This window comes from Nocardioides sp. NBC_00163 (assembly GCF_045206295.1).
Classification (GTDB): Bacteria; Actinomycetota; Actinomycetes; order Propionibacteriales; family Nocardioidaceae; genus Nocardioides.
Genome location: NZ_CP108155.1, coordinates 1,132,602 through 1,180,000, shown reverse-complemented (window position 1 = coordinate 1,180,000; position 47,399 = coordinate 1,132,602). Strand labels below are relative to the sequence as shown.

The 47,399-nt window shown below is 67.6% G+C and carries 41 protein-coding genes, 1 tRNA gene and 2 rRNA genes (2 of these 44 cut by a window edge); 28 read left to right on the top strand and 16 right to left on the bottom strand.

What is annotated here, in order from left to right; genetic code table 11:
• From OG801_RS05630 to OG801_RS05615, 4 genes are all read left to right on the top strand, one after another.
• Nucleotides 1-2,738 (top strand): 23S ribosomal RNA (locus OG801_RS05630); it begins 353 nt to the left of the window's first position.
• Nucleotides 2,739-2,914: 176 nt separating this feature from the next.
• Nucleotides 2,915-3,031, top strand: a 5S ribosomal RNA gene (gene rrf / locus OG801_RS05625).
• A gap of 113 nt (nt 3,032-3,144) precedes the next feature.
• Entirely contained in the window at nt 3,145-4,278 is a 1,134-nt protein-coding gene (locus tag OG801_RS05620) for a tetratricopeptide repeat protein (RefSeq protein ID WP_406034339.1), read from the top strand.
• A 242-nt stretch (nt 4,279-4,520) separates the two neighbouring features.
• Entirely contained in the window at nt 4,521-5,012 is a 492-nt protein-coding gene (locus OG801_RS05615) for a DUF3145 domain-containing protein (RefSeq protein ID WP_355019179.1), read from the top strand.
• A gap of 91 nt (nt 5,013-5,103) precedes the next feature.
• On the opposite strand, the gene OG801_RS05610 is transcribed toward OG801_RS05615, so the two are convergent.
• The 7 genes from OG801_RS05610 to aceE form a co-directional block, all read right to left on the bottom strand.
• Nucleotides 5,104-6,546, bottom strand: coding sequence for an acyl-CoA carboxylase subunit beta (locus tag OG801_RS05610; protein WP_406034337.1), 1,443 nt, complete (start codon nt 6,544-6,546; stop codon nt 5,104-5,106).
• Entirely contained in the window at nt 6,546-7,814 is a 1,269-nt protein-coding gene (locus OG801_RS05605) for a beta-ketoacyl-[acyl-carrier-protein] synthase family protein (protein ID WP_406034335.1), read from the bottom strand. Before OG801_RS05605 ends, OG801_RS05610 begins: the two co-directional genes overlap by 1 nt.
• A gap of 91 nt (nt 7,815-7,905) precedes the next feature.
• On the bottom strand, nt 7,906-8,157 hold the full coding sequence (locus tag OG801_RS05600; protein WP_091051955.1) for an acyl carrier protein: 252 nt from the start codon (nt 8,155-8,157) through the stop codon (nt 7,906-7,908).
• A 54-nt stretch (nt 8,158-8,211) separates the two neighbouring features.
• The gene (locus OG801_RS05595; protein ID WP_406034333.1) at nt 8,212-9,198 is read right to left on the bottom strand and encodes a beta-ketoacyl-ACP synthase III; all 987 of its coding nucleotides are present in this window, start codon (nt 9,196-9,198) and stop codon (nt 8,212-8,214) included.
• Entirely contained in the window at nt 9,195-10,385 is a 1,191-nt protein-coding gene (locus tag OG801_RS05590; protein ID WP_406034331.1) for an acyltransferase domain-containing protein, read from the bottom strand. Before OG801_RS05590 ends, OG801_RS05595 begins: the two co-directional genes overlap by 4 nt.
• A 103-nt stretch (nt 10,386-10,488) precedes the next feature.
• Nucleotides 10,489-11,670 carry a PucR family transcriptional regulator gene (locus OG801_RS05585; protein WP_406034329.1) on the bottom strand — a complete coding sequence of 394 codons (1,182 nt, stop codon included), beginning with the start codon at nt 11,668-11,670 and terminating at the stop codon, nt 10,489-10,491.
• Nucleotides 11,671-11,749: 79 nt separating this feature from the next.
• Nucleotides 11,750-14,551: a pyruvate dehydrogenase (acetyl-transferring), homodimeric type gene (gene aceE, locus OG801_RS05580; protein ID WP_355019170.1), complete on the bottom strand. Its 2,802-nt coding sequence runs from the start codon at nt 14,549-14,551 to the stop codon at nt 11,750-11,752.
• A 124-nt stretch (nt 14,552-14,675) separates the two neighbouring features.
• Between aceE and OG801_RS05575 the strand changes: the two genes are divergently transcribed.
• The gene (locus tag OG801_RS05575) at nt 14,676-15,569 is read left to right on the top strand and encodes a carbohydrate kinase (RefSeq protein ID WP_406034328.1); all 894 of its coding nucleotides are present in this window, start codon (nt 14,676-14,678) and stop codon (nt 15,567-15,569) included.
• Here OG801_RS05575 and OG801_RS05570 read toward each other — a convergent pair.
• Nucleotides 15,566-16,525, bottom strand: coding sequence for an NAD(P)/FAD-dependent oxidoreductase (locus OG801_RS05570; RefSeq protein ID WP_406034326.1), 960 nt, complete (start codon nt 16,523-16,525; stop codon nt 15,566-15,568). The genes OG801_RS05575 and OG801_RS05570 overlap by 4 nt on opposite strands.
• Nucleotides 16,522-17,634: a glutamate-cysteine ligase family protein gene (locus OG801_RS05565; protein WP_406034324.1), complete on the bottom strand. Its 1,113-nt coding sequence runs from the start codon at nt 17,632-17,634 to the stop codon at nt 16,522-16,524. The genes OG801_RS05570 and OG801_RS05565 overlap by 4 nt, the downstream gene beginning before the upstream one ends.
• A gap of 79 nt (nt 17,635-17,713) precedes the next feature.
• Between OG801_RS05565 and OG801_RS05560 the strand changes: the two genes are divergently transcribed.
• Nucleotides 17,714-18,487, top strand: a complete 774-nt coding sequence (locus OG801_RS05560; RefSeq protein WP_406034323.1) for a siderophore-interacting protein — start codon at nt 17,714-17,716, stop codon at nt 18,485-18,487.
• A gap of 191 nt (nt 18,488-18,678) precedes the next feature.
• Nucleotides 18,679-19,872 (top strand): Cmx/CmrA family chloramphenicol efflux MFS transporter, encoded by a 1,194-nt coding sequence (locus tag OG801_RS05555; protein ID WP_406034321.1) that lies wholly within the window; start codon nt 18,679-18,681, stop codon nt 19,870-19,872.
• Nucleotides 19,873-19,911: 39 nt separating this feature from the next.
• Here the strand turns inward: OG801_RS05555 and OG801_RS05550 are convergent, their stop codons facing one another.
• Nucleotides 19,912-21,105 (bottom strand): glycosyl hydrolase, encoded by a 1,194-nt coding sequence (locus OG801_RS05550; RefSeq protein WP_406034319.1) that lies wholly within the window; start codon nt 21,103-21,105, stop codon nt 19,912-19,914.
• 86 nt (nt 21,106-21,191) lie between these two features.
• On the opposite strand from OG801_RS05550, the gene OG801_RS05545 reads away from it, so the two are divergent.
• The 9 genes from OG801_RS05545 to OG801_RS05505 all read left to right on the top strand — a co-directional run bounded on the left by OG801_RS05545 (nt 21,192) and on the right by OG801_RS05505 (nt 30,812).
• Nucleotides 21,192-24,158, top strand: a complete 2,967-nt coding sequence (locus OG801_RS05545; protein ID WP_406034317.1) for an alpha-mannosidase — start codon at nt 21,192-21,194, stop codon at nt 24,156-24,158.
• 153 nt (nt 24,159-24,311) lie between these two features.
• The gene (locus OG801_RS05540) at nt 24,312-25,871 is read left to right on the top strand and encodes a TIGR03767 family metallophosphoesterase (protein ID WP_406034315.1); all 1,560 of its coding nucleotides are present in this window, start codon (nt 24,312-24,314) and stop codon (nt 25,869-25,871) included.
• A gap of 186 nt (nt 25,872-26,057) precedes the next feature.
• On the top strand, nt 26,058-26,417 hold the full coding sequence (locus OG801_RS05535; RefSeq protein WP_406029291.1) for a DUF3052 domain-containing protein: 360 nt from the start codon (nt 26,058-26,060) through the stop codon (nt 26,415-26,417).
• A 69-nt stretch (nt 26,418-26,486) separates the two neighbouring features.
• Nucleotides 26,487-28,151 (top strand): AMP-binding protein, encoded by a 1,665-nt coding sequence (locus OG801_RS05530; protein ID WP_406034313.1) that lies wholly within the window; start codon nt 26,487-26,489, stop codon nt 28,149-28,151.
• The gene (locus tag OG801_RS05525) at nt 28,148-28,612 is read left to right on the top strand and encodes a peroxiredoxin (RefSeq protein WP_378683744.1); all 465 of its coding nucleotides are present in this window, start codon (nt 28,148-28,150) and stop codon (nt 28,610-28,612) included. The genes OG801_RS05530 and OG801_RS05525 overlap by 4 nt, the downstream gene beginning before the upstream one ends.
• A 184-nt stretch (nt 28,613-28,796) precedes the next feature.
• Nucleotides 28,797-28,869 (top strand) — tRNA-Val (locus tag OG801_RS05520).
• A gap of 159 nt (nt 28,870-29,028) precedes the next feature.
• Complete coding sequence (locus OG801_RS05515; RefSeq protein WP_406034310.1) at nt 29,029-29,283, top strand: helix-turn-helix transcriptional regulator; 255 nt, start codon at nt 29,029-29,031, stop codon at nt 29,281-29,283.
• Nucleotides 29,280-30,005, top strand: a complete 726-nt coding sequence (gene xerC / locus OG801_RS05510; RefSeq protein ID WP_406034309.1) for a tyrosine recombinase XerC — start codon at nt 29,280-29,282, stop codon at nt 30,003-30,005. The genes OG801_RS05515 and xerC overlap by 4 nt, the downstream gene beginning before the upstream one ends.
• Nucleotides 30,006-30,167: 162 nt before the next feature.
• Entirely contained in the window at nt 30,168-30,812 is a 645-nt protein-coding gene (locus tag OG801_RS05505; RefSeq protein ID WP_406034307.1) for a TetR family transcriptional regulator, read from the top strand.
• Nucleotides 30,813-30,842: 30 nt separating this feature from the next.
• Here OG801_RS05505 and OG801_RS05500 read toward each other — a convergent pair whose 3' ends face one another.
• Nucleotides 30,843-31,778: an acyl-ACP desaturase gene (locus tag OG801_RS05500; protein ID WP_406034305.1), complete on the bottom strand. Its 936-nt coding sequence runs from the start codon at nt 31,776-31,778 to the stop codon at nt 30,843-30,845.
• Between the two features lie 213 nt (nt 31,779-31,991).
• Here OG801_RS05500 and OG801_RS05495 point away from each other — a divergent pair, with 213 nt between their 5' ends.
• The gene (locus tag OG801_RS05495) at nt 31,992-32,333 is read left to right on the top strand and encodes a hypothetical protein (protein WP_406034303.1); all 342 of its coding nucleotides are present in this window, start codon (nt 31,992-31,994) and stop codon (nt 32,331-32,333) included.
• 86 nt (nt 32,334-32,419) lie between these two features.
• A complete protein-coding gene (locus OG801_RS05490; protein ID WP_406034301.1) occupies nt 32,420-32,626 on the top strand; it encodes a hypothetical protein in 207 nt (68 codons plus the stop codon).
• Here OG801_RS05490 and OG801_RS05485 read toward each other — a convergent pair.
• Nucleotides 32,616-33,872 carry a lipase family protein gene (locus tag OG801_RS05485; RefSeq protein ID WP_406034299.1) on the bottom strand — a complete coding sequence of 419 codons (1,257 nt, stop codon included), beginning with the start codon at nt 33,870-33,872 and terminating at the stop codon, nt 32,616-32,618. The two genes, OG801_RS05490 and OG801_RS05485, sit on opposite strands and share 11 nt — an antisense overlap.
• Before the next feature lie 88 nt (nt 33,873-33,960).
• On the bottom strand, nt 33,961-35,100 hold the full coding sequence (locus tag OG801_RS05480; protein ID WP_406034297.1) for a thiolase family protein: 1,140 nt from the start codon (nt 35,098-35,100) through the stop codon (nt 33,961-33,963).
• A gap of 84 nt (nt 35,101-35,184) precedes the next feature.
• Here OG801_RS05480 and OG801_RS05475 point away from each other — a divergent pair, with 84 nt between their 5' ends.
• From OG801_RS05475 to OG801_RS05460, 4 genes are read left to right on the top strand one after another with little or no spacing between them, the layout of a single operon-like run.
• Nucleotides 35,185-35,997: a crotonase/enoyl-CoA hydratase family protein gene (locus tag OG801_RS05475; protein ID WP_406034295.1), complete on the top strand. Its 813-nt coding sequence runs from the start codon at nt 35,185-35,187 to the stop codon at nt 35,995-35,997.
• Nucleotides 35,997-36,761 carry an SDR family NAD(P)-dependent oxidoreductase gene (locus tag OG801_RS05470; RefSeq protein ID WP_406034293.1) on the top strand — a complete coding sequence of 255 codons (765 nt, stop codon included), beginning with the start codon at nt 35,997-35,999 and terminating at the stop codon, nt 36,759-36,761. Before OG801_RS05475 ends, OG801_RS05470 begins: the two co-directional genes overlap by 1 nt.
• Before the next feature lie 34 nt (nt 36,762-36,795).
• Nucleotides 36,796-38,013 (top strand): acyl-CoA dehydrogenase family protein, encoded by a 1,218-nt coding sequence (locus OG801_RS05465; protein ID WP_406034291.1) that lies wholly within the window; start codon nt 36,796-36,798, stop codon nt 38,011-38,013.
• A gap of 7 nt (nt 38,014-38,020) precedes the next feature.
• On the top strand, nt 38,021-39,025 hold the full coding sequence (locus tag OG801_RS05460; RefSeq protein ID WP_406034289.1) for a phosphotransferase family protein: 1,005 nt from the start codon (nt 38,021-38,023) through the stop codon (nt 39,023-39,025).
• Between the two features lie 49 nt (nt 39,026-39,074).
• Here the strand turns inward: OG801_RS05460 and OG801_RS05455 are convergent, their stop codons facing one another.
• Entirely contained in the window at nt 39,075-40,682 is a 1,608-nt protein-coding gene (locus OG801_RS05455; protein WP_406034287.1) for a long-chain-fatty-acid--CoA ligase, read from the bottom strand.
• Nucleotides 40,683-40,777: 95 nt separating this feature from the next.
• On the opposite strand from OG801_RS05455, the gene OG801_RS05450 reads away from it, so the two are divergent.
• The 6 genes from OG801_RS05450 (at nt 40,778) to OG801_RS05425 (ending at nt 45,889) form a co-directional block, all read left to right on the top strand.
• A complete protein-coding gene (locus OG801_RS05450; protein ID WP_406034285.1) occupies nt 40,778-41,935 on the top strand; it encodes a thiolase family protein in 1,158 nt (385 codons plus the stop codon).
• Nucleotides 41,936-41,970: 35 nt separating this feature from the next.
• On the top strand, nt 41,971-42,306 hold the full coding sequence (locus OG801_RS05445; protein WP_406034284.1) for a Zn-ribbon domain-containing OB-fold protein: 336 nt from the start codon (nt 41,971-41,973) through the stop codon (nt 42,304-42,306).
• Between the two features lie 105 nt (nt 42,307-42,411).
• Nucleotides 42,412-42,810: an SCP2 sterol-binding domain-containing protein gene (locus OG801_RS05440; protein ID WP_406034282.1), complete on the top strand. Its 399-nt coding sequence runs from the start codon at nt 42,412-42,414 to the stop codon at nt 42,808-42,810.
• Nucleotides 42,810-44,324: an aldehyde dehydrogenase family protein gene (locus tag OG801_RS05435; RefSeq protein ID WP_406034280.1), complete on the top strand. Its 1,515-nt coding sequence runs from the start codon at nt 42,810-42,812 to the stop codon at nt 44,322-44,324. The genes OG801_RS05440 and OG801_RS05435 overlap by 1 nt, the downstream gene beginning before the upstream one ends.
• 3 nt (nt 44,325-44,327) lie before the next feature.
• A complete protein-coding gene (locus OG801_RS05430) occupies nt 44,328-45,431 on the top strand; it encodes an NAD(P)-dependent alcohol dehydrogenase (RefSeq protein WP_406034278.1) in 1,104 nt (367 codons plus the stop codon).
• 23 nt (nt 45,432-45,454) lie between these two features.
• Nucleotides 45,455-45,889, top strand: coding sequence for an ester cyclase (locus OG801_RS05425; protein ID WP_406034277.1), 435 nt, complete (start codon nt 45,455-45,457; stop codon nt 45,887-45,889).
• A 78-nt stretch (nt 45,890-45,967) separates the two neighbouring features.
• On the opposite strand, the gene OG801_RS05420 is transcribed toward OG801_RS05425, so the two are convergent.
• Entirely contained in the window at nt 45,968-47,014 is a 1,047-nt protein-coding gene (locus OG801_RS05420) for an LLM class F420-dependent oxidoreductase (RefSeq protein WP_406034275.1), read from the bottom strand.
• A protein-coding gene (locus OG801_RS05415; RefSeq protein WP_406034273.1) for an aldehyde dehydrogenase crosses the window boundary here: on the bottom strand, nt 47,011-47,399 show its final stretch. It continues 1,087 nt past the right edge of the window; 389 of the gene's 1,476 nt are visible here — the last part of the coding sequence; its start codon lies off the right edge, out of view; the stop codon is at nt 47,011-47,013. Before OG801_RS05415 ends, OG801_RS05420 begins: the two co-directional genes overlap by 4 nt.

The window sequence follows — 47,399 nt, the reverse complement described above, 5'->3', positions numbered from 1 at the left end:
CTCAGTAAGAAACCAAGCATGAAGGTGAACCAGTTGGGAAGCTGGGCCGTAGCGGGTGATAGCCCCGTAATCGTATGTGTTTGGCTGGGTTGATGTACTTCCCAAGTAGGACGGCACTCGTGGAATGTCGTGTGAATCTGGCGGGACCACCCGCTAAGCCTAAATACTTCTTGATGACCGATAGCGGACCAGTACCGTGAGGGAAAGGTGAAAAGTACCCCTGGCGGGGAGTGAAATAGTACCTGAAACCGTGTGCCTACAATCCGTCAGAGCCCGGCCGGCCTTTTGGCAGTGGGGGTGATGGCGTGCCTTTTGAAGAATGAGCCTGCGAGTTAGCGGTGTGTGGCAAGGTTAACCCGTGTGGGGAAGCCGTAGCGAAAGCGAGTCCTAATAGGGCGATTGAGTCGCGCGCTCTAGACCCGAAGCGAAGTGATCTAGCCATGGGCAGGTTGAAGCGCCGGTAAGACGGCGTGGAGGACCGAACCCACTTCAGTTGAAAATGGAGGGGATGACCTGTGGTTAGGGGTGAAAGGCCAATCAAACTTCGTGATAGCTGGTTCTCCCCGAAATGCATTTAGGTGCAGCGTTGCGTGTTTCTTGCCGGAGGTAGAGCACTGGATAGCCGATGGGCCCGACCAGGTTACTGACGTTAGCCAAACTCCGAATGCCGGTAAGTGAGAGCGCAGCAGTGAGACAGTGGGGGATAAGCTCCATTGTCGAGAGGGAAACAGCCCAGACCATCAGCTAAGGCCCCTAAGCGATAACTAAGTGGAAAAGGATGTGGAGTCGCAGTGACAACCAGGAGGTTGGCTTGGAAGCAGCCACCCTTGAAAGAGTGCGTAATAGCTCACTGGTCAAGTGATTCCGCGCCGACAATGTAGCGGGGCTCAAGTTATCCGCCGAAGCTATGGCACTCCGGTTTTCCGGGGTGGGTAGGGGAGCGTCGTGTAACCAGTGAAGCAGCGGAGTGATCCAGCGGTGGAGGTTACGCGAGTGAGAATGCAGGCATGAGTAGCGAATGATGTGTGAGAAACACATCCGCCGATTGATCAAGGGTTCCAGGGTCAAGCTAATCTGCCCTGGGTAAGTCGGGACCTAAGGCGAGGCCGACAGGCGTAGTCGATGGACAACGGGTTGATATTCCCGTACCGGCGAAGTGACGCCCATGATGAGGCGCATGATGCTAACCATCTGAAGCATGCGTGACCGATCCCTTCGGGGTGAGGCGTGTGTGTGGAACATGGGACCCAAGTGTGTAGTAGTCAAGTGATGGGGTGACGCAGGAAGGTAGTCGAACCGTAGCGATGGTTGTCTACGGGTAAGCGTGTAGGGCTGTGTGTAGGCAAATCCGCACACTGTATGCCTGAGACGTGATACGGACCCGTTTGGGGAAGTCGATGATCCTATGCTGTCGAGAAAAACCTCTAGCGAGTCATGAGCCGCCCGTACCCCAAACCGACTCAGGTGATCAGGTAGAGAATACCGAGGCGATCGAGCGAACCATGGTTAAGGAACTCGGCAAAATGCCCCCGTAACTTCGGGAGAAGGGGGGCCCGGATCGTGAACCCACTAGCTGGGGGAAGCGTGAAGGGCCGCAGAGACCAGGCCCAAGCGACTGTTTACTAAAAACACAGGTCCGTGCGAAGTTGTAAGACGATGTATACGGACTGACTCCTGCCCGGTGCTGGAAGGTTAAGAGGACGGGTTAGCCTCACGGCGAAGCTCAGAATTTAAGCCCCAGTAAACGGCGGTGGTAACTATAACCATCCTAAGGTAGCGAAATTCCTTGTCGGGTAAGTTCCGACCTGCACGAATGGAGTAACGACTTGGGCGCTGTCTCAACCGTGGACTCGGCGAAATTGCACTACGAGTAAAGATGCTCGTTACGCGCGGCAGGACGGAAAGACCCCGGGACCTTTACTATAGTTTGGTATTGGTGTTTGGTTCGGCTTGTGTAGGATAGGTGGGAGACTGTGAAGCGCACACGCCAGTGTGTGTGGAGTCAACGTTGAAATACCACTCTGGTCGTACTAGATGTCTAACTTCGGACCATGATCTGGTTCAGGGACAGTGCCTGATGGGTAGTTTAACTGGGGCGGTTGCCTCCTAAAGTGTAACGGAGGCGCTCAAAGGTTCCCTCAGCCTGGTTGGCAATCAGGTGGCGAGTGTAAGTGCACAAGGGAGCTTGACTGTGAGACAGACATGTCGAGCAGGGACGAAAGTCGGAACTAGTGATCTGGCCACGGCATGTGGAAGCGTGGTCACTCAACGGATAAAAGGTACCCCGGGGATAACAGGCTGATCTTCCCCAAGAGTCCATATCGACGGGATGGTTTGGCACCTCGATGTCGGCTCGTCGCATCCTGGGGCTGGAGTAGGTCCCAAGGGTTGGGCTGTTCGCCCATTAAAGCGGCACGCGAGCTGGGTTTAGAACGTCGTGAGACAGTTCGGTCCCTATCCGCCGCGCGCGTAGGAAACTTGAGAAAGGCTGTCCCTAGTACGAGAGGACCGGGATGGACGAACCTCTGGTGTGCCAGTTGTACCGCCAGGTGCATGGCTGGTTGGCTACGTTCGGAAGTGATAACCGCTGAACGCATCTAAGCGGGAAGCACGTTTCAAGATGAGGTTTCCCACCCTTTATGGGTTAAGGCCCCCTACAGACTATGGGGTTGATAGGCCGGAGGTGTACAGCAGTGATGCCCAGCCGACCGGTACTAATAGGCCGAGGGCTTATCTTTCATAAACCCTCAACAAAAACAACAACCATCGAAGACTGCATCTTTGATGAGACTGTTCGCGTCCACACCAACACTAGCAACAAATGCTAGAACTGAACAATGGCTTGGCCACCCCAAGCAGCTCTGCACGGCAGCGAAAGCGCCGGCAGATGAGTGCGGGGGTGAGTCGATAGAGTTACGGCGGCCATAGCGAAGGGGAAATACCCGGTCCCATCCCGAACCCGGAAGTCAAGCCCTTCAGCGCCGATGGTACTGCAACCGAGAGGCTGTGGGAGAGTAGGACGCCGCCGGACAAAATTTCAGGTAGAGGCCGCCCTTTTGGGCGGCCTCTACTGCTTTTACTGGCGAATTGATCTGCGGATCGTTCGAATTCGGCTGCGGTTACGCAGCAGTGAGGAAGGCAGCTATGGCTGACGAGCGCCGTAGCAACAGAGGCGGAAAGCCCGCCGGACGCCCCGGGCGTCCGAAGAGCTCAGGGTCGTCGTCCACCGGCGGCCGTGGCGGCCGATCGGGTGACGGCAAGCCGAGCGCTGGTCGACCGAGTGGCGGTCGGCCGGGTGCTGGTCGGAGCAGCGATCGCCGTGATGGCGCCGCTGGCGGCGGAGGTCGCGGAGGCGACCAGCGTCGTGACGGTGGCCGCGGAGGCGACGAGCGTCGCGACGGCAAGCCATCGACCGGACGCAGCGGCCCCCGCGCCGGCGGCCGCCCTGACGGCCCGAAGCGCTCTGACGGCCCGAAGCGTGGTGGCAGCAGCGACCGCAAGGGTGGCTACTCCAAGGACCGTGGCGGCAAGCCCGGTGGCAAGCCGCAGCGTCGCTTCGACGAGCCGCGCGAGGAGCGTACGGCGGATCAGCGGATCTACGACGGTCCGGAGCTGCCGGAAGAGGTGACCGGCAAGGAGCTGGATCGTGCGATCTCGGCTCAGCTGCGAGGCCTCCCCGAAAAGCTGGCGGCACGGATCGCCCGCCACCTGGTCGCTGCCGACATGTTCATCGACTCCGACCCCGAGCTTGCCTACCAGCACGCGAAGGCGGCGAAGTCGCGTACGCAGCGGATCGCTGTGATTCGTGAGGCGCTGGGCGAGGCTGCGTACGCTGCCGGCCACTACTCCGAGGCGCTCGCCGAGCTGCGTGCGGCGAAGCGGATGAACGGCGCGACGGCGTACCTGCCGATCATGGCGGACTGCCACCGCGCGCTCGGTCAGCCCGAGCAGGCGATCAAGCTCGCACACAGCCCGTCGGTGGCGAACTTCGAGGCGCCGGCGAAGGCCGAGATGACGATCGTCGAGGCCGGTGCTCGTCGGGACATGGGTCAGTTCGACGCTGCCCTGCGGATCCTCGAGCAGTCGCCGCTCAACAACAAGGGCCGCGAGGCCTGGGTCGTGCGGTTGCGCTACGCGTACGCAGACACGCTCCAGGACGCCGGCCGGGACAAGGACGCGCTGACCTGGTTCCACCGCACCTACGCGATCGACTCCGAGGAGATCACCGACGCCGCGGCGCGGGCCGAGGTCCTCGAGAAGACGGTCGAGAGGGACTGAGGTCCGCCTCCAACGCGCAATCAGTGGCGATCGGCAGCTATGCCGGTCGCCACTGGCCGTTTTGCTCCGATACTGGAGATCCTGGGCGCGGTAGGTAAGAATAGACGTACAACTACATCCGTGTGATCACCGAAATGTTCCTTCACGCATGATCGAGCCCGCTGGGGAAGGCGTAGCTCGCGCCGCAACGAAGGAGATATTCGGTGACCACTCAGATCAAGGACCCGAGCGCCTCGCGTGGCATCGCACGAGGCGTTGTGTTCGTGCATTCGGCTCCCTCCGCGCTCTGCCCTCACATCGAATGGGCCGTCGCGGGGGTGCTAGGTGTGCCGGTGAACTTCGACTGGACGGCGCAGCCCGCCCAGGCCGGCACCTACCGAGCCGAGCTCTTCTGGTCCGGTGCGGTCGGTTCAGCAGCGGCGATCGCGTCGGCGCTGAAGGGATGGACGCACCTGCGCTTCGAGGTCACCGAGGACGGCACGTCGACCTCTGAGGGCGCGCGCTACTCCTTCACCCCCGACCTCGGCGTCTTCCATGCCGTCACCGGGATGCACGGCGACATCATGATCCCGGAGGACCGGCTCAAGGCCGCGGTCGTCAAGGCGGCCCTCGGTGACACCACGCTCGAGCTCGAGGTCGACAAGCTCCTCGGCAAGCCGTGGGACGACGAGCTGGAGACGTTCCGTCACGCGGGGGAGGGTGCCCCCGTACGCTGGCTGCACCAGGTCGTCTGAGCGACCCCGTCGGCCGCAGAGCACGGCCGACGACGACTGAGGCCCCGGAGCGCGAGCTCCGGGGCCTCAGTCTGTGTCTGAACGGTGTCGGTCAGAGTGGGATGTTGCCATGAGCACCGCGGCGGACGCCGACGGTCTGGATCGCTTCCTCGAAGGCGGCCGCGATCGCGCCGCGGGTCGCCGACGGCTCGATGACTTCGTCCACGACACCGATCTCGACAGCCTTGTCGACACCGCCGGCGAGACGCTCGTGCTCGGCCGCGAGCTCCGCCTCGACCTGAGGACGGAGGTCGGGGGCGACCTCGGCGAGCTTGCGGCGGTGCAGGATGCGGATCGCGGCGACCGGGCCCATGACCGCGACCTCCGCGCCCGGCCAGGCGAAGACCTTGGTCGCACCGAGGGAACGCGCGTTCATGGCGATGTAGGCGCCACCGTAGGTCTTGCGGGTCACCAGGGTGACCCGGGGGACCACGCACTCCCCGAAGGCGTGCAGCAGCTTGGCGCCACGGCGGACGACGCCGTCCCACTCCTGGCCGACGCCCGGCAGGTAGCCGGGGACGTCGACGACGACGATCAGCGGGACGCCGAGGGCGTCACAGAGGCGTACGAACCGGGAGGCCTTCTCCGCGGAGAGGGAGTCGAGGCAGCCGCCGAGCCGCAGCGGATTGTTGGCGACGACGCCGACGGTGCGGCCGCCGAAGCGACCGAGGGCGGTGACGATGTTGGGGGCCCAGCGGGCGTGCAGCTCCTGCGCGGTGCCCTCGTCGAGGATGTTCTCGACCAGCGGGTGCACGTCGTAGGCGCGCTTCTTCGACTCGGGCAGCTGCTCGGCGAGGTCCTTGTCCTCGACCGCGGCGACGTCGAGGCCACCCTGGGAGCCGAGGAGAGAGGCGACCGTGCGGGCCTTGTCGAGCGCCTCGCGCTCGGACTCGGTCAGGATGTGCACGACGCCGGAGCGGCGGCCGTGCGGCTCGGGACCACCGAGGCGGAGCATGTCGACGTCCTCACCGGTCACGGAGCGTACGACGTCGGGACCGGTCACGAAGATGCGGCCTTCGGGGCCGAGGATGACGACGTCGGTGAGGGCCGGACCGTAGGCGGCGCCGCCGGCTGCCGGGCCGAGGACGACCGAGATCTGCGGGATCTTGCCGCTGGCCTGCGTCATCGCGTGGAAGATGCGGCCGACCGCATGCAGGGAGAGTACGCCTTCGGCCAGCCGGGCGCCGCCGGAGTGCCACAGGCCGATGATCGGGATGCCGTCGGTCATCGCGCGGTGGTAGGCGTCGACGACCACACGGCAGCCGAGGTCGCCCATCGCACCGCCCATGACGGTGGCGTCCGAGCAGAAGGCGACCGCCCGGGTGCCGTTCAGCTCGCCGACGGCGGCCAGCATGCCGGAGTCGTCGTCGGGGGAGATGAGCTGGACGGTGCCCTCGTCGAAGAGCGCCCTGAGGCGGGTCAGCGGGTTCCGCGGGTCCTGGTCGCGAGGAAGCTTCTGCTGCTTTCTCGCGGGAGCAGGCGCCGTGATGGTCATCAGATGCTTCCGTAGACGACCGCTACGTTCGCGCCACCGAAACCGAAGGAGTTGTTGAGGGCCGCGATGTCGCCGACCGGCAGGTCGCGGGCCTTGGTGGCGATGTCGAGCTCGACCGCGGGGTCGAGGTTGTCGAGGTTGATCGTCGGCGGCGACTGGCGGTGGTGGATCGCCAGAACGGTCGCGACGGTCTCGAGGGCTCCGGCGCCACCGAGCAGGTGGCCGGTCATCGACTTGGTCGAGGTGACCACGACGTTCTCGACCTGCTTGCCGAGGGTGGCGTGGAGCATCAAGCCCTCGGCGATGTCGCCCTGAGGGGTCGAGGTCGCGTGGGCGTTGACGTGGACGATGGTGTTCGGGTCGATGTCGCCGTCCTCGAGCGCGCGCTTGATGGCGCGGCTGCCGCCACGACCCTGGGGGTCGGGCTGGGCGATGTCGTGGGCGTCGGCGGTCACGCCGGCGCCGAGGACCTCGGCGTAGATCCGGGCGCCGCGGGCCTGGGCGTGCTCGAGCGTCTCGAGCACGACGATGCCGGCGCCCTCACCGAGTACGAAGCCGTCGCGGCCGGTGTCCCAGGGGCGGCTGACCGCGGTCGGGTCGCCACCATCGGGACCGGAGGCGGTCTTGGACAGGGCCATCATGTTGGCGAACGCGGCCATCGGCAGCGGGTGGATCGCTGCCTCGGTGCCACCGGCGAGGACGACGTCGGCGCGGCCCAGACGAATCTGGTCGGCGGCCAGGGCGATCGCCTCGGAGCCGGAGGCACAGGCAGAGATCGGGGTCTGAGCCGCGGCGCGGGCGCCGTAGATCAACGAGATGTTGGCTGCCGAGGCGTTGGCCATCAGCATCGGGACGGCAAGCGGGCTGACCCGGCGCGGCCCCTTGGCCAGAAGCGTGTCGTAGTTGTCGAGCAGGGTGGTGACGCCGCCGATGCCGGTGGCGACAGCGACACCGAGGCGCTCGCCATCGAGGCCGGCCTCGGTGGCCGTGCCCTCGAAGCCGGCGTCCTTCCAGGCCTGGGCCGCGGCGACCACGGCGAACTGCGCGGAGCGGTCCAGGCGCCGGGCCTTGACCCTCTCCAGAACCTCGGACGGCTCGACGGCGACACGGCCGGCGATGCGTACGGGAAGGTCCTGGGCCCACTCCTCGGTGAGCTCGCGGATGCCGGAGCGGCCGGCGATCAAGGCATCCCAGGTGGTGGCTACATCTCCGCCTACCGGGTTGGTGGTGCCCAGTCCGGTGACGACGACTCGGGTGCGGCTGCTCATGTGGTCTCCGTGTGAGGTGTTGGCGCGTTGGGTCAGGTGAAGCAGATCCGGCGGCTCGGCCTGGGAGGGTTGGCCGAGCCGCCGGGGCGCGTCAGGCGTTCGCGGAAGCCTTCTCGATGAAGCTCACCGCGTCGCCAACGGTCTTGAGGTTCTTGACCTGCTCGTCGGGGATGGAAACGCCGAACTTCTCCTCGGCAGCGACGACGACCTCGACCATGGACAGCGAGTCGACGTCGAGGTCATCGACGAAGGACTTGTCGAGCTGAACGTCGGCGACATCGATGCCGGCGACCTCGTTGACGATCTCGGCGAGGTCGGAGCGGATCTCTTCGGTGGTGGCCATATGTGGTGCTTCCTCTCGGATTTTTGTGTGGTGAAACTCTGGGGTGGTGCGAGACTACGGAACGACGACGACCTGGGCTGCGTAGACCAGTCCGGCGCCGAACGCGATGAGCAGGGCGGTGTCGCCCGACTCAGCCTGACCCTCCTCGATCATCCGCTCAAGGGCAAGCGGGACCGAGGCGGCCGACGTGTTGCCCATGGTCGCGATGTCGCGGGCGATCTTGACCGACTCCGGAAGCTTCATGGAGCGGGCCAGGGCGTCGACGATGCGCATGTTGGCCTGGTGCGGGACGAAGCAGTCGAGCTCGTCGGCGGTGATGCCGGCCTTCTCGAGCGCCTCTTGACCGACCTTGGCCATCGCGAAGGAGGCCCAGCGGAAGACAGCGTTGCCCTCCATCGTCAGCCAGGGAGTCTCCTTGGCTTCGTTCGCCTCGAACCAGTCGGGGGTCTGGATGTGGTTGGCCTTGTCACCCGAGGAACCCCACACGACCGGGCCGATCCCGGGCTCATCGCTCGGGCCGACGACCGCGGCGCCCGCGCCGTCGGCGAAGATGAAGGCGGTCCCACGATCGTGCGGGTTCGTGATGTCGGAGAGGCGCTCGACACCGATGACGAGTACGTTGCGGGCGCTGCCACCGCGGATGAAGTCGCTCGCCATCGCGATGCCGTGACAGAAGCCGGCACAGGCCGCCGAGATGTCGAAGGCGGCCGGGTGGTCGGCACCGAGCTCGTCGGCGACCAGCGCGGCGACTGCGGGCGTCTGGCGCATGTGGCTGACGGTGGCGACGATGACGCAGTCGATCTGATCGATGCCGATCTTGGCGTGCTCGAGCGCCTTGCGGGACGCGGCGACCGACATCATCTGTACGGTCTCCTCCTCGCCCGCCCAGCGACGCTCGGTGATGCCGGAACGGGTGCGGATCCACTCGTCGGAGGAGTCGATCAGATCGACGATCTCGCTGTTGGGGACCACCCGGGTGGGGCGATAGCCGCCTACGCCGAGGATGCGGGCGTGCGGGGAACCTGTCGGGGCTGAGATCACGAGTGCTGGACTCCTGTCGGGTGCAGACGCAGCAGCGGCTGACCGGGGGAAACGAGGTCGCCGTCCTCGACGAGCCACTCTATGACCTCGCCGCCGTGGGCGGACGTGATCGCGATCGTGTCGCGGAGGCTGGCGATGGCGCCGATCTCGGCGCCGGACGGAATCACGTCGACCCCGGACACGGTCTCGGAGAGCTTGAAGGTGCCCTTGGACGGGGAGACGACCATGCGCCAGGTCGGCGTGGTCTCGATCGGGTTGGCCTCGCCGTGCTTCTCGACGAACGCGCGGGCGTCCTCGAGCTGGTCGGGAGTCTTCAGGGCGAAGGTCTCGACACCCTTGAGGGCGCGCTTGGCGATCCCGGTCAGGGTGCCGGCCGGCGGCATCTCCAAGATGCCGGTCACGCCGATGTCGGACATGGTGTCGAGGCAGAGGTCCCAGCGCACCGGGTTGGCGATCTGGCCGACGATCCGGTCCAGCGCCTTGGCGCCGTCGTGGACGATCTGGCCGTCCTTGTTGCTGATCAGGCGCGTACGCGGGTCGTGGGTCGAGACGCTCTGGGCCAGCCGGGCGAGGTGGCCGACGGCGGGCTCCATGTGCTTGGTGTGGAAGGCGCCGGCGACACTGAGCGGCATCAGCCGGGCCTTGGCGGGCGGATCGGCGGCGAAGGCCTCGAGCTGCTCGAGGGTGCCCGCGGCGACGATCTGGCCGGGGCCGTTGTCGTTGGCGGGGGTGAGGCCGTGCTTCTCGATCGCGGCCAGCACCTCCTCGCGGACGCCGCCGAGGACCGCGGTCATGCCGGTCGGCGTCTTCGCGGCGGCCTCGGCCATGGCCTTGCCCCGCTCGCGGACGAGCACCATCGCCTGCTCGGCGCTGATCGCGCGTGCGCCCGCGGCGGCGGTGATCTCACCGACGCTGTGGCCGGCGACGGCCCCGATCTTGCCGAAGGCGTCCGCGGGCTGCGGGAAGAGCTCGAGCGCTGCGACCAGGCCGGTGGCGACCAGCAGCGGCTGGGCGATCTCGGTGGCGCGGATGGTCTCTGCGTCGGCATTGGTGCCGTAGTCGATCAGGTCGATGCCTGCGACGGTTGAGAGCCACTCCATACGAGCGGCGAAAGCGGGGTCCTCCAGCCACGGGGTGAGGAATCCTGGTGTCTGAGCACCTTGTCCTGGGGCGACAATGACGAGCACGCAACGATAGTCCCGTCTGGAGGGGGGTCGGTTCACCTTCAGCGGCAACGAATATCTATCACGCAATCTTGTAGGGGTTCTACAACTTGCGTCGCTGCCAGACTCAGTGGTCCTGTTGCCGGCCGAGAATCAGGGCAACCTGGAGGGCGAGAGCGTCACGGGAGTCGGTCGGGAGGAACCCGGTGAGCTCCGCGACCTGCTTGAGCCGGTAGCGCACGGTGTTGGGGTGCACGAAGAGCGTGCGCCCGGTGGCCTCGAGGCCGCCTCCGGCGGCGAAGTACGCCGCCAGCGTCTCGATCAGGGTGCTGCGGGCCTCCACCAGTGGCCGATAGAGATTCTCGATCAGGTAGCGGTGGGCCCACGCGTCGCCTGCCAGGGCACGCTCGGGCAGGAACGACTGGCTGCGTGCCGGGCGAGGCGCGTCGGGCCAGCCGGGTGCGGCTCGGTAGGCGGAGAGCGCGGCGCGGGCGGAGTCGGCGGCGGTGGCGAGCCCGGCCGCCATCGGTCCGACCACGACGGGACCGTCGGCGAAGAGGTCGGCGATGCGCTCGGCGGCCTCCAGCGGGTCCTCGATGCCGCCGAGCAGAGCCACGAGGCGGTCACCCTGGACCGCGCACAGGGTGTGCAGGTCGTGGGCGCGGGCGCGGCGGCGTACCTCCTCCATGGCGGCGTCGAGGCGGACGCCGTCGGGGGCGTGGCCCAGCACCGCGCACAGCGGCAGGTCGGCGTCCCAGCCGAGCGCGCTGGCTCGGGAGAGGACGACCTCGTCGGTCTCGGCGCGCAGGACCGCGTCGACCACGAGCGCCTCGAGCCGGGCGTCCCAGGCGCCGCGCTGCTCGGCGGCGCGGGCGTAGACCTCGGCGGTGGCGAAGGCGACCTCGCGGGCATAGCGGCCGATCGCCTCGTGGACGTCGGCGGCGTCCTCGGGCCCGAGGAGGTGGTCGATGTTGGCCTCGACCACCTCGATGGAGAGGCGGACGAGGTCCACGGTCTGCTGGAGCGTGATGATGCCGGTCAGCGCACGGGGCGCGACGCCGAACATCGACGCTGCCAGGTCGGGCTTGGCGGTGTCGGCGGAGGCACCACCGCCATACCAGCCCACGAACTCTTTGATGCCCGCCTGCACGATCAGGCCGACGAGCGAGCGGTTCTTCGCGGAGAGGTCCTTGAACCACGGCATCGCGTCGTCCATACGCGACGTGGCGGCCGTCGCCAGCCGGCCGGTCGCGCGCCGCAGCGCCGTTGCCGTCCGCCGACGCGTATCGAGGGTCGCCTGATTGGTCACACTGCTGATCCTTCCACCTGGAGATGCGGCTGGGGGCCCGGAACAGTCGCTCCGAGCCCCCGACCTGACGGACTGACGCTCAGGCGTCTCCGCCCTCCTGCATGATGCCCTTCGTCGACGTAGGGTCGTCGATCCGGTAGGTGTCGAAGGCCTTCTTCACCAACGCGGCGTCGATCTCGCCGGCCTCGGCCAGCGCCTGGAGGGCCTGGACGACGACGGACTGGGCGTCGATCTGGAAGAAGCGACGCGCGGCCGGGCGGGTGTCGGCGAAGCCGAACCCGTCGGCACCGAGGACGCGGTAGTCGTCGGGCACCCAGCGGGCGATCTGCAGCGGGACGGCCCGCATGTAGTCGGAGACCGCGACGACGGGGCCGTTGGACGCCGAGAGCTTCTCGGTGACGTACGGCGTGCGCGGGGTCTCACCGGGGTGGTTGAGGCTCCACTGCTCGGCCTCGATGGCGTCGCGAGCGAGCTCGTTCCACGAGGTGACCGACCAGGTGTCGGCCTTGACGCCCCAGTCCTCCTCGAGGATGCGGGCAGCCTCCTCGACCCACGGGAACCCGACGCCGGAGGCCAGCAGGCGGACCTTCGGGCCCTCGCCTTCGGCGGTCGAGACCTGGTGGATGCCCTTCAGGATGCCCTCGAGGTCGACGTTCTCGGGCTCCTTGGGCTGGCTGACCGGCTCGTTGTAGACCGTCAGGTAGAAGATGACGTTCTCGCCGTGCGGGTGCTCCTCGGAGGTGCCGTACATCCGCTCGAGGCCGCTCTGCATGATGTGCGAGACCTCGTAGGCGAACGCGGGGTCGTAGTGCACGACCGCCGGGTTCGTCGCCGCCAGCAGCGGCGAGTGACCGTCGGCGTGCTGGAGGCCCTCACCGGTCAGCGTGGTGCGACCGGCGGTGGCGCCGACCAGGAAGCCGCGGCCCATCATGTCGGCCATCGCCCAGATCGAGTCACCGGTGCGCTGGAACCCGAACATCGAGTAGAAGATGTAGAACGGGATCATCGGCTCGCCGTGGGTGGCGTACGCCGTGCCGGCAGCGGTCGCCGAGGCCATCGCCCCCGCCTCCGAGATGCCCTCGTGCAGCATCTGGCCCTGCGCGGACTCCTTGTAGGAGAGCAACAACTTCCGGTCGACACTCTCGTACTGCTGACCACCCGGGTTGTAGACCTTCGCGCTCGGGAACATCGCGTCCATGCCGAAGGTACGGTACTCGTCGGGCGCGATCGGCACGATGCGCTTGCCGATCTCCGGGTCACGCATCCAGTCCTTGAGGAGTCGGACGGTGGCCATGGTGGAGGCGATCTTGTTCTTGCCGGAGCCCTGCTTGAGCTCGGCGTAGACCTTCTCGCCCGGCAGGGTGAGCGGCTTGAACTCGACCCGGCGCTGGGGGAGCGGGCCGCCGAGCTGCTTGCGGCGCTCCATCATGTATTCGATCTCGGCCGACTCGGGACCCGGGTTGAAGAACGGCGCCGCGCCGGTCTGCTCGTAGGTCGCCTCGAGCTCCTTGTCGGAGATCGGCAGGAGCAGACGGTCGCGGAACTTCTTCAGGTCCGCCATGGTCAGCTTCTTCATCTGGTGGGTGGCGTTCTTGCCCTCCAGAGCGTCGATCGTCCAGCCCTTGATGGTGTGGGCCAGGATGACGGTCGGCTGCCCGACGGTCTTGGTGGCCGCGTCGAAGGCGGCGTAGACCTTGCGGTAGTCGTGGCCGCCGCGGGGGAGCTTGCGGATCTGCTCGTCGCTCATCTGCTCGACCATCTTGCGCAGGCGCGGGTCGGAGCCGAAGAAGTTCTCCCGGACGTAGGCACCGGTCTCGACCGAGTAGGTCTGGAACTGGCCGTCGGGGGTGGAGTTCATCTTGTTGACCAGGGTGCCGTCGACGTCCTTGGCGAGCAGCTGGTCCCACTCGCGGCCCCAGATGACCTTGATGACGTTCCAGCCGGCGCCGCGGAAGTTGGACTCCAGCTCCTGGATGACCTTGCCGTTGCCGGTCACCGGGCCGTCGAGCTGCTGCAGGTTGCAGTTGATCACCCAGACCAGGTTGTCGAGCTCCTCGCGGGCGGCGACCCGGATGGCGCCGAGCGATTCGGGCTCACCCATCTCGCCGTCGCCGAGGAAGGCCCACACGCGCTGGTCGGAGGTGTCCTTGACGCCGCGGTTCTGCAGGTAGCGGTTGAACCGCGCCTGGTAGATCGAGTTGATCCCGGTCAGGCCCATCGAGACCGTCGGGAACTCCCAGAAGTCGGGCATGAGACGCGGGTGCGGGTAGGACGAGATGCCCTGGCCGACGCCGTGCTGCACCTCCTGGCGGAAGCGGAAGAGCTGCTCCTCGTTGAGCCGGCCCTCGAGGAACGCACGCGCGTAGATGCCGGGGGAGGCGTGGCCCTGGATGAAGACCTGGTCGCCGCCACCGGGGTGGTCCTTGCCGCGGAAGAAGTGGTTGAAGCCGACCTCGTAGAGGCTCGCGGAGGACTGGTAGGTGGCGATGTGGCCGCCCACCTCCAGGCCCTTGCGGTTGGCGGAGGAGACCATGACGGCGGCGTTCCAGCGGATGAAGGCCCGGATGCGTCGCTCGATGTCCTCATCGCCCGGGAACCACGGCTCTCGGTCGGAGGGGATGGTGTTGATGTAGTCGGTGCTGCGCAGTGCGGGGACCCCGACGGACTTCTCTCGGGCTCGCTCCAGCAGACGCAGCATCATGTAGCGGGCTCGCTCGCGTCCGCTCGACTCGAGCATCGCGTCGAACGAGCCGAGCCACTCACTGGTCTCTTCGGGATCGATGTCCGGAAGCTGGGTCGGTAGACCCTCGTGGATTACGGTCGGCTGGGCGGGGGTCGGGCCCTGCGGACCACCAGTCGTCTCGGTGGATTCTTCGGTCACATCCTCAATGGTCGCACGCGGTCGAGAGCGGTCACCCACCCGCGGTGGGTTACTGGACAGTAGGCGATTTCTGCTGGTCAACCCCGGAAAATTCGTTCGTGCGCCGAGTTGCTAATCTGCCGCCGTGACTAGCCTGGATCGTGACAATGCCGCTGCTGACGTCTTGGTGGTAGGTGAGGCACTGGTCGACGTGGTCACGACGGCCGATGGCGTGACCCGGGACCACCCCGGCGGGAGCGGCGCCAACGTCGCGGTCGCGCTGGGCCGGCTCGGCCGTCCGGTGCGCTACGTGGCCTCCTACGCCGACGACGCTCGTGGGCAGGCGCTGGCCGCCCACCTGGCCGACTCCGGGGTCCGGATGGCGTGCGACCCGCACGTGCTGACCCGCACCTCGACCGCGCAGGCCACCATCACGGCGGACGGGTCAGCGACGTACGTCTTCGACCTGGAGTGGAAGCTCGGCGAGATCGCGGTGGGGACGCCGCGATTCGTCCACGTCGGCTCGCTCGCGCCGGTGCTGTCGCCGGGCGCCGAGACGGTCTTCGCGCTGCTCGACAGGCTCCCCGACTCCGTCCGGGTCCTCTACGACATCAACATGCGCCCCACGCTGACCGGAACCGGCCAGGAGGTCGTCTCGCGGATCGAGCGGGCGGCGGCGTACGCCGATGTGGTCAAGGCGAGCGACGAGGACCTGGAGACGCTCTACCCCGGGATCGGGCTCGACAAGGCGGCCGCGCGGCTGCTCGAGCTCGGTGCCGGTGCGGTCGCGGTGACCCGCGGCGGCGACGGCGCCAGCTGGATCACCGCATCCGAGCGGATCGACGTCGCGGCCGAGAAGGTGACCGTCGTGGACACCATCGGCGCCGGCGACACCTTCTCCGCGGGCCTGGTCGACGCGCTCTGGGACGACTTCGAGCGCGACCGTAGCGAGGTGCTCGCCCACGGCGTCCGGGCGGCGGCAGTCACCGTCTCGCGCGCTGGTGCCAACCCGCCGACCCGGGCCGAGCTCGACGGTTAAGCCGCGAGCCGCTCGGCGAGCGTACGTCCCAGCCAGGCCGCGGAGCGGATGGCGCTGCCGCAGTTGGCGACGAGGACGCCTGGGCTGGGCTCGTCGACCACCAGCGTCTTCTGTGCGGTGTCGACGCCCCAGAGGATGTCGTCGACGCGGGCATCGCGGAGCCAGGGGAGCGTCGTGGCGAGCCCGCTGTCGAGGATCTCCTTCCAGTGGTCGACGGGGCCGGAGGTGTCCTCGTCCTCGACGATGTCCTCCTGCCCGACGACGACGCGCAGCTGGCCGTCGATGAGCTTCACGAAGACGTAGCCGAAGCCGTCGCCGATCGGCACGATCGTGTGGGGCAGCTGCTCCCGTTCGGGGGGAACCGGGAGGTCGAGCACGAACAGCTGGCGCTTCTCGGCCTCCGCGCTGACCTGCGGGAACATAGAGGCGTTCGCCGCGCCCATCGCGCCCAGGACCCGGCGGGCGCGGATCGCGCCGCGCGAGGTCTCGACCACATGACCGCTGCCGTCAGGGCGTACGCCGGTGACGAGCGCGTCGACCAACGTCGCTCCCGCTTCCTGCGCCTGGTCGCGCAGGAGCCCGACGAGCCCGGTCGCGGAGACGTTGAGCGCGGGGATGTGCTCTCCGGTGTGCAGCAGGTGGTAGGTGTTATCGATCATGTCCAGGTCCGCGCCGGCCGCGGCCCCGCGGATGAACTGCTCGGTCTGGGTCGTCATCTCGCGCTTCACCGGATCGGGCCACGTCCACCGGATGCTGCCGCCCGCATAGCGGTAGGTCGCCACGTGGGCTGGGTCGTCGGCGGGGTCGTGGTCGATGAGGACCACGCGCAGGCCGGGCCGGGCCAGGAAGGTGGCTGTCGCAGCGCCGATCGGGCCTGCTCCACAGATCGCCACGTCGGCCTCTGCGGGCTGAGTCATGAGTTGGTCAGCGGTCAGGTCGGCGGGGAGATCAGTCAACGAAGTCCTTCCGGGAGGTACATCAGGCCTGTGCGCGAATATTCGTCCAGAAGGCTATCGGCTGGGGTGCGCCCCGCGCTCAGCAACTGGTCCAGACAGTCGAGGTGGCCGGCCTCCGGCATGCCGGAGAGCGCTCGGCGTGCGGCCGCGAGCACGTCGCGCGCACCGGCGGCGATCTCCGGGTCGGCGAACGCGTCGGTCGCGGAGCGTTGGTGCAGGTCACGGCTGGGTTTGTCGGCAAGTCCAGGCAGGTCGCCGGCGAGGCAGACGCCGAGCGTCAGCGCCGCGCCGGCAAGTAGAAGGTCGCGGGAGAGGAAGGCGTCGTAGGCCTTGAACTCGATGCGTCCCTCCTCGCGCGGGATCCGCGGCGGGTGGACCATGGTGGGCTCCGCGCCGGCGGGCGGTTTGACGAAGCAGCGCGCCGCGACGCGCCGCCAGGTGCGCTCGTAGGTGCGCTTGCTGGGGCCCCGCCACGCCCGCCCGGCGTGGAAGGGCGAGCTGAAGCTGAACGGCACCATGAAGGGGCTGTAGTAGGTCAGCCGACGGGTCACCTCGACGACCTGTTCCGCGGAGAGCCCGGGAAAGGAGAGGTTGATGTCGGGGCCGTAGCTCAGGTTGGAGACCTCGGCGTGGTCGTACTCACGATGCTCGGCCCGCATCTTCTGCTCCCACTCGTTGAGCGGCGGGTCGAGGACGTACGCCTCGCGGATCGGGTTGAAGCCGACGATGCCCAGGTGCAGGCCGATGGGAGCGAGGCGCTTGGAGATGTCGTCCTGCAGATCGATCAGCCGGCCGGCGGCCTCGGTGGTGCTCGAGCAGACCGGGGTGCGGATCTCCACCCCCTTGACCAGCATCGACGTGAAGGTGCCGTCGGCGTCGAACCGCTCGTCGCCCTCGAGGTACCAGTAGCCGCTCTTGATCCCCAGGTCACCGCGGACGAGGTCCTCGTCGGTGGTGCCGGAGCCGTCGGCAAGGGCGCGTTGGAGGGTGTCGAAGTCGAGATCCACGAAGTCATGGAAGGTGCCCATGTCGCGAAACGTGCCCGCGCCTACGTCGGGTGACTCCGTCACCAGGGCATACTCGAACTCGAACCCGGCGGAGTAGAGCACGGCGCAACTCTAGGGTAGTGCGCGGGCCGTCATCCGCATTTCCCGGAAATTAGGTTAGGCTCCCCTCATGTTTCGCGCGGTGAAGCCGGAGTCAAAGCCGGAGACGAGGGTCGTGGTCACCTCGACCCGGCGTCTCAGTGCTGGGATGACCCGCGTCCACTTCCGCGCCGAGGACCTCTCCGCGTTCGATGGCAGCGTGTGCACCGACCGGTTCGTGCGTCTGGAGATCCCGGTCATCGACGGCTCGACCGTCTGCCGCACCTACACGGCGCTGGACCCCTCGGTCGCCGAGGGCACCCTGGCCATCGACTTCGTGCACCACGGCGACGAGGGCGTCGCCGGCCGGTGGGCGGCGACTGCCGGTCCCGGTGACGTGCTCACCGTGCGCGGGCCGGGCGGGACGTACGCTCCGGACCCGGCCGCCGACTGGCACCTGCTCGTCGGCGACGAGTCCGGTCTGCCCGCGATCCGGGCGGCGCTGGCGGCGCTGCCGGCCGACGCCGTGGGCTATGCCGTGATCGAGGTGCCCTCCGCGGAGCACCTCCAGCAGGTCGAGGCGCCGGCCGGGGTCGAGGTGCGCTGGCTGGACGCCACCGTCGACCCACCCCTGGATGCCGTCGTCCGCGAGCTGCCCTGGCTGCTCGGCCGGGTGCACGCCTTCGTGCACGGCGAGGCCGAGGTCACGATGCAGCGGATCCGTCCCTACCTGCTGCGCGATCGCGGGGTGCCACGTGGCGACCTGTCGATCTCCGGCTACTGGCGCCGTGGGAACAGCGAGGACAGCTTCCGTACGTGGAAGCGCAGCCAGGCTGCCGACCGCCAGGTGGCCTACGCCGGCCGGGCGCTGCGGTAGCCTGCGGACCATGTCGAGCCCCGAAGCAGACACTCCGGGGGCTTTCGGTCACGCCGTCAGCCCCCTGAACCACTGAGGTTCTAGTTCTCCGCCCTGCCGCCTTTTCCGGCGTGGGCGATTGATCTGCATCCGTGGGGTGCTGGCCGTGGTGACGAGACGCCTTCCGTCCGTTTCTGCCTCGGAGTTCTCTCATGCCTCTCGCGCTCTACCTGCTTGCCCTGGCGGTCTTCGCCATGGGCACCTCTGAATTCATGCTCGCCGGCCTCGTGCCGGACATCGCCGCCGACCTCGACGTCTCGGTGGGGACCGCCGGCCTGCTCACGTCCGCCTTCGCCGTCGGGATGGTCCTCGGCGCGCCGGCCATGGCCGCCTTCGCCCGCCGGTGGCCCGCACGGGCCACGCTCCTCGGCTGCCTGGCGCTCTTCGCCGCCTGTCACGTCGTCGCCGCGACCACACCGTCCTTCGCCGTGCTGTTCGGAACCCGGGTGGTGGCGGCGGTCGCGAACGCCGGGTTCCTGGCGGTCGCGCTCAGCACCGCGACCCGCCTCGTGGCCCCCGACCAGAAGGGACGCGCGCTCGCGGTCCTGCTCTCCGGTACGACGCTCGCCACCGTCGCCGGCGTGCCCGCCGGCGCGCTGCTCGGCGCCGCTCTGGGGTGGCGTGCGACGTTCTGGGCGGTGGCGCTGCTGTGCGTACCTGCGGCGTTCGGGATCGCCCGCGGCGTACGGTCCCGCACTCGGGGGACACCTGATGGGCCTGGTCCCTCCTTGGTCTCCGAGCTCGCCCAGCTCAGAGCGCCACGCCTGCTCGTCGCGATGCTCCTGGGTGCTCTGGTCAACGGTGGAACCTTCGCCGCGTTCACCTTCCTGGCACCGATCGTGACCGGGACTGCCGGGCTGGACGAGGTGTGGGTGTCGCTGGCGCTGGTGCTGTTCGGCGCCGGCTCCTTCGTCGGGGTCGCCGCTGCCGGGCGGCTCTCCGACCGGTACCCACGTCTGACCATCGGCGTGGCTTCGCCCGCCCTGCTGCTGGGCTGGCTGAGCCTGGCGCTGCTCGCGGACCATGCGGTGCCACTGCTCGTCCTGGTGTTCGTCCAGGGCGCCCTGGCGTTCGCGGTCGGAAGCAGTCTGATCGCGCGGGTGCTCTACGCGGCCTCCGATGCGCCGACCATGGGCGGCTCTTACGCGACCGTGGCGCTCAACGTCGGCGCCGTTGTGGGTCCGGCGATCGGTGCGGCAGCCCTGTCTGGCCACGGCGACCTGGGGCCGGTGTGGGTGGCAGCCGCGCTCACCGGGGTCGCGCTGCTCGCCATGGTGCCGTCGCTGGGTCGCGTGACGGGTTTCGCGGATACGACGGGACGTTCCTGTCGCCCTACCTATCGGTAACGGACAGAAACGTCCCGTTGTATCGCCGCGGGACGACGGTCAGCTCGTGACCGATGGCGGGACTATCTCGACCGGACCCTCGCACCGCGCCCGTACCCAGGCGCGGTGGAAGTCGCTGCCGGGGGCGACCTCGGCGCGGCGCTCGGGTTCGCGGATCAGGTCGACGGGGCACTCGAGCTGCTGTCGTTTCGTGGGTGTCGGGCGAGGGCCGCTGTGCTCGGCGATCGCCTCGGCCAGCGCTTCGGCGACAGGCTTGCGCCGGTGGTCGACGGTGAAGAGACCGAGGTCGTACTCCCGCTCGGGGAAGTCGACCAGCGATCGGTCCAGGTCGTGGGAGCACCACCAGGTGATGCCGTACAGGGCCGGGTTCCGCACGACGTGGTCGACGGTGCCGGTGACGAACTCGCGCACGCTGTCGGGTCCGATCTCCGGCAGGGGAGCGCCGATCTCCTGGAGCCAGACCGGACGCCCGGGCTCGGCGGCGTACGCAGCGGCGAGCTCGACCAGGTAGTCGGCATGCGTGAGCGTGGCCGGCCCCAGGGGCGCGTCGATCGCGCCGACGCCGTTGAAGACCCAGGAGTGCACGGTGCTGAGGTCGCCGAGCGTGGTGACGTCGGCGGGCCCGAAGGGGTGGTCGGGTGCGTAGAAGGCGTCGTCGAAGAGCGAGTGGAGGCAGAGCAGGCCGGGGGCGGCGTTGCGCGCGGTCTCGAGGAGCTCCTGGGCCCAGGAGCGGGACTCGGCGATGGTCGTCGGGTTGGACGGCCACAGGTTGTTGACCTCGTTCCCGAGGGTCAGCGCGAAGACGTTGTCCCTGGAGGCGACCGCGCCGGCGAGGGCGTCGACGTAGGTGCGCAGACCCTCGCGCACCTCGAGGTGGCTGAAGAGCGAGCGCTGGTGGTGGGTGAGCACCCAGGAGGGCAGGAAGTCGAAGCTGGACAGATGGCCCTGGATCAGGTCGACGCAGACGTCGAGCCCGCGGGCGGCGGCCAGGTCGATGGTGGTGAGCACGTCGTCGACTGCCGAAGACCGGATCAGCGAGCGGTTGGGCTGGATCCACGGCCAGACCGGGAAGATGCGTACGTGGTCGAGGCCGAGACCGGCGAGGTCGTCGAAGTCGCGCGCGATCTGGTCGGCGTCGAAGTCGAGCCAGGAGTAGAACCAGCCGGATGAGGGCACGTGGTTGGCGCCGAAGCGCAACGGGGCAGTCGTCGAGGGTGTCGGAATCGCTGGCACCCGCGCAATATATGGACCTCGACGCTGCGGCGCGAGGTTGAAGACGACCGTGAAGTGAGAATTCTAGTGAGCGAGGACGAGCACTGATGCACGACGACGTACACCTCACCGAAGGCCGAGTGAGCCGGGTCCTCAAGGAGCGCCTGTGGCCGGCGGTCCACACCATCGCGGCGCCAGTGAGCGTTGACTGGCACGAGCTGCCGGGGGAGCCGATCCCTCCTACGGAGGGGTTGGCACTTACGTACGAGAAGGTCGAGGTCGGCACCGACTGGGGGCCGGCCTGGGGGACGACCTGGTTCCGGATCACCGGAACGGTGCCCGCGGAGTGGGCCGGTAGGCGGGTGGAGCTGGTCTGCGACCTCGGCTTCGACGTCAACAAGCCCGGCTTCCAGTGCGAGGGGCTGGTCTACACACCCGACGGCGAGCCGATCAAGAGCCTCAACCCGCGCAACCAGTGGGTGCTGGTGGCTTCGGAGGCGGTCGGTGGTGAAGAGGTCGAGCTCTTCCTGGAGGCCGCGGCCAACCCGGTGCTGCTCGACTACCACCCCTTCCTGCCCACCCAGGAAGGCGACATCCGGACCTCCTCGCCCAAGAAGCTCTACACGACCCGTCGGATCGAGCTGGCCGTCTTCGAGGAGGACGTCTTCGAGCTCTGCCTCGACCTGGAGGCGCTCCACGAGCTGCAGGTCGAGCTGCCCGAGGGGCCGCGGAAGTCCCACATCCTGCAGGCTATCGACGACGCCCTCGACCGGGTCGACCTGCAGCAGATCGCGGAGACGGCGGCTTCGGCCCGCTCGGCTCTCACGGGGGTCCTCGAGGCGACCTCGCACGACTCCGCCCACCAGATCGCCGCGATCGGCCACGCCCACATCGACTCGGCCTGGCTGTGGCCGGTGCGCGAGACCATCCGCAAGGTCGCCCGCACCACCTCCTCGATGACCGAGCTGCTCGGCGAAGACCCCGACTTCCGCTACGGGATGTCGTCGGCCCAGCAGTACGCCTGGCTCAAGGAGCATCGTCCCGAGGTCTACGCCAAGGTCAAGGCCGCGGTCGCCGAGGGTCGGTTCATCCCGCTCGGCGGCATGTGGGTCGAGTCCGACACCACGATGCCGTCGGGGGAGTCGCTGGTGCGGCAGTTCCTCTACGGCCAGCGTTTCTTCGAGTCCGAGTTCGGGATCCGCTGCCGTGGCGTCTGGCTGCCGGACTCCTTCGGCTACTCGCCGGCCCTGCCGCAGCTGATGAAGCGGGCCGGGTTCGAGTGGTTCTTCACCCAGAAGATCTCCTGGAACCAGGTCAACAAGTTCCCCCACCACACCTTCGAGTGGGAGGGCATCGACGGATCCCGCATCCTGAGCCACTTCCCGCCGATGGACACCTACAACTCCCGGCTCTCCGGCCAGGAGGTCGCCAAGGCGTCGCGCCAGTTCCGCGAGAACCGTCTCGCCACCGGGTCGATCGCCCCGGTCGGCTGGGGCGACGGCGGTGGCGGAACCACCCGCGAGATGGCCGGCAAGGCCCGCCGGCTCCGTGACCTGGAGGGCTCCGCCCAGGTGTCCTGGCGCCACCCCGACGACTTCTTCTCCGAGGCTCGTGCGGAGCTCGCCGAGCCGCCGGTGTGGGTCGGCGAGCTCTACCTCGAGCTCCACCGCGCCACCCTCACCTCCCAGCACCTCACCAAGCAGGGCAACCGGCGCTGCGAGCACCTGCTCGTCGAGGCCGAGCTGTGGTCGGCCACCGCCGCCCTGCGTGGGCTGGTGGATTACCCCTACGACGAGCTGGACGCGCTGTGGCAGCAGATCCTGCTGCAGCAGTTCCACGACATCCTGCCGGGCACGTCGATCGCCTGGGTCCACCGCGAGGCTGCTGCCCAATATGCCCGGGTCGCGGAGGCGGCCACGGCCCTGATCGAGCGTTCCCTCACCGCCCTTGCCGGGGAAGGCACGGTCGCGCTGCGTGCCGACGGGCGCTCGGGTGCGGTCACGGCGGCCGAGCCCGTTGCGGCGGTCTCCGTGATCGAGCAGGACGGGGCGTACGTCTTGGACAACGGCATCGTCCAGGTCACCGTCTCCGCCGAGGGGCTGATCACCTCGGCGCTCGATCTGGCGACCGGACGCGACGCGATCCCGGCCGGGGCCGAGGCCAACCTGCTCCAGCTCCATCAGGACTTTCCGAACATGTGGGACGCCTGGGACGTGGACCGGTTCTACCGCAACCGGGTCACCGACCTGCGCGAGGTCACCTCGATCTCGGTCACGCCCGACGGGCTGGTCATCGAGCGCCCCATCTCCGCCGACTCCTCGACCACACAGGTGCTCTCGCTCGCTCCCGGCTCGCGGGTGCTCGACATCTCCCAGAGCACCGAGTGGCACGAGACCGAGAAGTTCCTCAAGGTCGCCTTCCCGCTCGACGTCAAGGCCGAGCAGACGCTCGCCGAGACCCAGTTCGGCTACCACCGCCGCCCGACGCACACCAACACCTCCTGGGAGGCGGCGAAGTTCGAGACCTCGATGCACCGCTGGGTGCTGGCTTCGGAACCTGGGTTCGGCGTCGCGCTGGTCAACGACTCGACGTACGGCTTCGACGTCACCCGGCCTTCCGCCCTGACCACGGAGGTGCGGCTCTCGCTCCTGCGCGCGCCGCGCTTCCCCGACCCGGAGACCGACCAGGGCGTGCAGACCCATCGCTACGGCCTGGTCATCGGGGCCTCGGTCGCGGCCGCGACCGAGGCGGGCGCCGCGCTGAACACGCCTCCCCGTCCTGTGTCGGGAGCCCGTTCGGTCGAGCCGTTGGTGACCGTCTCCGGCGAGGGTCTGGTGGTCTCGAGCGTGAAGCTCGCCGCCGACCGCTCCGGCGACCTGGTCGTACGTGTCTACGAGTCGCTCGGTGCGCGCACCAGCGGCGAGCTGAGAGTTTCGGCTGCGTACGCGACGGTGAGCGAGGTCTCCTTGCTGGAGGACTCGATTACCGCTGTGACCAGCCAGGATCGTGTCGTCCCGCTCCGGCTGGACGCCTTCGAGATCCGCACGTTGAGGTTCCACCGGGTAGAGGAGTAGGTGCGCGAGCGCCTGTGTCTCCGACGTCACCTGCGACATCCACGGCAAGAGACCGTCTGCACCGGCTGACCCGTGGTCCGGCCGCCGCGTTCTGGGAGTATCGTTCGCCCACGAACCGCGGCGGCCGGTCGTGAGGGAGAAGAGGCGGCTTAGATGGGTGTCACGAGCGAGAGCGGGCGGATCGTCGCGGGTGGCCGGAAGGGCACCTACGTACGTCTGGCCGAAGGGCCGCAGGAGCGCCACGTCTCGCGCACCGATCTGGCGCGGAGGCCCGAGGATCTGGGCGACCCGGTGCTGACCGTCGCGCACCTGTCCGACATGCACATCTGCGACCACCAGTCGCCGGCGCGGGTCGAGGTCCTGGACAGGCTCATGGACCCCGACGCCACGACCCGCGAGCTGATCGACGAGATCGGGACGTACCGGGCCCAGGAGCTGCTGACCGCACAGGTCGGCGCGGCGATGGTCGAGGCGGTCAACGAGATCACCGAGGGGCCCATCGGCGGTGGCCCGCTCGATCTGGCGATCGCGACCGGCGACAACACCGACAACGGGCAGTACAACGAGCTCGACTGGTATCTGACCCTGCTCGACGGCGGCCGGCTGACCCCCGACTCCGGCGACATGCTGCACTACGAGGGCGTCGCCGCCCTGCCTGACAAGCGCTTCTGGCACCCCCAGGGCGAGACGTACGACATGCGCCGGGGAGACCACGGCTTCCCGCTCGTCCCCGGGCTGCTCAAAGCCGTGCGCAAGGCGATCGACTCACCCGGGCTGGAGGTGCCGTGGCTGGCGGTCAACGGCAACCATGACGGGCTGCTGCAGGGCACCGTGCCGGGCAGCTCCGCCATCGGCGAGATCGCGGTCGGCGACCTGAAGGCGATCGCCATGCCCGAGCACTGGACCGACGAGGCCAAGGCGAAGCTCATCGCCGGGCTGATCTCCGGCGACCCGGTGGCGCTCGGGATGCTGGCCGAGCTCGAGCCGTACGAGGTGACCCCCGACCGGCGCCGCCGGCAGACGACGCTGCAGGAGTTCGTCGACTCCCACGTGCACGACGAGGCGAAGCCGCCGGGCCACGGCTTCAAGGCGGGCGGCAAGCCCTACTACCGCTACGACGTCAACGACGAGGTCACCTTCGTCGTCCTCGACACGGTCAACCCGGCCGGCGGCTTTCAGGGATCGATCGATGCCGAGCAGCTGGAGTGGCTCGATGCCGTGCTCGCCTCCACGGATTACGACGAGCGGCTCGCGGTGATCGCCAGCCACCACGACGTGGCCTCGCTGGTCAATGACATGGGCGGCGCCGGCGGCAACCGCCGGGTGCTCAGCGACGAGGTCGAGCAGACCGTCTCACGTCATGAGAGCGCTGTGCTCTGGCTCAACGGGCACACGCATCGTACGTCGGTGAAGCCTCGCGGCTCCTGGTGGGAGGTCACCGCTCCGTCCCTGATCGACTGGCCACAGCAGGGCCGGATCGTCGAGCTCATCTCCGACGGGGACGTGCTCACCATCGCCACCACGATGCTCGACCACGCCGGTCCCGCGCGCTGGAGCGGCTCGATCGAGGAGGTCGGCCACCTCGCCTCGCTCTCCCGCGAGCTGTCCGCCAACGACTGGCAGGGACCGAAGGTCCGCCTCGCCGAGCACCCGTCGGCAGGGACGGCGCAGGATCGCAACGTACTGCTCCATCTGCTCGATCCGAGGGCCTGAAAGGCCTCCGACACGCCGTTATCTAGCGAATGACAGGCGGGTGGGGTTGCGTGGACCAGCGTTCTCCGCTGGACTACCACCAACCAAGTTCATGCAAGCGGCGTGGACATCAAGCTTTTGGAGGAACGACACGTGAGCTCGACCGCAGCCACAGGGCCTGCGGACCGGCTGGGCCTCAAGTCCGGCATGGTCATCCAGGAACTGGGCTGGGACAACGATACTGATGACGAGCTGCGGGTCGCCATCGAAGATTCCGTCGACGCGGACCTGGTCGACAGCGACTACGGCAACGTGGTGGACGCCGTGCTGCTGTGGTGGCGCGACGACGACGGCGACCTCGTCGACGGTCTCGTCGACGCGCTGACCGACCTCGTCGGAGGTGGGGTCATCTGGTTGCTGACGCCGAAGGTGGGCCGCCCTGGCGCGGTCGACCCGGCCGACATCGCCGAGGCCGCGCCGATCGCCGGACTGTCCCAGACCACCACCGCATCTGTGAGCAAGGACTGGGCCGCGACGCGTCTGCTGGCGCCGAAGACTCCGGTCTGATGCCGGCGAGTCTCGGTGCCTCTGGACACCCACAGGAGACCTAGCGTGAGCCTGGCTACACTCCCAACGGTGTTCTCGACTACGGCTGCCAAGGCGCGCACCGCCGGATCCGCGGCGAAGATCCTGGCCGGCTCCGGCATCGTCCGGCCGGTCAACCCCCTCGGGCTCGCCCGGACCGGCCTGGCGCTGGCGCGCTGGGGCACCGGGCCGGCTGGCGGTTTCATCGGACTCGCCCACCGCTACCCGCGGCGCACCGCGCTCATCGACGAGCTCGGCTCGTTGACGTACGCCGAGCTCGACCGCCGCTCCAACGCGATCGCCCGGGCCCTGGCGGCCCGGGGGGTCGGTGAGGGCGACGGGGTCGCGATCATGTGCCGCAACCACCGCGGGTTCGTCGACGCGACCTTGGCGGTCGCGAAGCTGGGCGCCGATGTGCTCTACCTCAACACCGCCTTCGCCGGTCCGCAGCTCGTCGGGGTGCTGGAGCGGGACAAGCCCGCCCTGATCATCCACGACGAGGAGTTCACCGGGCTGCTGTCCTCGGCGGCCTCGGCCGAGCGCCTGGTCGCGTGGGTCGACTCGGCCGATCCTGGGGAGACCCTCGAGTCGCTGGTCTCCGGCGACGCGCGACCGGTGGCGCCGCCGAAGCGGCACGGGAGGATCGTGATCCTCACCTCCGGCACGACGGGAACGCCCAAGTCGGCGCCGCGTCCGGAGGCTGGGTTCGACGCCGCCGTCGCGCTGATGTCGCGGATGCCGATGAAGGACGGGTGGCGGTGCTTCATCGCCGCGCCGCTCTTCCACACCTGGGGGCTCGCCCACCTGCTCTTCGCCGAACTGCTCGGCACCACGATGATCCTGCGCCGCCGGTTCGACCCCGAGGACGCGCTGGCGACCCTCGCCGAGACCCAGGCCGACTCGTTCGTGGTCATCCCGGTCATGATGCAGCGGATCCTGTCGCTGCCGGAGGAGACGCTGGCTGCGTACGACCTGGAGGGGATCGCATCCCGGCTCAAGGCCGTCGCGTCCTCCGGCTCGGCGCTGCCGGGCGATCTCGCGCTGGAGTGGATGGACCGGTTCGGCGACAGCCTCTACAACATCTACGGCTCGACCGAGGTCTCCTACGCCTCGATCGCCGACCCCGTCGACCTGCGGGAGGCGCCGACCTCGGCCGGCAAGATTCCGTGGGGCACACAGATGAAGATCCTCGATGGCGACGGCGTGCCGGTGCCCGATGGTGAGGCCGGCCGGATCTTCGTCGGCAACGGGCTCCTCTTCGAGGGCTACACCAGCGGCGGCGGCAAGGAGGTCGTCGACGGTCTGATGGCGACCGGCGACGTCGGGCGGTTCGGGCCCGACGGTCGGCTCTACGTCGAGGGCCGCGACGACGACATGATCGTCTCCGGCGGCGAGAACGTCTTCCCGCAGGAGGTCGAGGACTGCCTCATCCGCCACCCGCTCGTCGCCGACGCTGCCTGTGTCGGGGTCGACGACGCCGACTTCGGCAAGCGGCTGCGCGGGTTCGTGGTGCTGGTTCCTGGCGCCGAGGGCGACGTCGATGCGGCGTTGAAGGACTGGGTCAAGGAGAATCTGGCTCGCTTCAAGGTGCCGCGCGAGATCGTCGTGACCGACGCTCTGCCGCGCAACGCGACCGGCAAGGTGCTCCGGCGCGAGCTGGCCACCTGGGACAACGAGGCGGCAGAGTCGAACGGCGAGAGGGCGGCAGGGCAGTGAGTGGACTCGAGATCGGTGGTCCGGCTCCGGACTTCACGCTGCGCGACCAGTTCGGTGCCGACGTGACCCTCTCGGACTTCCACGGCAAGAAGGCGGTGGCGATCTTCTTCTTCCCGTTCGCGTTCTCCGGCGTGTGCACCGGTGAGATGAGCGGCCTGCGTGACCGGCTCGACGAGTTCGTCACCTTCGACACCGAGGTGCTGGCGATCTCGTGCGACCCGGTGTACGCCATGCGGCAGTTCGCCGACACCGACCGGCTCAACTTCTCGGTGCTCTCCGACTTCTGGCCGCACGGTGAGGTCACTCAGGCCTACGACGTCTTCAACGACCGCACCGGCGCCCCTCGGCGCTCCTCCTACATCATCGACAAGTCGGGCGTCGTGCGGTGGGCCGTGCACAACGACAACGCCGATGGCCGCGACCTCGACGAGCATCTCCGGCAGCTCCACGCGGCGGCGTGAGGAAGTAGTTTACGGGTCATCAAAGGTCCGTTAACAGGCTGGTTACATGGCTTTTCCTATGCCCTGGGTGGGATCTACTCTTGAGGTGTTGAGCCGCTGATGACCCGAGACGTCAGCGGCTCAACTTCCATTTACGGCCCGGTTCGTCGGGCCCGCCCCTGATCGCGTACTCTTGGGGCGCTTCGGACGCATAGCTCAGTTGGTAGAGCGCCTCCCTTACAAGGAGGATGTCGGGGGTTCGAGTCCCTCTGCGTCCACCGACACCGCTGGTCAGCGGCACATCCTGACTCCACCACCAGGAGTCAGAAGTGAAAACTCTCCAGAAACTCTCCAGTTCACCGCACCATGCGGTGAACCTCCGCCGGTGCCTCGGCGGTCCTCGCCAGGTCTCGGGGGCCCTTGCACACCTGTCAGGCATGAACACTGACAACACCATCTCGACCGATTCTGAGGGCGCTTCGCTGCCGGCGATCGTCTGTCTCTCCGAGCTGGCTGCCCACCTGCGGGTGAGCATCCAGACCCTGTACGACCTCCGCTCCCAGGGGCGCGGGCCGCGCGGGTTCCGTGTCGGCCGCGAGCTCCGGTTCCGCCGCAGTGAGGTCGAGGCCTGGCTGGCGGGTCTCGAGGACGCCGACCGCGAGCGCCACCCGGCACAGGAGCGTGCGTCGTGAGAGGCGGACGTCCACGGACCGCGATCGGCACGTATGGCACCGTGAACGTGCGCAAGCTGGGCTGTCGCTATCTCGCCGAGACGCGCTACCGCGATGTCGATGGCAGGCTCCGGCGGGTCACCGCCCGCTGCACCAGTCCGACCGGCGCTGTGGCCACTCTCAAGGAGCGACTCGCACGACGGCCGGGCCACCCCGTCGGCTCGCTACTGAGCCCGGCCAGCGCGTTCGGTGAACTGGCCGACCTGTGGCTCGTCGACCTCGAGGGTCGCGACATCTCCGAGGGCACCAAGGCTGAGTACCGCAACGTGCTGCGACTGCATGTACGGCCCGCGATGCAGCACTACACCCTCGGCGAGATCACGACCGGGCGCGTGGAGTGGTTCCTCAAGGCAGAGCGGGCGGTCTCCTACTCGCGGGCGCGGATGTCCCGCACGATCCTGAGTCAGCTCTTTCGCTATGCCCTGCGTCAGGACGCGATCGGGCGCAACCCGGTCGAAGGCACCTCCCCGCTGGCCAAGCCGAAGGGGAGACCGCAGGCGCTCTCGCTGGAGCAGATTGCAACGATCCGGAAGGCGGCCGCCGCGTGGCGTACCGGTGATGGCGTCCTTGGACCGCGCCCGGACGGCCAGGTGCGAGACCTGATCGAAGTGCTCCTCGGCACCGGATTGCGGCCCGGTGAGGCACTGGCGCTGCGGCTGTGCGACATCGAGGATTGGAGTTGAAGCGCCTCGGGTTTCTACTGCTGTGCGTTATCCGCAGCGGTGTCCAGTGCGGGCAGCGACAACCAGGACGCTGCCCGCGCCGAGCGCTTCCAGAAAATGGTCGCGTCGGCGGGGAGTAGGTGTCGGAGGCGGAGTTTCATCACCCTCTGGGATAGTGGGTGCGTGAACGCCGAGGTAAACCCAGAGCCGGGTCGCAAGCGCGGCAAGGGACGGATGAGTGCCGCCGAACGGCGGGAGCAGCTCATCGACATCGGGCGTGGATTGTTTTCCGAGAGGGGATTCGAGGGCGCCTCGATCGAGGAGGTAGCTGCTCGCGCAGAGGTGTCTAAGCCGGTCGTCTATGAGCACTTCGGCGGGAAAGAGGGCCTCTACGCTGTCGTGATCGATCGCGAGATGCGGCGCCTTCTCGACAACCTGCAGCAGGTTCCCACCTCGGGTGACCCGCGCGAACTGCTCGAACTCGCTGCGTACGCTCTGTTGGACTACATCGAGGAGTGCCCGGCCGGCTTTCGAATCCTTGTGCGCGACAGCCCGATCGGCTCGGCCTCCGGCTCGTTCCGATCGATCATGGGTGACGTCGCGACGCGGGTAGAGCACATCCTGGTCGCCGAGTTCGAGGCACGTGGCTTCGAGCCCGAGACGGCTCCTATGTACGCCCAGATGTTGGTCGGCATGGTGGGCGCGACGGGCCAGTGGTGGCTCGATGCTCGTCAGCCCGCCAAGGATGTCGTGGCTGCGCACCTGGTGAACCTCGCCTGGCGCGGGTTGGCCGGCCTGGAGAAGTCGCCGACACTGATCACCCGCTGACGCGCTCGCTCGCGTTGCCCTGCGGGCGGTTCAGCGCGACGCGAGCCGTGCCTTGAGCGAGTCGCGCTTGTCCTCGAACCGAAGAGTCTTCGTCTCGAGGTTCTCGAGAAACGCGGCCAACTCGGTTCGCGCCTGCTCGCCTTCGGCGTCAAGGCCCTCGAGATCGAAAACGCCCCAGAACCGCAGCACCGGAAGAACCACGCTGTCCTTGTGCTGTCGCAGGTCGTAGACACCAGCGACAGCCATCTCGACGGCCTTGCGCTGGAACCCGGCGATGTCGGTCCCAGGCATCGCAAAGGTGGTCACGACGTCGGCGATGGCTCGCATCGCCTGGTTCGGGGCCAGCTGCAGGGCAGCCTGGAGCAGGTTCCGATAGAAGACCATGTGGAGGTTCTCGTCGGAGGCGATGCGGGCGAGCAGCTGATCGGCGACCGGGTCCTCGGTGATGCGGCCGGTGTTGCGGTGGGAGACCCTCGTCGCGAGCTCCTGGAACGAGACGTACGCCAGTGAGCGAAGCAGGTCTTCGGAATGCGCGGAGGTGTAGCCGGCAGACATGTGTTGCATCCGGAGGCGCTCGAGGTCCCTGGGGTCCACGGCGCGGCTGGTCAGCAGGTAGTCGCGGATCGCGATGCCGTGTCTGCCCTCCTCGGCCGTCCAGCGGTGCACCCACTCTCCCCATGCGGCATCGCGACCGAACAGCAGCGCGATCTCGTGGTGATAGCTCGGAAGGTTGTCCTCGGTGAGCAGGTTGACGACGAGCGAGGACCTGGCGACGTCCGGCATCTGCTTGTCCTCTGGGCTCCAGGCCTCGCCGCCAAGCAGTCCGTCGAAGTTGCGGCCGTCGCTCCATGGAACGTATTCGTGGGGGAACCACTCTTTGGCGGCGTGAATGTGTCGATTGAGGTTCTCCTCCACGACCTGTTCGAGCTCGAGCAGCAGCTGGGTCTGGGTCATCTCGTTACTCATCGCACTCCATCAGCGGGGGACCAAGGCATTACCTACGCTACCGTAACCTACGCGAGCGTAGGTTACGGTAGTTCGACGGGATCCAGGGCGAGGGTGATACTTCTGAGGGGGCGAGCGTGAACAGCTCTGGATAGTGATCGCGGACCGTGTCCCAAAACCGCTCGGGGTCGGCGACGGGACCGTTCGGTCCTGTCCGGCGACGGTGTCGTTGGCATGACCCCAGGCACCTACCTCGGCTCGAACAGCGCCACGCTCAACACCATCGACACCGAGAGCGGCGACAAGTTCACCAGCAAATCGGTCGAGCTGATGCACCACCCACGCTGGTACGCCAACGCCGTGGTGCTGCCCGACGGCAAGGTGTTCGTCGCCAACGGCGCCAGCGTCGACGAGGACGTCAGGCCGTCCGGGCCGCCGACGGTGCGGATCTGGCGAGGATCGGTGCGGCAGACACCGCGTCGAGCGGCAACTGGCTGGACGAGCGCGTGCGTATGCCCGCCGAGCCGTCCGCTCACGACCACGTCGCTGTCGTGCGCCACTCGAACATCCCAGTGACCTACGACGGTGCATCGGAAGAGATCAGTGGAGTCGTGAAGTGGGTCCCGGTTAGTCCGCATGACGGCTGCGGTAATCCCGCTGGTGTGATCATCGTGGCCAGCCGAGCGGCGCTGTGCCTGGCCACGGCTCTGCTGCCCTTGTTCGGCTGCGGCGTCGTGCCGAGCATCGCTAACCACTACCCCTGGTACGGGATGCCGCGCCCGTCCGTGCGCTCCGCGGCCCGCGATCACGGCCTGGAAGACGTGATCGCGGGCCGGCGGGCCGCCGCGTTCAGCTGGTTCAGGGCGTAGGGGCCAACCGGCAGCCGGCTTCGGCTGGCTCTCCGTGGAGTCGATCGGTGAGCCACTCGATCCCTGCGGGAGTGGTGAGGGCTGCTCCAGTCACGTGCTCGAGGCCGACTATCTTCTCGAATGTGACGTCGGTGCCACGCGCGCACCAGCTGGAGTAGAGCTGCTGGCCCTGACTGAACGGCACCACCGTGTCGGTCGTGCCGTGGTAGACGTACGCGGGGGCGCCGGGTCGGCGCGTACCCAGGAGTGACTGGTCGTAGGCACGATGCCAGGAGTCGTCGGCCAGGACGTCAGGGTTTGTGATCTCACTGACCGACGTGGTCCCGAACGTTCCGAAGGCCTCGACGAAGCAGGACTCCTTGACTCGATCCACTGCGGCGCGCCCATCCTCGGTCAGCCGGGAGTCCAGATCGAGGTTGGGGTAGGCGGCGTCCAAGCCGACGAGCGTCGCGATCGCGAAGCCAGGGCCCGCCGTCGGATTGCCGCTGAGATGGTTGACCTCGGTCCACATGTCTGTCGGTACGCCTCCGGCAAGCACTCCGCGCAGGTCGAGCTCCGGTGCGTACCTTGGCTGGAGCTCGGCGGCCGAGGCAGCTGCCTGTCCGCCTTGCGAGTAGCCGCTGATACCCACGGGCGACCGTTCCGACAGGCCGGCATTCTCGACATGCTGAGCCGCGCGCAGGGCGTCCAGGGCGTTCTGGCCCTCTGACGATCCGACCAGATATTCCGGAGTGTCGGGTGTCCCTTGCCCGAGGTAGTCGGTGATCACGACCGACACGCCCTTGAGGAGAAACTGGCGGTGTTCCAAGGTCGAGTAGTCGGGGCTCGTCACGTTGAGCGTGGCCAGGTCGGTCTGCTTGGAGGGCGCGCACTGATCGGCGAGCCCACGCGTTCCCGGCGCGTGCACGATGAGCGGGTTCTCCTCACCAGGCTGCTGGCTAAATGGGGTGAGCAGCACTCCGGTGACCGCTACCGCGTCGCCTCGTGTCGAACGAGACAGATACATGATCCGGGTCGCGCGCGCCTCGGGATACAGCGACAGCTGGATCGGCTCCGTCTTGATGAGATCCCCGGGCAGGCCGCGCGGCAGGGGTGACGGCGGCACGTAGAAATCGTCTTGCGTGAGCGCCAGGTCGGGCAGTGCCGGAAGTGGTGTCAGGGATGTCGCCGAAGCCGGCGTCATGATCAGAAGGGTCGTGATCGCCGTCGTCGCGATGACGACAAGACGATGCCCGATCGAGTGCATGGGATCTCCTGGATGGTTGGCTGGCTGATGCGGAGGTGCGCAGGGCAAGGCCGTTGCGCACCCCAGGGGCGGCGGCTCGGCTTACTGCTCAGGTCAGCAGCTCGAGAATCGTGGCGTTCGCCTGGCCCCCGGCCTCGCACATCGACTGAAGCCCGTAACGGATTCCGTTACTGCGCATGTGGTGAATGAGGGTCGTCATCAAACGTGCGCCGCTGGCGCCGAGAGGGTGGCCCAACGCGATGGCTCCGCCGCGCGGGTTGAGTCGACGCGGGGCGGCTCCGGTTTCGGCCAGCCACGCCATGGGGACGGGAGCGAACGCCTCGTTGATCTCGAAGGCGCCGATGTCCTGGATCTGGAGGCCCGCTCGACGAAGGGCCTTCTCGGTGGCAGGGATAGGGGCAGCGAGCATCATGATGGGATCGGCACCGGCCAGCGCCACGGTGTGCACCCGTGCGATCGGTCGAAGTCCCAGTTCGCGGGCCTTGTCACTCGTCGTCATCAGGAGAGCGGCCGAACCGTCCGAGATCTGACTGGCGTTGCCGGCGGTGATGAGCCCGTCGTCCTTGAACGGTGTCTTGAGCGACGCCAGTGTCTCGAGGGTGCCGCCGCGGCGGACCCCTTCGTCCTCGATCAACGTGTCACCGTCGATCTCGACGGGGGCGGTCTCGGCGTCGAACATTCCGCCATCCTGTGCGGCAGCTGCGCAGGCGTGGGAACGAAGAGCGAACTCATCGACCTGACTACGGGAGAAGCCCCACTTCTCGGCGACCATCTCAGCACCGAGACCTTGGTTCGGCACACCGTACCGGTCTTGGAAAGCAGGCGAATATGGCTGCTGGTCTGCGGTGGAGGACCCCATGGGCACCCGAGACATGGACTCGACACCACCCGCCACGACGACGTCGTAGTGTCCGGCGATCAAGCCGGCTGCTGCGAAGTGCACGGCCTGCTGGGAGGAACCGCACTGCCGGTCGACGGTCACGCCGGTGACCGACTCCGGCCAGCCGGCGGTGAGGACGGCGGTCCGAGCGATGTCGTACGTCTGCTCGCCGACCTGGCTCACGCATCCCCAGATCACGTCGTCGACCAGAGCGGGGTCGAGCCCGGATCGCTCCGACAGAGACGTGAGGACGTGGGCGGAGAGATCCGCGGGGTGCAACCCCGCGAGACCGCCGTTGCGCTTGCCCGTCGGTGTGCGTACCGCCTCGACGATGACTGCATCTCGCATGAGAATCCCTTCAATTGACCGTGCGTACGGTCAAGAGTAGCGTCTGTTCTTGATCTGGCAACCCCCTCGAGTGGAGACCGTCACATGAACGAACCGTCAACGGCCCCGGCCCGGACCTCGAACGAGCCAGTGCTCGTAGAGCGTCAAGGCCCCGTGGCTCTGATCACGTTGAACCGTCCGGCAGCGATGAATGCGATCAACGCCGACCTGTCCCGTGCGCTGGGTGCCGCGATCGCAGAGTTCGCCGCCGATGCAGACCTGCGGGTGGCGGTTCTGACGGGGGCTGGGCGCGCATTCTGTGCTGGTGCGGACCTCAAGGAGCTGGCTGCTGGTCGGACCGTGCTCGACGCAGATCATCCCGAGCGGGGATTCGCGGGTTTCGTACGCCACTTCGTGGACAAGCCGGTCATCGCCGCGATCAACGGCTTCGCGCTCGGGGGCGGAACGGAGATCCTCCTCGCCTGCGACCTGGCTGTGATGAGCAGCGAGGCCCGACTCGGACTCCCCGAGGTCAAGCGCGGCCTGGTCGCCGCCGCGGGGGGTGTTCTGCGACTTCATCGCCAGATCCCGCCCAAGGTCGCGGCGGAGGCCGTCTTCACGGGCGAGCCGCTGGATGCGCAGACCGCTTTGCGATGGGGCCTGGTCAACAGCGTCGTCCCGCCCGAGGACGTCCGCAAGGAGGCGTTGGAGCTGGCCCAGAGAATCGCCGCCAACGCTCCGGTCGCCGTCCGGGCGAGCAAGCGGATGATGATGCGCAGCGCCGCGGGGTCTGACTGGGACCCCTCGATGTGGGAGATGAACGAGGCCGAGTTCGCGGTCGTACGCGACAGCCAGGACGCGCGCGAAGGTGCGCGTGCCTTTGCGGAGAAGCGCGTGCCCGAGTGGGTGGGTGCGTGATGAGCATCCTGGACCTCTATCGCCTCGATGGACGCGTCGCCGTCGTGACCGGAGCCGGGTCCGGACTCGGGGCAGCGTTCGCGGTGGCGTTGGCGGAGGCCGGCGCAGACCTCGTTCTCGCCGCGCGACGGGCGGACAGGCTGGCAACCACTGCGAGCGCCGTGGAGGCGCTGGGCCGTCGTGCTCTTGTCGTACCTGCGGATGTGGCGGACCCCGATCAGTGTGCGCACGTGGCTGAGCAGTCGATGGCGCACCTCGGCCGAATCGACGTGCTCGTCAACAACGCAGGTCTGGGCACCGCAGTTCCCGCGCTCCGGGAGCGCCCGGAGGACTTTCGACGCGTCCTCGACGTCAACCTGATGGGCGCTTACTGGATGGCTCAGGAGTGTGCGCGAAGGATGGAGCCTGGGTCGAGCATCGTCAACGTCGCCAGCACCCTCGCATTCATCGCACCCCCAGCCCCTCAGGCGGCGTACGCGGCCAGCAAAGCGGGCCTGGTGGGGATCACCCGCGACCTCTCGGCGCAGTGGGCGGGGAGAAAGGGTATTCGCGTCAATGCTCTGGCCCCTGGATACGTCAGGACAGAGATGACCGAGGACGTGCCCAGCGAGTTGCTCGACGCCTTCATCGGCGCGCGGAGCCCGTTGAACCGGCTCGGGGAGCCGGCAGAGATCACCGCCGCGATGCTCTTCCTCGCCAGCCCGGCATCGGGGTACGTCACTGGAAGCACCCTTGCCGTGGATGGCGGCATGTCCGGCCACTGATGGCGAGGCGACACCCATGAACTTGGAGGAATCAATGACTGACAGCATCACTGAGAACCCAGCCCAGCGGAAGAGTGAAGTAGCCGACCTGGCGGCTCGGACCCGCGACTTCGTGCGCAATGAAGTGCTCCCGATCGAGGATCGTCACGACGGCGACGTGACCGATGCGGGGGGCGATGTGCTGCGCCGGCAGCTGCAGACGCAAGCCAGGGCCCTAGGTCTCCTCGCGCCTCACGGTCCCGTGGAGTACGGCGGCCAGGGTCTGTCGATGACCGAGCGGGCAAGAGTGTTCGAAGAAGCGGGATACGCGCTGTTCGGTGCGATGGCGATCAATGCTGCGGCCCCGGACGAGGGCAACATGCACCTGCTCGACCATGTCGCTACGAAAGAGCAGAGGGCACGCTTTCTCGAGCCACTGGTGCGCGGGGAGGCGCGCTCGGCGTTCGCGATGACCGAGCCCGCCCCCGGGGCGGGCTCCGACCCAGCGGCGCTCCAGACCAGTGCCACGCGTATCGCCGGCGGCTGGCGAATCGATGGACGCAAGCTGTACATCACCGGTGCCGATGGCGCGGACTTCTTCATCATCATGGCTCGGACCTCTGGGGATCCCGGCGAACGAGGCGGCGGCACCATGTTCCTCGCGCCGGCCGACACGGCGGGCATTCGCATCGGGCGCCACGTACCGACCGTTGACCGCTCCATGGTCGGGGGCCACTGTGAGGTGTACTTCGAAGGGCTCGAGCTTCCCGACGATGCGGTGCTGGGTGAGGTCGACGAGGGCTTCCGCTACGTCCAGGTCAGGTTGGGGCCCGCGCGGATGACGCACGTCATGAGGTGGCTGGGTGCCGCTGTCCGCGCGCACGAGACCGCGCTGGATTACGTGACGACCCGTCGAGTCTTCGGGCGGGCTCTCGGCGACCAGGGAATCGCGCAGCATCTGATCGCCGAGAACGAGATCGACCTCGCTGCGACCCGCGCGCTGCTCGACGTCGCTTGCGCGGCGCTCGACGGAGGCTCGTCGGCGGCGCAGGAGACGTCCATCGCGAAGACGTTCGGAGCGGAGGCCATCGGCAGGATCGTGGACCGGTCTGCGCAGCTCTGTGGCGGACTCGGCGTTTCCGCTGACCTCCCGATCGCGCGCATCGCCCGCGAGGTTCGGCCGTTCCGAATCTACGACGGCCCGTCCGAGGTGCATCGCTTCGCGATCGCCAGTCGGGCGGTCAAGGCTGCGCGCAAGCGCACGGGAGGTTGATGTGGCCATGACGGTCGACACCACTGCCCTCGAAGGGCACCTACGTTCGCTCGGAGTCCCGGTCGCGGGGCCGCTCACCGCTGAGCTCGTCGCCGGTGGGCGCTCCAACCTGACCTATCGGCTCACCGACGGCGTCAGCCGGTGGGTCTTCCGGAGGCCTCCGGCTGCGGGGCAAACGGCGTCCGCGCACGACGTTGCCCGTGAGGCACGGGTCACCGCTGCGCTCCAGAGCACCGACGTGCCCGTCCCTGCCGTCATCAGCCTGTGCGAGGACGTCGCAGTGATCGGTGCACCGTTCACCATCACTGCCTGGATCGATGGCGCGGTCATCCGGGAGCGTGCCGAGCTGGACCAGGTCGGAGACGCAGAGCTGCGGGCCACGTCAGCGTCTCTGATAGATGTGCTCGCGAAGCTGCACGACGTGGATCCGGCCGCTGTCGGGCTGGGCGAGTTCGGCCGCCCGGCGGGCTTCGTCATTCGTCAGGTCGCGCTGTGGCGACGGCAATGGGAGCAGGTGAAGACCCGCGAGCTCGCAGATCTCGAACGTCTGCACTCCCGGCTCGAGCAGCGACTGCCCACGTCGAACGAGACCGCGATCCTGCACGGTGACTATCGAATCGACAATCTGATCCTGGACCCCGTGGAGCCGGCTCGAGTCCGTGCTGTGCTGGATTGGGAGCTTTCCACGCTCGGTGAACCGCTCACCGATGTGGCATTGATGTGCACCTACCGAAACCCGGCACTCGACGCGGTGCTCGGCATCCCCGCGGCCTGGGCGAGCCCGCGACTGGCGTCCGCAGAGGACCTGGCGACCGCTTATGCCGACCGCACGGGGCGGGACCTCGGTGACTGGGGCTTCTACCTGGGGCTGGCTCACCTGAAGCTCGCGGTCATTGCCGAGGGGATTGCCTACCGGGCTCTGGCTGGAGCCGATGCGGGCCGCAACGCCCGGGATGCTGCCGATGCGGTGCCTGACCTCGTCTCGTCGGGACTGTCCTACGTGGCTGGCTGATGCGGCAAGGTCGCGAACCTGACCGGTCAGTCAGGTTCGCGACAGCCCGTCACCGGCGGTCGGTGCCCGACGATGCTCGCAGAGCCATCTTGTCCGGCTTGCCCACGCTGGTCCGCGGGATGTCCGCGGTGAAGGTCCAGTGGTCGGGGATCCACCACTTGGCAACTCTGCCGCTGAGGAAGGCCATCAGCTCGTCCTCGCTGACGCTGGCCCCGTCCGTACGAACCACGAAGGCGTGGGGCCGTTCCTCCCACTTCGGGTCCGGGATACCGATCACGGCGACCTCGCCTACGGCGGGATGGTCGGCAATTGCATTCTCCAGCTCGACGCTGGAGATCCACTCGCCGCCACTCTTGATCCCGTCCTTGAGCCGGTCCTTCAGCTGGACCCAACCTCCCGGATGGATCACGCCGAGGTCGCCGGTACGCAGCCAGCCATCATGGAACTTGGTGCTGTCCGAGTTGCCGACGTAGGAGCCGGTGATCGTGACGCCGGCAACCTCGACCTCACCCTGCGACAGGCCGTCCCACGGCTGTTCAACGCCCTGAGTGTCGATAACTCGCACGCGAACTCCCGGCATGACTCTGCCGCTCTGGGTCGTCCAGTCGATCGTCTCCTCCAAGGACGTACCCGCCGGGGGTCGCGAGTACGTGAGCAGGGGAGACGTCTCGGTCATGCCCCAGCCTTGGGTGATCTGGATGCCGTTCCGCTCGCGGATCTGTCTCGCCAGCGACGGGGAGAGTGGTGAGCCGCCGGAAACCGCGACGCGAAGGTTGGTCAGGTCGACCCCGTTCGCATGGGCGTACTCACCCAGTTGACTCCAGATCGTCGGTACGGCCGCAATCATGGTGGATTGTGTCTGCTCGATCATGGCAGCCAGATGCGGCGCCTGCAGGAACCTTCCGCTCATGACGAGCCGTGAGCCCGCGATCCAGGCGGCGTGAACCCAGCCCCAGGCGTTGGCGTGGAACATCGGCACCACCGGCAGAGCGGTATCGGCATCGGAGAAGCCGTAGGCACTGCCGGTCGAGATCATCAACGTGTGCAGGTAGGTTGACCGGTGGCTGTAGGCCACGCCCTTGGGGTCACCGGTGGTGCCCGTCGTGTAGCACAGCACCGCCGCCTCATCCTCGGGCACCTCGACGAGCTCGCTCATCGGGTCCGCTGCCTCGATCAGATCGGCGTAGCGGTGGAAGGTGACGCCTTCGGCATCGAGCTCTTCGAGATCCTGCTCGCCGACACAGACGACGTGGCGGACGCTCGGCACCTCTGGGAGGAACTCCAGCAGGAGTGGGAGCAGATCAGCATCGACGAGAACGACCTGATCCTCGGCATGCCGCGCGATGTAGGACAGCTGAGACGAGTGCAACCGCAGGTTCAGCGTGTGCAGCACCGCGCCCATGCTCGGGACAGCGAAGTACGCGGCGATGTGGTGTGAGGTGTTCCAGCACAGGGTCGCGACGACGTCACCGCGGCCGACGCCCAGTGCGGTCAGAGCAGTGGCGAGTCGGCGACTCTCATCGGCCACGTCGGCAAATGTGCGGTGGACGAGTACGCCGTCCTGGTAGTCGGTGACGGTCGCGTCGGCATGGACACGCTCGCCGTGCTCGAACAGGCCCGCAATGCCAAGCGGGTGGTGCTGCATCGTGGCGTGCACAGTCAGGCTCCCTTCGGAATGGGGCGACCTCTTCGCGGATCGCGTCCTTCTTCCCATGATACGGTGTAAACCGTACGTACGGTCAAGGAGCGAAGATGGCGGCGATTGCCGGGCTGGGGCTCACCGAGGTGGGCAAGGTATTTGGCAGGACTTCTTTCGAGTTGGCCGCCGAGGCGGTCGACCTGGCAGCGCGGGATGCAGGGCTCTCTCTTGCTGACGTCGACGGGTTGCTCATCAACCCGGCCCTCACCGCGCCGGCCCTGGACTTGACGCTTGCGCGGCGCATGGGCCTGCGCGACCTGCGCATGTTGACCCAGCTGACCGCATATGGTGCCTCGGCCGGCGTGATGGTTGCCCAAGCCGCTCAAGCAGTTGATAGCGGAGGCGCCGATGTGGTCGCCTGCGTCTTCGCGGACACCCCTCGATCCGAGGCCAGTTCGGGCGCGGATGCGTACAGAGCCACGTCGCTGCAGGCACGAGGGGTTCGGAGTGCGGAGACGGCGGCCGGGCTCACCAGCACGACGCATCGGTACGCCCTTGCCGCGGACCGGTACATGTCGACCTTTGGCGTGACGCACGACGAGCTCGGAGCGGTCGCGGTTGGTCAGCGACAGTGGGCCGAGCTCAATCCGGTCGCGGCGATGCGAAAGCCTCTGACCCTTGACGACTACCACGCTTCTCGCTGGGTGGTGGAGCCACTGCACCTCCTCGACTGCTGCCTGGTCTCCAACGGCGGCGCTGCGGTGATCGTGACGAGCGCCGAACGGGCGCGCGACCTGCGTCAGCCTCCTGTGCGCGTCCGCGGGTGGGGGCAAGCTCATCCGGCCCCGCCGCTGCGGGCAGGAAGCACGTTCGGATTGACCACCGGAGCGAAGGCGTCTGGTCGGGCTGCCCTGGCGATGGCCGGCCTCGGGGCGAGCGACATCCAGGTCCGCGAGATCTACGACTGCTACACCTACACGGTCCTGGTCACGCTCGAGGACTACGGGTTCTGCGCACCTGGGGAGGCGGGGGCGCTTGCTGCCTCGGGTGCCTTGGCGCCCGGCGGCGACTTGCCGACGAACACCGGGGGAGGACAGCTCTCGTCGTTCTACCTCTGGGGGATGACGCCTCTGCATGAGGCTGTCACTCAGGTCCGGGGGCAAGCCGGTCGCCGCCAGGTGGCGGCGCACGATACGGCGATCGTGAGCGGCAATGGCGGCATCCTCGAGCATCACTCCACCCTCGTCCTCACCTCGGAGGCGGCGGCATGACGGCAGCGGGTCGGGCGCCTGCGCGGCGCGACGAGATGACGGCGGAGTGGTTCGACGGCCTGAACTCAGGCCGGCTGTTGCTGCGTTCCTGTCCCAGCGGTCATCGCAGTCGGCCTGATGTGTTGGCGTGCGACGTCTGCGGCGCCCTCGACCTCGGCTGGGCTGAGGCGCGAGGGCGGGGGGTCGTCGTGGCCATCGCTACGGATCACTCGACGAAGCCGTTCACGAACCTGGCCATCGTCGAGCTCGACGAGGGTCCTTGGCTGACCACGAGAGTCGAGGGGGCTCCGGTCGAGCGTGGCCAAGAGGTGGTTGTTGGCTACGAGGATGGCGAGGGCGAGGCCTATCCGGTGGTCACCGCGAGTTCGTGATCGCCGTCACTCAAATGATTGACCGCACGTACGGTCTGTGGCACTGTGGTTCTCCGAGAGGCAGAACCGATCGAGGTCTGCTCCCAGCCACAACAGGAGGATCCGATGAGCTACTTCAAGGACGACGCGGAGGTCTACAAGTACCTCGGAGGCGTGTTCCGGGTCGCGAACGATGTGGAGGGCGTGGGATCGAACCTGCGCGCGGCCGACATCGTGCTTCGTCTGGACTACAGCAACCCCGCGTCGAGCATCACCGTGGTTCTGAAGGAGCCCGCCATCGAGGTCATCGAGGGCGATTCCGATCTCGAGCCGGACGTGCGGATGTCCATGTCCGCGGACCACGGGAACCAGTTCTGGAGCGGTGAGTACAACGTCGCCGTCGGACTGGCCAAGGGTCAGGTCAAGGCCAAGGGCCCTGTCACGAAGATCCTGAAGCTCATCCCGGCCGCGAAGCCCGTCTTTCCGCTCTACCGTGACCTGGTCAGCGAGAAGGACGTTGTTTGATGAGTGCGTCGACCGCGCCCGTGCCGCACTTCCGGATGTACATCGACGGTGAGTGGGTCGACACGGATGCTCGATACGAGCTGACCAACCCGGCGAACGAGACGCTCTTCGCCACCGCTGCCAGGGGAACCGTCGAACACGCCGACCAGGCGGTCGCCGCTGCGCGCGCTGCGCACCGCAAGGGGGAGTGGCGCAACGCCACCCCAGAAGAGCGGGCGGCGACGATGACCCGGATCGTCGAGATCCTCAACGAACGGATGGACGACCTCGTCGAGCTGCACGTCGCCGAGAACGGCGTCACGATCCGGCAGGCGATGGCGTTCCACGTCGGCTACTCGATCTCGCACCTGCAGTACTTCGCCGACCTGGCGCGCAGCTACCAGTTCGAGACCTCCGGGCCGATGCTGGGATATCCGACGATGGCAGCCGGCATCACGCGGCGAGAACCGATCGGTGTCGTGGCCGGGATCGTGCCGTGGAACTTCCCGCTGCTGCTGGCCGTCTGGAAGCTGGGTCCGGCGCTGGCTGCCGGAAACTGCGTGGTCATCAAGCCGGACGAGAAGACGCCGTCGACGCTGCTCGAGCTCGCTCGCGCCGCGCACGACGCGGGTCTGCCGCCGGGGGTCTTGAACATCGTCACGGGGGAGGGTGCGGAGGTCGGCAAGCGCCTCTCTGCCCACCCCGACGTTCGCAAGATCGCGTTCACGGGGTCGACCGCCGTCGGCCGACTCATCGCCGGGCAGGCTGCCGAGAACATCAAGAAGGTCACCCTGGAGCTCGGAGGCAAGGGGCCGAACATCATCCTGCCCGACGCCGACCTGGACACAGCGGTCGACGCGGCCCTCTTCGCGTTCTGTCTCTACCAGGGGCAGGCCTGTGAGTCGGGCACCCGCCTGCTCCTGCCGGACTCGCTCCATGACGAGTTCGTCGCGCGGATGATCGAGCGGGCGAAGGCCATCAAGGTGGGCGATCCCGCGGAGTTCGACACCGACATGGGGCCGATCATCTCTGCAGAGCAGAAGGCCCGCATCGAGTCGTATCTCGAGCTGGCGCCCAAGGAGGGCGCCACGGTCGCATTCCAGGGCGAGGTGCCGTCGGGTCCGGGCCACTGGGTGCCGGTCACGATCCTGACCGACGTAACCAACGACATGCGTGTCGCTCAGGAAGAGATCTTCGGCCCGGTGCTGTGCGTGTTGCGATACTCCAACGTCCAGGAGGCGATCGACATCGCCAACGACAGCGAGTACGGGCTGTCGGCCGGTGTCTGGAGCGAAGACATCGACGCCGCCATGGAGGTTGCCCGCCAGCTCGAGTCCGGCACCGTGTGGATCAACGACTGGCACATGGTCAACGCTCTCTACCCCTTCGGTGGGTTCAAGCAGAGCGGAGTGGGCCGAGAGCTCGGACCGCACGCCTTGGACGAGTACACCGAGGAGAAGTTCGTGCACGTCGACCTCGCACGTTCGCGAGAGCGTCGAATCTACGACCTGGTCGTACCGGCCGAGGAGGGCTGAACCATGCGAGTTGCAATCTTCGAGGAGGCAGGGGCCGCTCCTGCCCTACAAGAGGTCGAGCACACCGCGTTGCAGGACAGCGAGGTGCTCGTCCGGATCGCCGGCGTCGGAATCTGTCACACGGACCTCACGGGTCTGAACGGCAATGTTCCGCTGCCGACGCCGGCGGTTCTCGGGCACGAGGGCGCTGGGGTCGTCGAGGCGATCGGAGCCGATGTTCACAGTCTGGAGGTGGGCGATCACGTTGTCCTGACCTTCGACACCTGCGGCGACTGTCGCTCCTGCAATGCCGGCCACCCGGCGTACTGCGAGCTCTTCGCTCCGCTGAACTACTTCGGCACGCGACTGGACGGCACGACCACCATGGTCCAAGGCGGGCGGGAGGTCCATGGCAGCTGGTTCGGCCAGTCCTCCTGGGGAACCCACGCAGTCGCCAGCGCACGGAACGCCGTCAAGGTCGACAACGAAGCGCCGCTCCACCTGCTCGGACCGCTCGGGTGTGGTCTCCTGACCGGAGCAGGCACCGTCTTCAACGTGCTTCGCCCGCAGCCGGGGCAGAGCGTCGGCTTCTGGGGGATGGGCACCGTCGGCGTCGCCGGCCTGATGGCCGCGAAGGCGCTCGGCTGCGAGAACATCGTCGCGGTCGATCTCAACGACGAGCGGCTGGCCCTCGCACGGGAGCTGGGGGCGACGCACACCTTCAACCCGTCCTCTACCAAGGACGTCGTGTGGGAGATCCTGGAAGCCACCGGGGGACTCGACTCCTCGATGGAAGCGGTCGGCCTCGGAGCCGTTGTCCGCGAGGCCCTCGCCTCGCTGCGATCGCCAGGAATCTGCGCCACCGTGGGCCTGCAGACCCTCGAGAACGACATCACCATCGACCAGGGGCATCTGCTCATCGGTCGCACCCTGACCGGTGTCATCGAGGGCGACGCCGACCCGCATCAGCTGATCCCACGGCTGATCGAGATGTGGCAGGACGGACAGTTCCCGTTCGACCGACTCGTCGCCGAGTACCCCCTGGAGGACCTCAGCCTGGCGCTTGACGACTTCCGTGCCGGCAAGGTGATCAAGCCCATCCTCATTCCGGCCAGCTCGTCGCACTGACAACTTGAAAGGCAACCGAAACGATGAACACGACTGCACCAGCCCTGACGAGCGCCGCCTGGGTCGAAGAGTTCTTTCGGCACGTCGACGCGCACGACTTCGAATGGGTGGAGGCCGCACTGACGCCGGACTGCGTGATCGACGCCTCAGGCTTCAAGGAGACGGGCGCCGAGGTCGTGGTGCTGTGGATGGCCGGGTTCTTTGCTGCGTTCCCCGATCTGCGTCACCGCCCCTACCGCGTGATCAGTGGTACGGACGAGGTCGCTGCAGTCGTCCGAGTGACCGGCACGCACACCGAGGATCTCGGCTTTCCTGACGGCGACTTCCTGCCGCCCACCGGTGCCTCCATCGACGTCGAGCTCGCTGAGTTCTGGCGCTTCGAAGGGGACCGCGTCACCGAGTACAAGGTGATCTACGACCAGGCTGGGTTCCTCGCGCAGCTGGGAGTAGGCGTCTGACGTCGACGACCTGAGCGCCGAACAAGTGCGCTGGCCTGTCCGTGGACAGACCAGCGCACTTGTTGCGACGGCGGGGCCTCAGCAGCGGGACGCTTCGTCGACCAGCCTGGCCAGCGTCGTCTGCTTCTGGCTCCCGCTCACGATCAGGGTCGTGAGGCAGGTGGGGGCCCACCGGTTCTTGAAGTCGTCGACCAGCTTGTCTGCCGGGCCGACGAGGGCAACGTCCTCCACCATCTCGAGAGGAATGGCGTCGATCGCCTCCTGCTTACGTCCGGCGAGGTAGAGCTCCTGCACCTCCTGGCAGACGTCACCCCAGCCCATCCGGACGAACAGCTCGTTGTGGAAGTTCGCGCTTTTGGCGCCCATGCCCCCTGCGTAGAGACCGATGATGGGCTTGATGCGCGAAGCCGCGAGCTCGACGTCCTCGTCCTCGGCCATGAACACCACGCCCGCAACATCGAACGTCTCGGCAGTCCGGCGGGCGCCCGGCACGGCGAAGCCTTCGGCCAGCGCTGATCGATAGAAGGCGTCGGACTTGGGCGAGAACCACAGGGGCAGCCAGCCGTCGGCGATCTCTGCAGCGAGCGCGACGTTCTTCGGACCTTCGGCGCCGAGGTACACAGGGATGTCCGTACGGATCGGGTGCACGGTGGATCGCAGCGGCTTGCCCAGCCCGGTGCCGTCTGTGCCGGCGTACGGCAGCTGGTAGTGCCGCCCGGAGAACTCCACCGGGACCTCGCGTGCCCAGACCTGGCGCATGATCTCCACGTACTCACGCGTGCGCTCGAGCGGCCTTGGGTACGGCGCGCCGTACCAGCCCTCGACCACCTGCGGCCCTGATGCCCCGATCCCCACCAGCATGCGCCCGCCGCTGAGGTGGTCCACGGTCTGCGCCGCCATTGCCATGGCGGTGGGGGTGCGCGCGGAGATCTGTGTGACTGCGGTGCCCAGCTTCAGACGCTTCGTCGCGGCGCCCCACCACGCGAGTGGGGAGATGGCATCGGAGCCATAGGCTTCAGCGGTCCACATGCTGTCGACGCCGGCTTCTTCGGCCTCGGCCAGCCGGCGTTCGACGTTCTCCGGAGGTCCGGCGCCCCAGTAGCCGACGGAGATCCCGATTTTCATGCCTGTCCTCCCTGGTCTGTGGCGCGCAAGTAGATCGACTTGAGCGTGATGTAGGCATCGAGGCCCTCCGGCCCGAGCTCGCGCCCGAGGCCGGACGCCTTGACGCCCCCGAACGGGGCGCCGAGGTCGAGGTCGAAGAAGTTCACGCCGATGGACCCAGTCTCCACTCTGCGAGCCACGTCGAGACCGCGGTCGACATCGGTCGTCCAGACGGTCCCACCAAGGCCGTACTCCGAATCGTTGGCCAGCTTGATCGCGTGGTCGATGTCGTCGTAGGGCTGGACGGTGAGCACCGGCCCGAAGATCTCCTCCTTGACAGGCGTGGCGCTCGGGAGAAGGTCGGCAAGGACAGTGGGTTCGATGTACCAGCCCCGGTCCATGTCCT

What these genes read in the sequence shown, in the direction of transcription:
- OG801_RS05620 (WP_406034339.1), top strand. Translation starts at nt 3,145, where the DNA reads ATGGCTGACGAGCGCCGTAGCAACAGAGGCGGAAAGCCCGCCGGACGC.
- OG801_RS05610 (WP_406034337.1), bottom strand. Translation starts at nt 6,546, where the DNA reads ATGACCATCACGGCGCCTGCTCCCGCGAGAAAGCAGCAGAAGCTTCCT.
- OG801_RS05605 (WP_406034335.1), bottom strand. Translation starts at nt 7,814, where the DNA reads ATGAGCAGCCGCACCCGAGTCGTCGTCACCGGACTGGGCACCACCAAC.
- OG801_RS05600 (WP_091051955.1), bottom strand. Translation starts at nt 8,157, where the DNA reads ATGGCCACCACCGAAGAGATCCGCTCCGACCTCGCCGAGATCGTCAAC.
- OG801_RS05555 (WP_406034321.1), top strand. Translation starts at nt 18,679, where the DNA reads ATGCCTCTCGCGCTCTACCTGCTTGCCCTGGCGGTCTTCGCCATGGGC.
- OG801_RS05545 (WP_406034317.1), top strand. Translation starts at nt 21,192, where the DNA reads ATGCACGACGACGTACACCTCACCGAAGGCCGAGTGAGCCGGGTCCTC.
- OG801_RS05540 (WP_406034315.1), top strand. Translation starts at nt 24,312, where the DNA reads ATGGGTGTCACGAGCGAGAGCGGGCGGATCGTCGCGGGTGGCCGGAAG.
- OG801_RS05535 (WP_406029291.1), top strand. Translation starts at nt 26,058, where the DNA reads ATGGTCATCCAGGAACTGGGCTGGGACAACGATACTGATGACGAGCTG.
- OG801_RS05515 (WP_406034310.1), top strand. Translation starts at nt 29,029, where the DNA reads ATGAACACTGACAACACCATCTCGACCGATTCTGAGGGCGCTTCGCTG.
- OG801_RS05500 (WP_406034305.1), bottom strand. Translation starts at nt 31,778, where the DNA reads ATGAGTAACGAGATGACCCAGACCCAGCTGCTGCTCGAGCTCGAACAG.
- OG801_RS05495 (WP_406034303.1), top strand. Translation starts at nt 31,992, where the DNA reads ATGACCCCAGGCACCTACCTCGGCTCGAACAGCGCCACGCTCAACACC.
- OG801_RS05485 (WP_406034299.1), bottom strand. Translation starts at nt 33,872, where the DNA reads ATGCACTCGATCGGGCATCGTCTTGTCGTCATCGCGACGACGGCGATC.
- OG801_RS05480 (WP_406034297.1), bottom strand. Translation starts at nt 35,100, where the DNA reads ATGCGAGATGCAGTCATCGTCGAGGCGGTACGCACACCGACGGGCAAG.
- OG801_RS05475 (WP_406034295.1), top strand. Translation starts at nt 35,185, where the DNA reads ATGAACGAACCGTCAACGGCCCCGGCCCGGACCTCGAACGAGCCAGTG.
- OG801_RS05470 (WP_406034293.1), top strand. Translation starts at nt 35,997, where the DNA reads ATGAGCATCCTGGACCTCTATCGCCTCGATGGACGCGTCGCCGTCGTG.
- OG801_RS05465 (WP_406034291.1), top strand. Translation starts at nt 36,796, where the DNA reads ATGACTGACAGCATCACTGAGAACCCAGCCCAGCGGAAGAGTGAAGTA.
- OG801_RS05460 (WP_406034289.1), top strand. Translation starts at nt 38,021, where the DNA reads ATGACGGTCGACACCACTGCCCTCGAAGGGCACCTACGTTCGCTCGGA.
- OG801_RS05450 (WP_406034285.1), top strand. Translation starts at nt 40,778, where the DNA reads ATGGCGGCGATTGCCGGGCTGGGGCTCACCGAGGTGGGCAAGGTATTT.
- OG801_RS05445 (WP_406034284.1), top strand. Translation starts at nt 41,971, where the DNA reads ATGACGGCGGAGTGGTTCGACGGCCTGAACTCAGGCCGGCTGTTGCTG.
- OG801_RS05440 (WP_406034282.1), top strand. Translation starts at nt 42,412, where the DNA reads ATGAGCTACTTCAAGGACGACGCGGAGGTCTACAAGTACCTCGGAGGC.
- OG801_RS05435 (WP_406034280.1), top strand. Translation starts at nt 42,810, where the DNA reads ATGAGTGCGTCGACCGCGCCCGTGCCGCACTTCCGGATGTACATCGAC.
- OG801_RS05430 (WP_406034278.1), top strand. Translation starts at nt 44,328, where the DNA reads ATGCGAGTTGCAATCTTCGAGGAGGCAGGGGCCGCTCCTGCCCTACAA.
- OG801_RS05425 (WP_406034277.1), top strand. Translation starts at nt 45,455, where the DNA reads ATGAACACGACTGCACCAGCCCTGACGAGCGCCGCCTGGGTCGAAGAG.
- OG801_RS05420 (WP_406034275.1), bottom strand. Translation starts at nt 47,014, where the DNA reads ATGAAAATCGGGATCTCCGTCGGCTACTGGGGCGCCGGACCTCCGGAG.